Origin of the sequence: Leucobacter sp. NPDC015123 (genome assembly GCF_043080205.1) — a bacterium.
Classification (GTDB): domain Bacteria; phylum Actinomycetota; class Actinomycetes; order Actinomycetales; family Microbacteriaceae; genus Leucobacter; species Leucobacter aridicollis_A.
On the sequence record NZ_JBIBVH010000002.1, the window covers coordinates 533,328 to 590,998 of the forward strand.

The window sequence follows — 57,671 nt, forward strand, 5'->3', positions numbered from 1 at the left end:
AGCGAGATTCACGCGACCTTCGAAGGCGAGCCAATACGTTGCGCTCCCGGAGCGAGCGTCGCCGCCGCACTCATCGCGACAGGCAAGCGTGGCTGGCGCGAAACCCGAAGCGGCGCCTCCCGCGGCCTCTTCTGCGGCATCGGCGTCTGCTTTGACTGCCTCGTCGAGATCGACGGGGAATCGGGGCAGCGCTCGTGCATGGTCCCACTCAAGGAGGGAATGGACGTGAGAGGGGCGACGGGCCCCGGCGGCGACGCTGAGGCCACTGGATCAGCGACTGAGCTCGACGCGGAGGGCGGAGCATGAGCGCACAGGCCCCCACCAATGCACACGTGTCGCGCCCGACAGGGCGGGCCCCCAAGTTCGACGTCGCAGTCGTCGGCGCTGGGCCGGCCGGTCTCGCGGCCGCCGCCGCAGCCTCAGACAACGGCGCACGCGTTGCCGTCGTCGACTCCGCAGAGCAGCCCGGCGGACAGTACTGGCGTCACCGTTCCGAGGCCGCAGGCGCGCCCGAAGCTGGCGAGTTCCATCACGGGTGGAAGCAGTACCTCGGGCTGCGCGCCAGATTCGATGCGGGCCTAGCCGCCGGCAGGATCACATTCTTTCCCTCAACAAGCGTGTGGATGGCGCGGGCGCTCTCCCACAGCGATGTGTTCGCCCTCGAACTCGCACCGGCTCACGGCGGCGGGCAGAGCAGGGTTCCCTCGATTCGTGCGGCGTCGCTCGTGCTCGCCACAGGGGGCTACGACAGGCAGCTCCCGGTTCCCGGCTGGCAACTTCCTGGCGTCATGGCTGCAGGCGGAATCCAGGCGTTTGTGAAGCAGAACGGAATGCTCCCCGGCTCTCGTTTTGTCATCGCGGGCACTGGCCCCTTCCTCCTTCCAGTCGCCGCCAACATCACCCAGGCCGGCGGTGCTGTCGCGGCGGTACTCGAATCGGCCTCGCTCGCGGGCTGGCTTCCCCGTGCCCACCGCGCAGCGGGAGTCCCCGCGAAAGCAGTCGAGGGCGCCGGGTACGTGGCTACGTTCCTCAAACACCGGATCCCGTACCGGGTTCGCACGGTGATCACCGAGATCCTCGGCACCGACAGCGTCACCGGCGTGCGCACCGCTCGGGTTCGCTCAACCGGCGAGGTGATTCCCGGCAGCGAGCGCGAGCTCACAGGCATTGACGGCGTCGGGCTTGGCTGGGGGTTCACCCCGCAGCTCGAACTCCCGGTACAGCTCGGGGTCGAGACGCGCGTCGACGTCGACGGATCGCTCGTGGGAATCGTCGACGAGACCGGGCTCTCGTCGGTACGAGGCCTCTACCTCGCTGGCGAGATCACCGGCGTCGGGGGCGCCCCGTTGTCGGTACTCGAGGGCGAGATTGCAGGACGCTCAGCGGCCCTCGAGACGCTCGGAACACGTCAGGCCAAAGCTGCCGACCAGACGGCAACGCCTGGGCACGGATCATCGACTGCCCTCGACGCGGTGACGGGCGCCGAACGGCGGGCACTCGCCCGAAACCGCGGTTTCGCCGAGGCGATGCACCTCGCCCACCCTGTGCCGGCTGGCTGGGCAGACAGGCTCACCCCAGAGACGACCGTCTGCCGCTGCGAAGAAGTCTCCTATGGCGAGCTCGACCACGCACACGGCGAACTTGCGGCTGAGGATCTGAGAACCGAGAAGGGTCTCACTCGCGCGGGAATGGGATGGTGCCAGGGCAGGGTCTGCGGTTTCGCCGTATCGTGCCTCTCGGGAGGCGCGGGCCGCGTCGGTGCCGACGCCGTGCCCGCTCCGGCCGCGGCGGCGCAGTCGCTCGCGCAGTCGGCGAAGCGTCCGATAGCACAGCCGCTCCCGCTCAGCGCGCTGCGGGACCTAGAGGACTAACCCGGGGTCCGCGCGCCGCGCCGGGCCGCTCGCAGTTTCTTCACTGCCCAATCGTAGTGACTTGACGTCGCCGATACGCAATACGATCCAAGCGACGTCGTCCCGGTCCAGGGATAGAACTTCTTCACGAAGAGTTCCTCGTTGGTATACCCGTCGATGAGGGCCATCACGGCCGCATGGCTGTCTCCGAACTCTCGGAGGGCGTCGGCGAGGCTCGTCGACTCGTGCGCATCACGGAATTCGACATTCATGCCTGCGTAGTCCCGCCAGGTGTATGGCGAGGGCAGAAACGGTGACGGGTTCCCGCCCTCATTCGCCACGACCCAGTCTCGCAGCAACCCATGCCACGCGGTGAGATGCACGATAACGTCGCGAACGGTCCGGTCGCGCGCCCAGTGGGCCTCCGACTTCGCAAAACCCGGGCCGTAACTGAGGGGGCCCTCCCGCTCGGCATCGCTCATCTCTGCGATCAGTGCGAGCAGCGTGTCGTACCCTGCCTCTGCAGCCTGTAGAAGCTCTGCGCGGGTGGTGGGTCTCGCCATCGCTGGCCTCCGCTCGATCGTGCCGGGCCCAACGAATCGGAGGCCCAGTTCTGCCCCCAGGGTAACGCGAGCGGGTCTCCTTCGCGACCGCCCATCGTTGTCAGGCAATCGGTGTCAGGCCTCCGCACGGGTCCTCGTATTTGGCTCAGCCCTTCACACCGCTACTCGCGATGCCCTGCACGAAGACCCGCTGCGCGATCAGGAACACGATGAGCGTCGGGAGTGACGCGATGAGGGCCCCAGCGACCACTACGTTCTGATACTCAAAGCTCATCGTGTACGACATCAGGCGGTTGATCGTGAGCACAACAGGATATAGCGCCTCAGATTTCAGGATGGACAGCGGCCAGATGAAGTTGTTCCAGGCGTAGACAAACATGAAGACGCCGAGCGTCACAACGGCAGGCTTGAGCATCGGCAGCACAAACTGCCACACGATCCTCAGCTCGCCTGCGCCGTCCATCCGGGCAGCCTCGATGATCTCGTCGGGCAAGTCTGAGATGAACTGCCGCATGAGGAAGATGCCGAACGGATTCGCGAGCCACGGGAGCATCACGCCGAGGTAGGTGTCGTCTAGGCCCATGCTGCTCACCAGATAGTAGAGCGGCACGAGCGTGACAACGGGAGGCAGGAACATCGTGGCGACAACGGCCCAGAACAGCGTGTCCCGGCCACGGAACTGGTGCTTTGCGAAGACGTAACCCGCGAGCACGCTGGTGACGAGCACCGAGAGCGTCGTTCCGCCCGCGATGAGCAGGCTGTTGAGCATAGATTGCAGGAACGGCACCTCTGTGAGCGCGGTAACGACCGGGTCGAGTGTTGGCTGCGCAGGGAACCAGGTGGGTGGCACACTTGAGAACTCACCGGGCGTCTTGAACGCCGAGATGACCAGCCAGTAGAGCGGGAACAGCGGAACTACGGCGACGAGCACGAGTGCAGCGTAGAGCAGCGCGGCCTGCCAACGCTTGGGTGAGTTCCGCCGAGGCTGTGGCACAGCAGGCGCTCTGCCCGTCGCCTCGCGCAGCAAGATCGCGTGGGTGGTATCTGCTGCGGCGCCTGGCACTGTCGCGTTCATTTCTTCCTCCCACGGAGTGCGACTCCAAGCAGAGCGCCGATCACCAGAATTGTCATGAACAGCGTCACCGCGAGTGCACTCGATTCGCCGGCGAGGCCGTATGAGAATGCAGATCGCTGAATCTCGTATGAGATCGTGTTGGTTGACCCGGCAGGGCCGCCCTGGGTCAGTAGATAGATCGGGTCGAATACCTGGATTGAGTTGATGAAGGTCATGAGGATCACGAAGAACAGCGTCTTGCTGAGCATCGGGATAGTGATTGACCAGGTCTGCCGAATAATTCCAGCTCCGTCGATGCGGGCTGCCTCGTAGAGGTCGCCTGGGATCTGTGTGAGCCCCGCAACAAGCAGGATCACGTAGTAGCCGAGCATCTGCCAGACATTGAAGATGACGAGTGAGATGAGTGCCCACGACGGGTCACTCAACCATCCAGGTGGCGTGATGCCAATGCTCTGAAGCATCGTCGAGAGCGGGCCGTAGCCAGGTGCATAAATGTTGCTCCAGATGATCACAATTGCGATTGTCGGGATCACGTAGGTCGAGAACAGGATTACCCGAATCAGGTTCTGCCCGCGCAGCTTCGGAAAGTACAGCAGCATCGCGATGAGTAGACCAAGCGGAACCGTGATGACGATGCTCAGCACGACATAGACGCCCGTGTTGAGCATCGCCTGCGTCCGGTTCGAATCGGCGAACAGTGTCGCGTAGTTGTCGAGGCCGACCCAGGTCATTTCCGTGATCGGGGTGAACATCGACCACTCGTGCAGGCTGATGACCACCGTCATGACGATTGGCACCACCGTGAAGATGGTAATGATGACGAGCGCGGGGCTGAGGAACAGGGCAGACCAGCGGCCCTGGCCTTGCCCGCTGCGGCGTTTGGGGTGCTGCACCGGCGAGGAGAGCGTCCCCGCCGGTGCAGCGTGTGTGGTCGTCACGACAGTAAAGTGCCTTCTTCTCGTAGGTGTCGCTTGCAGCTCGCGGCTACTTCTGGGCTTTCTCGAGAGCAGCGTCAACGTCGGCTGCAGCCTTGGTCATCGCTTCTTCGCCCGTGACCTGGCCGTTGAGCAGCGCCTCGATTTGCTTCTGGAGAGCGTCGGCAGCGGCCTGTCCGCCGATGACGGTCGGGAACGGCGTTGCGTCTTCGAGCGCCCCGACGTAGGAGGAAAGGAAGGGAGTGTCGAGCTTTGCGGCGTTTGCCTCAAGGTCAGATGCTCGGCTGGGGAGGATGCCCATTGAGAGCAGGATGTCGGCCATCGCCGACGAGCCAGCCTCGCCCGAGTCTGCGCCGTTGAGCCAGGTGAGGAACTCCCAGGCGGCAGCGCGCTTCTCGTCTGATGCCTTTGCGTTGACGGTCGTCATCCACGAGTATGAGATTGAAGACGATTTGGTGCCACTGGGGCCGACCGGAATCGGCGATGTCGCGACGTTTGCAAATTTGTCGCCCATGCTGTCCTTCAGCGCCGACTCCCACCAGTTCGCCATGATGATCATGCCGGTCTTGCCGTTCGTGAAGTTGTCGAGGTACGGGCCGGTCGTGTTTGCGTTCGCAGTCGACTTTGCCGGGTCGGTGAGCTTGTCCTTCACCAACTGCTCGTAGAGCTCAGCGGTCTCGATCGCTGCAGGCTCGGTGAGCGCCGATGCGGTGCCGTCCTCGTTGAGGAAGGTGCCGCCGTTGGATGCAAGCAACGACAGGAACGGGTGGATCGCGCCCGAGCCCCACCCTGTAATGAAGCCGATGCCCTGCTGGTCGCCAGTCGTGAGCTTCTTGGCATCTGCGACAAGGTCGTCCCATGTCTCCGGGGCCCCGTCGACGCCGGCGGCATCGAACAGCGCCGTGTTGCGGTTCAGTTGGTAGAGGTCGACCTCGTTGGGCACGCCGTAGACCTTGCCGTCTGAGCTGGCCGCGGCGACGAGGTTTTCGGGCCAGTTCGCCGTCACCTCAGCAGCCGCGGCCTCGGGTGCCGCGTCGGCGAGGCCATCGCGCACGAGCTCTGGCAGCCACAGGTCGTAGATGCCGGTAATCGTCGGGCCGTCAGCGGACGCCCCCTGGGTGCGCAGCGTCGAGAGCAGATTGCCGAATGGGACCGCCTGAACATCGACGCTGATGCCGGGGTGGTCTGTCGCGAACTCGGCGGCCGCGTCCTTGAGCATCGTGACCTGTTCGGGGCCCCAGTGCGTAAGGAACGTGATCTTGGTGTCGCCCCCAGCGTCTCCGCCTGAGTCACCCGACGGACCCGAGCTGCACGCGGTGAACGCAAGTGCAGCTGTGATTCCAATTGCGGCTGCCTGCGCAAGTTTCTTTCGTTTCACGATCGTTCCTTTCACGTTCCGCCGTCGCTGGCGAACGCTGTTGTGAGTGTGCTGGTGGTGTGAATGTTGGTGTACCTGGCTCCCCGGGGAGGATTCCGAGCGGGTATCCTGACGTGTCGCGCGTGGTTAGGGCCCGGCGAGCGTGAACTTCTCAGTTCCGGCGGATCGGAACGCGCATGCCCGCTCGTGGCCGACGAGGCAGCCTTTCACACGCATGAGCGCCTCGTAGTAGTCGATGAAGCGGAATCCGTAGGTCTCTCCCCTGGCAAAGGCGTGCTCGGAGATCCCGTCGAGCCAGCGTTCGAATGCGGCCTCAGGAATCGGCACGAAGACGTCGGCTTCGAAGCCCTCCATGTCCTCCCAGTTCTCGGCGTGAAGTATCTGCGGCACCGAGTGTCTGGGCAGCGGCTCCTCTTCGATCGGGATTGACGCGAGGAATGCCGCCCGCAGGGCCGCGGCCGCGGCGCGCTCGTGGTCACGGTGCATCGAGTGCAGCCAGTGAGTGATGAGCACGTCCGGCTTCGCCTCGCGGATCACGTGCGCGATCTGTTCTGCGACTGCCTCGTCGTCGGGCAGGAACCCGTCGCTGTAGTCGAGCACGATGAGTTCTGCACCGATAACGTCTGCGAAGTGGCGTGCCTCGGCGAGTTTTTGTTCCCGGTAGACGGAGGGGACGAGCGTCGGGTGGCCGCGCTCTCCGTAGGTGCAGTCGATGATGATCGCGCGGGCACCTTCGAGCACCATCTTTGCGAGGGTGGGGCCGGCCGTGAGCTCCATGTCGCCGATGTGTCCGCCGACCGCGATGACTGTCTTTCCAGCGTGCTCCCCGTTCGCGTGTTCGGTCATGCTGCGCCGCCTTCCGTTGCGGTGGGTGCGCCGAGTTCGGCGCGGAGGATGCTGAAGGTGCGGCTGATGCCAAATCCGGTCTTCGCGTACAGCTGCGAGGCCGCGGAGCCGAAGTCTGCCCACAGGAACCAGGCGCTGTGCGCACCGAGCGCGCACATGCGCTCGAGTGTGACGTGGAGCAGCGCCTTGCCGAGCCCGGTGCCGCGGCTCTCGGGGACGACGCCGAATGGTCCGAAGCGCTCGATCACTCCCTCGTAAGTGCCGTGCATTGCCCAGCCAAGCAGGGTGCCCTCGGGGTCGCGGGCGACGATAATGCGTTCGAGGGGGAGGCCCGATACTGTGCCCTCGCGGATCGCGCGCGCCCAGTCTGAATTGAAGCGCTCACCGGCCATCTGGATGAGCGGCACGAGTTCGTCGCGGGTTGGGCTCGAGAGGGTATAGCCGCGTTCGATAAGGCCGTCAACGAGCCCGCGCGCTTCGGCGGGCATCTCGTAGCCAATGAGCGAGCGGTCCATGGCGCTCGGGCGCTCGATCTCGGTGAAGCCGAGGGAGGTGAGCAGCTCGGCTGCCTCGGGGTATCGCTCGATGTCGAGCCCGGGGAGTACGTAGTTTGGCGTGTATGCGGAGAACACGACCTCTGTGCGCCCGTGACCCGCGAGCCACTCCATCGCGCGGGAAACGAGCGAGCGTCCGAGCCCGGCACCACGCGCGTTCTGGGTAACGAAGAAGAACGGGATCCACCCGCGCTCGGGCTCGAGGTCGCTGCCATCGTGTGCGATTCTGCGGCGCACCGCGTAACTCGCCCCGACGATCTCGCCGCCTTGTTCTGCGACGAAGAGGCCTTCTGCCTCGAAGTTTCGGTCGAGCAGCACGAGCTCGCTGAACCGGTTGGCGGTCATCCCGTCTTGGGGTGCCGCGCGGGTCCAGGCTGCGGCGATGCGCGGCCCGTCACCGACCGCGAAGGTGCGGATCGCTGCGGGGAATGCTGGCTCGGACACTACTTGCCTTTCGTCGGGTGGAGGATCGCCGACGCGACCCTCCTCGGTCGTGAGCTTGAATGTACCCACCCAAAACGGGGATTGTCAAGAATTTTCAGAATTGAACTAGATTTCGGAGTTTTTTTCCGAACCGTGCATTCTGGTCGCGGCCTCGCGAGTCACCTTGAGCGCATCAACCGTCTCATCGAAGCGCCGCTGGGCAACTCCGGCGAACACGCAATCGACTACCGCGAGCTGGGCTATGCGGCTCACCATTGCTCCAGCCCGGAACGCGGTTTCGCGCACCTCGGTAAACAACGTCTCGTTCGCGACCTCATTGAGCGCCGAACCGCGAGCGCTCGTCACACCGACGGTGCTCGCGCCGGAGCGTGCGGCCTCACGCAGGAACGCAACGGTCTCCTGCGTCTCGCCGCGGTGCGAAAACCCGATCGCAACCGTCCGCGCTCCGGGCAGCGCAGCGGCGGCGAGCGCCTCGTGTGGATCGCCAAGCACAAACGCGTTTCTGCCGATGCGAAACAGCTTGTGCTGCAGGTCTTCGGCGATGAAGTGGCTCGCACCGACACCGAACAGGAGCACCCGATCGGAAGCGTCAACTGCCGAGACGACGCGCTCAAGCGCGTCGTAATCGAGGCGGGCGACGGTCTCCTGGATCGCAAGAATCTCAAGCGAGGAAATCTTTGCCGCCATCTCTCGCAGCGAATCAGTGGCGGCAATGTCGGAACCGTAGTTCAGCGACGGGCCAAACTGCGCGAACTCACGCCCAAGCTCGGTCGCGAGTTCAATCTTGAGCTGCGAGTACCCACTCAGTCCGAGTGCTCGGCAGAAGCGAACCACCGACGCCTCAGACGTCTCGCAGCGCACCGCGAGTTCGCTGATCGTGCTCTCAAGCACGATTGCGGGGCGCTCACGCACCACCTCCGCGATGCGACGCGTCGACGGGGGCAAGGTTTGGGCGACCGCTTCGATCGTTGACTGTATGCTCATTGCACTCCCTCGTGTATGCGGGTCGCGCGCGCGTCCCACCTCGAGTATGGCGCACACCCGACCTGCTGCGAAATTTTTTTCCACACTTTCATCAAATTGTGTAGTACATTTTCAGGCACCGCCGGCCACAGGGGTCCGGCCCCAGCCGGAGGAAATGCGTGACCACCCAGCCCAGCCAGACAAGCGTGCTGTGCCTCGACCTCGGCAAGACGCGAGCCCGTGCCGAGCTCCACGCAGCCGACGGCACGCTGCTCACCGGCCCAGACGGCGCACCCCTCAGCGCGGAGAGTGTCGGAGTTGCAGCGGGGTCGCGCGTCGGGACGGACTCGGCCGCAGCGCTCGCTGAGCTTGCCAGCGAGCTGCTCACCCGCGCCACGGCTGGGGCGCCGCTCACCCCCGGGCAGATCCGCATCGGGGCCGGAGTCGCTGGCGCACTCACGAACACAGCCGTCGGAGCGCATGTCGCGACAACTCTCGCCGCAGGCTGCAGCGCACACGCCGCAGCGACCTCAGACGTCGTCACCGCCCACGTCGGAGCTCTTGGCGGCGAATCGGGCACCGTACTGGTCGTCGGCACCGGCGCTGTTGCCCTCGGGCTTGACACCGCCGGCGCACTCCGTCGCGTCGACGGTTGGGGGCCAGAGCTCGGTGACCTCGGGAGCGGCAGTTGGCTCGGGCGCCGCGCGCTGCGCAGAGCCCTCGCCGAGCGCGACGGTACGGCCACCGCCTCGGGCATCCGCGCAGCCATCGATGATCTCACCGGCGGCGCAGACCCAGTCGCCTGGCTCGCTGCCGCCCCGAACACGGCACGCAGGCTCGCATCTGCGGCCCCGCCACTGCTCGATCTCGCCGCTGCGGGCGACCACACGGCCACGCAAATTGCCGACGAGGCGATTGGGCTTCTCGTCTCGAGCGCCCTTGCAGCGAGCTCCCCCGGCGACCCGGTTGCGCTCCTTGGCGGCATCACGTCACACGCCTGGTTCGGGCAGGCACTTCGCGAGGCGCTCGCTGCCGGCGGACTCACGCCGAGAATGCCACTGGGCAGCGCCATCGACGGTGCCCGACTCGTCGCGCTCAACACCGATCTCCCCCACGAAAGGCACATCCACCGTGCAGACCCCAGCAGCTGACGCCGACGTGCGCGCGGAGCTTCGCGCAGAGCTCCTCGGCCTTACCACGGAGGCGACCCGCTCTGACGCGGGAGACCTCGACGAGCTCGATACACTCGAACTCGTTCTCGCGATGAACCGTGAGGACGCGACCGTACCCGGCATCGTCGCTGGGCAAGCCGATGCCATCGCCCGAGCAGTCGACGGCATCGCCGATCGCCTCGCCCGCGGAGGAAGGCTCTTCTACCTCGGTGCCGGCACACCCGGCCGAATTGGTGTGCTCGACGCGAGCGAGTGCCCACCAACCTTTGGCACCGATCCCAGTCTCGTCGTCGGGCTCATCGCAGGCGGACATGATGCGATCCTCACCGCAATCGAGCACGCCGAGGACGACGATAAGGCGGCGCGGGCCGAGTTTGCTGCCCTCGGCCTCAACGAGCTCGACACCGTCGTCGGGCTGTCAGCTTCCGGGCGCACTCCATACGTAGTTGGCGGGCTACTCGCGGCCCGAGAGATCGGCGCATTGACAGTTTCTGTTGCCTCAAATGCAGGTTCACCGATCGCGGCGATCGCTGACGTCGCAATCGACGTCGTTGTCGGCCCCGAATTTGTCGCGGGCTCAACGCGCCTGAAGTCGGGCACTGCGCAAAAGCTTGTGCTCAACATGCTGAGCACGCTGAGCATGATACGCCTTGGCAAGACGTACCAGGGCGTCATGGTCGACCTGCGGGCAACCAATGAAAAGCTTGTCGCGAGGTCGGAACTTACAGTCATGCGCGCTACCGGCGCCGACGCTTCAAGCGCGAGTGTGGCGCTCGCCGCTGCAGACGGCGGGGTGAAAGAAGCGATACTGATGCTGAAGACTGGCGCAGGTCGCCCAGAGACCACGCGGGCGCTTCAGGAGGCCCGCGGGATTCTCCGCCTTGCGATCGAGGCGCTCACCCCACCGGTTGCCTAGATAACGCAGCGAGGACACACGGTCCCAGAAAAACAGCGGCTGGGCATGGCGAGACGCCAGGCCCAGCCGCATTGCTACGCTCCGAGGTACGCCTCGATCACGCGCGGATCCTCAGCAAGCTCCGCCGCCGGCCCCTGCAGCGTGACCCGCCCAGACTCGAGCACATACGCCCTGTCGGCGATCTTCAGTGCAGCCTTCGCGTTCTGCTCCACGAGTAGCACCGTAGTCCCCTGCTTATTCACCTCGCGGATGATTTCCATCACTTGCTTCACGATGAGCGGCGCGAGCCCCATCGAGGGCTCGTCGAGCAGAAGCAGCTTCGGCCCGCCGACGAGCGCCCGCCCGAGCGCGAGCATCTGCTGCTCGCCTCCCGAGAGCGTGCCGCCCTGTTGATCGCGGCGCTCGGCGAGGCGCGGCATCAGCTCGTATGCGTGGGCCGCGCGTTCCGCGATGATCTTCTGGTCCTTCACGAGATAGCCGCCGATGAGCAGGTTCTCGTGCACAGTCATCGTCGAGAAGACGCGGCGCCCCTCGGGGATGTGCAGCAGACCTGCCTCGACCATGTCCCACGGTTGGAGCTTGGTGAGATCCTTGTCGCCCCAGGTCACGCGGCCGTTTCGCGGCCGCTCGAGGCCCGAGAGCATCGAGAGCGTCGAGGTCTTTCCGGCGCCGTTGTTGCCAAGCAGCGAAACGATTTCGCCCTCGTTCACCTCGAGGCTCAGCCCGCGCAGGGCGTGCACTCGGTTGTAGTAGAGGTCTACGTCTTCGAGTACGAGGTTACTCATCCTCTTCCTCCCCTAGGTATGCAGCGATGACGACCGGGTTGGTCTTCACCTCGGCTGGCGTGCCATCGGCGATCTCCTTGCCGTAGTTGAGCACGACCACGCGCTCGGAGATCTCCATGACGAGGCCCATGTCGTGCTCAATGAGCACAATCGAGACGCCGAGGTCACGGATCTTGCGAATGAGCTCCATAAGCTCGTTCTTCTCGTTGTGATTGAGGCCGGCTCCGGGCTCGTCGAGCAGGAGCAACTTCGGCTGCGTAGCGAGCGCCCGCGCGATCTCCACGCGGCGCTGCTCGCCGTAGGGCAGCTGGGTGACGAGCAACTCGTCGTCGGCACGGAAGCCGACAAAGTCGAGCCAGCCGCGCGCATCCTCAGTGCACTGCGCCTCACTGCGCTTGTAGCGCGGCGTGTGCAGCATCGCATCGAAGACGTTTTGCCCAAGGTGCGAGTGCATCCCGGTCTTCACGTTCTCGAGCACACTCATATCGCGGAACAAGCGCACGTTCTGGAACGTGCGGGCCATACCGCGCTTCGTGATGTGCGACGGCTTCTTTCGCGTGACTGATTCGCCGTCGAAGACGACGGAGCCCGCGTTCGGGCGGTAGAAGCCCGAAATGCAGTTAAATGCGCTCGTCTTGCCCGCACCGTTCGGCCCGATCACCGAGACGATTTCGCCCTCGTGCACCGAGAAGGAAAGGCCCGCGACGGCTTTGATTCCGCCGAACGAGACCGCGAGGCCCTGCACGTCGAGGAGCACTCGGCGGGAGTCGCTCGCCGGCGCGCCGCCGTCTGCGTTACGTACCGACGCAATGGTTGCGTGAGTGTCGCTCATCGCCCACTCTCCTCTTCGTTCGAGTTGCCAGCGATTTCAGGGGCAGCTTGACCATCTGTCTCACCGTCATAGTCGGCTCCGACGCCAACTACGGATACTGCGGCCGTAGGCGGGATCTCGGGGATCTCACGTTTCTTCAGGAACGGCAGCACCGCGTTCGCTGGCCAGATTCCCTTTGGCCTGAAGATCATCGCGACGACGAGCAGCACGCCAAAGAGCAGGAAGCGCCATTCTGAGAACTCGCGGAGGAACTCGGGCGCGAGCGACACGAAGAGCGCTCCGATGATCACGCCGGGGGTGGATCCCATGCCGCCGAGTACGACTGCCATGAGTACGAGCGCCGAGTAAAGAAATTCGAAGCTGTTCGGTGAGATTGCAGACAGGTGACTTGCCATGAGCGTGCCCGCGAACCCGCCCCAGACTGCGCCGATGATGTACGCTGCGAGCTTTGTCGTGTAGCCGTTGATACCCATCGCCTCGCTCACGTCCTCATCGTCGCGCACCGACTTCCAGGCACGACCAAGCTTGCCTTTGCCGAGGCGCGAGACAGCGACGACCGCGAGGCCAATGCCGACGAACAGCACGAAGTAGTAGAGCAGGATCTTTGAGCTGAAGTGCACGCCACCGATATCGAGACCGTCAGCGAACGACCACCCAAAGAACCGCCAGGTTGGGATCCCGTGGATGCCAGAGGGGCCACCAGTGATCTTCAGGTTGTTGGCTGTGATGCGAATGATTTCGCCGAAGCCGAGCGTGACGATTGCGAGATAGTCCGAGCGCAGGCGGAGCGTTGGCCCGCCGATGACGACACCGGCGATAATGCAGGCGAGCACGACGAACGGGATCGTCTCGAGCATCGACAGCCCGAACTGCGTCGTCAAGACTCCGCTCGTGTATGCGCCAACGGCCATGAACGCGATGTAGCCGAGGTCGAGCAGGCCCGCATAGCCGACGACGACGTTCAGACCCATCGCAAGCACGATGTAGATCATCGCCGAGGTCAGGATCGAGATGATGTAGGGCGTCGCCGTGATGAACGGGAGCACCGCAGCGGCGACGAAGAGCACAAGCCCGACGAGCTTCATGAAGCGGTCGGGGGCGAGGAGACCCGAGACCGGGGCGGGCCGCTCTAGGTAGGGCTTTGGCGCCTGCAGGCGCGGAACTGTGACACGTGCCATTGTCGATCACACCCTCTCTACGACGCGCTCGCCGAGCAGGCCGGTGGGTCGGAACACAAGGAAAAGGATGAGGAACCCGAAGGCGAAGACGTCGCGCCACTGGCCCCCGAACCACGAGGTGCCAAAGGATTCGAGGAGGCCGAGCACGATGCCGCCGAGCATCGCTCCGTAAAGGTTGCCGATGCCCCCAATTACCGCAGCGGTGAAGGCTTTCAGCCCGATGACGAAGCCCATCAGGAAGTCGATGGTGCCGTAGTAGGCGGCTGCCATGACACCTGCGGCTCCGGCGAGCGCCGAGCCGATGAAGAAAGTGCGCGAAATGACGCGGTTCACATTCACACCCATGAGCAGCGATGCCTTCTGGTCGAGGGCGATTGCGCGCATGGCGCGCCCTTCGCGTGAATGCATGACGTAGCGCTGGAGCCCGAACATGAGCAGTGCGGCGACGACCATCAGCACGATCTGCGGCATCGTGATGCGCGCGCCGAGAATCATGACGGGTTCGCCCTGCAGGCGGATGGGGAAGACGAGCGGGCTCGCGCCGAAGATCTGGCGGACCGCGTACTCGAGGGTGAAGGAGACACCGACAGCAGTGATGAGCGCCGCGAGCCGCGGGCTCGTGCGGAGCGGCCGGTATGCGATGCGCTCGATGGCGACACCAATGCCGCCGGTGAGCAGCATCGTGATGAGCAGCACGAGCAGCAGGATCGGGATCGAGCCAAGCCCGAAGAGTCCGGTGAATCCGCCGAGCACGACGAAGGCTAGGAAGGACCCGAGCATGTAGAGGTCACCGTGGGCAAAGTTGAGCAGCTTGATGATGCCGTACACCATGCTGTAGCCGAGGGCGACGAGGGCATAGAACGAGCCTACGAACAGGCCGTTCCAAATGAGTTGGAACACAGGAGAACCTCTCTGCGACGTTGAGGAGGGGTTGAGGTGGAACCGCGACCGGCCGCCGCGTCTGGCGGCCGGTCGCACGGTCCCTTAGGACAGGTCGTCGGAAAGGACGAACGCGCCGTTCTCACCGGTCGGGGATACGATCACGAAGCCGCCGCCCTCGCGTGAGCCGTCCTTCGCGAACGTGAGGTCGCCCGACAGCAGCGGGAATGCCTTCAGCCCGAGCAGCGCCTTGTCGACTGCTTCAGCGTCGGTGCTGCCAGCATCTGTCATCGCCTGCGCGATCGCCTTCACTGCCTCGTAGGTCTGCATCGAGTAGGGGCCGGGATCTGCCTTCGCGAGTTCGGTGTAGGCCTTCACCCATGCGTCGCCGCCCTCAAGCATGTCGGGGGTGCGGGTAAACGTGCCGAACACGTTCTCGATAGCGGGGCCCGCGATCGCTGCGAGCTGCGCGTCGACAGAACCGTCACCGACGAGGATCGTGCCGTCGTAGCCGGCGGCACGCAGCTGATCGATGAGCAGCCCGCCCGCCTGGTAGTACCCGGTCCAGTAGATGAAGTCGGGGTTCGCAGCAATGATGCTGTTGATGTTCGCGCCGAAGTCCTTCTCGTCGGGATTCACCGACTCGCGCTTCGCGATGTTCAGGCTGCCTGCCTGTTCTTCGAACGCATTCGCGAGGTCGACCGAGTAGTCGGTGTTGTCGTCGATGAGCACGACCGATTTCGCGCCGAGTTTCTCGGCGTAGGCGACCGCAGCTTTGCCCTGCTGGGTGCCAGTGCCGTTGATGAGGAAGGCGCCCTGGCCGACGAGCTTGGTGGAGTTCGCTGCCGGGATCACCATCGAGATACCGGCCTCCTTGAACACAGGGAGCGTGGGGAGCGTGGCGCCGGAGCAGTAACCGCCGACCGAGCCTTCGACTCCCGCGCTGACGAGCTTGTTCGCAGCAGCGACGGCCGCGGTCGCGTCGCACCCGTCGTCTTCTGTCACGAGCTCGAGCTCGCGACCGTCGACGCCGCCGTCTTCGTTGATCTCGTCGATTGCGAGTTGCGCGCCAAACTTCATGTAGTCGCCGAATGCAGCTTCCGAACCTGAGAACGGCGCGAGCATGCCGAGCTTGATCGGGCCATCACTCGATCCACCGCTATCGCCGCCAGCAAGACCGCCCGAGCAGCCCGAGAGTACGAGTGCTGCTGAAGCAGCGATCGCGCCGAAGGCCGCAAGGCGCCGCACGCGGGAGTGTGAACGTGAAATCATTGACGATTCCTTCCAATCATTCATCATTGAATATTGAGCGGGAGTGCGGTTGGCGAAGCGCAGACCGTCGTTGGCCGTGAGCGCGACACCCGCAGGTACCCGTCAGTGCAATGTTACTGATTTAGAAGAAGAGCGCAAATGATTGAGGTCACGATTACGACACGGTCGCAATCGTGACCTCGGCGTTACTCGGCGATCACTACCCGCGCTTCAAGCGTGCCGATCAGCACATCGCCGGTAACCGGCGCGGGGGCGCCCGGCTCGAGCTCGACCTGGTTCCCTGCCGAATCAGTGACGAACACGCCGTTCGTGGAGTTCAGGTCCTCGATCGTCCACGAATCACCAGACCGACGGAGACGCGCGTGCGACTTTGAGAGCGTCCGGGTGGGGTCGTTCACGACGAGCACCTCGGAGCCATCGAGCGCGACGGGCTTGCGACCCAACACGATGTCATCACCGAGGAGGTCAAGTTGCTGACCATCCGGAAGTTCAAGCACCCAACGATCCCGTTTTGCCACGACGACAGTGCTATCGAGGTCGTCATCAAGACCAAGAATCGACTGCGCGCTGAGATGTGAGGGGGCAACTCGCGGGGCCGCGACCGGCGGCGTCGGGGCCGGCGCAGTGGGAGCCGCAGGCGTGGCGGGAGCTGCAGGCGTGGCGGGAGCTGCAGGCGTGGCGGGAGCTGCAGGCGTGGCGGGAGCTGCAGGCGCAGCAGGGGCGGCGACTGGCTCGGGCGCTGATGCGGGTGCGGATGCTACCTGGGGTGCAGGAGGCTCCGCTTGCACAGGTGCTGGCGGCGCTGCCTGGACCGGATGCGCCGACCGCTGTGGCGGTGAGAACGGCAGCCCCGCCGGGTCCAGTTCAAGGCTTGCAGCGTCCATTGATGTTGCTTTGGGCTTGGGCCAGTCGGCCCCAGAAGCGACTGTCGTCGCCGGCCGAGGATCTTCAGCAGACGCGCCCTCGGCGGCCGGCTTGTGCGCTGGGGCGTCTGACTCAGCCCAAAAGTCTGGAAGCGGGACTCTGGCGGCGACCGGGGTGGACACGACCTGCGGCACTGTCCTCGGCGCAACTGCGTCAGGCTTCTGCGGCGCGTCCTGGCCCCCGGCGGGCGCAATCGGATCAGCCGAGCGCGCCACGGGCGGGGCGGTAGGCTGCGCCACGGGCGGGGCGGAAGGCACAGAGGGTTCCGCTGTCGCACGCCGAGGCGGTGCCGCCTCGGGCCACGAGAACGGCCGCAAGCTCTGCCCAGCGCCGAGCCCGGTCTCACGGGCGGGAACCTCTTCGCCAGCAAGGCGCAGGAAGTTGCCCTCGGTTGTCTTGCCGAAACCCCAAGGGTTGAGCTCCTCGGCGTTCGCTTCAGGAGCCGCAGTTTCCGCTCGATTCGCGGCAGGGAGCGGCGTTCCCCCCGGGGCGACGGGCACGACAGGTGAAACAGGAACGGCGGGCCGCTGGACGGGCGGCACGACGGGGGCGGCTGCCCGGTCGCTCGTCGGCGTGGGCTGCTGAGGGGAGAAGTTCTGGGGCACGGGCGGCATCGTAAACTGGCCCTGGGTTGCGGTGGGTTGTGGACTACCCTCCGGTCGCAGCAGCGGGTAAACCTGACCATCCGCGCCGTACTCGACGAGCCCGGCACCTGCCGCGTACCGTCCGCCAGTGCTTCCGGTGGCGTAGCCGCGATCCTGAATCTTGCTGCCAAGCAAGGTCGCCCACAATGGGGCAACGAGTGCACCAAGCACAGTCATTCCTGCGCCCTCACCGTGCTCACGGTTCAACCTGTGCATCGCGATCACGGACATGACGTAGGCGACAGCTCCAACCCCTGGAACAAGCGTGAGCACCGCCGTCCATCCGGGCAGACCACCGCGTTCGATCAGCCGCCATTGGTTCCAAATGGGAATCCAACCGTGAGCTGCGGGGAGCCCAATCATGGGGAAGAGCCGTGCGAGTGACCAGAGGTACCAAACGTAGATCCCGATCCCGACAAGCGACCAGACACCGAAGATCGCGATGACGGCCCCGCCGAAACCCGGGAATCCCATATCGTTGGACATATATTCCTCACCTCACGCAGCGAACTTTGCTGTAACAACGGTACATCGGTCCGCAACGGTTGATGTGCACGCGCGGCAATCCTAATGAGTGAGCTAGAGCAGCATGGTGACAATCCACCACACGCCGGACACTGCGAGCGCAGCTACCGCAGCGCCCCCAACGAACGCGAAAATCGCGAAGCGACGATTCATCGCGGTGAGCGACGGCAGGTCAGCGCGGGCGGCAACCGGGAGGACGTAGCCCGCCGGAGGATCGCCGAGCCCAGTACTCAGCTCGCTCTCCGGGGCGGCGACGCCCTGCTTCTCGGACCGCCGGCCGTACATTACCGGCAGGCTCGAACGCACTCCCTCCCGGGGGCGATCATCATCAACTATCGGAAACGGCGACGCGGGCGCGCGGCGACGAGCATCGATAGGTGGCTTGAACATCTGGGCAAGAAGCTCGGGGGAAGGCTGCTCGACAGGTTCGGGGACTGGCGCACCGGGCTGCGCCCGCGCCGCCCGCGAGCGGCCTGCATCGTCACGCCCGTGCGACGCCGTGACAGGCTCGGTCCGTTCGACGTCGCCGTTGATGCCGTCGGGGTCGCCGCTCACGAGGCCTGCTCACTGTCGTGCGCCGCACTCGTCGAGGCTGCGTCCGCAGACATCAAAGCGCCCTCAGATGCGCTCGGCGCCTCGCTCCGTTGTCGGGGCACTGGCCGCGTTGCGGTCACCGTCTTTCCGTCATCAGTCTCTTCGTCTGTACCGTCGTCAACGTGCCAACTGCGGCCGCCGACAACAGTGTCAAGCACGATAACTGAGATGTTGTCGCGGCCCCCGGCATCGTTCGCGCGGTGCACAAGTTCGGCGGCGACTGCGTCGGCACGGCCTCCCATGGTCAGCACCGCTCGAATCTCTTCGTCGGCAAGTTCCGAAGTCAGCCCATCTGAGCAGATGAGCAGACGCGCCCCAGTTTCCACGGGAAGCAGCCAGGAATCAGCTGTCGAATCACTCGATCCAAGCGCTCGAGTGATGATGTTCCGCGGCGGCAGCTCTGCCCCTGCGTCACCGCGCCGAACCTCCTCAACGAGCGAGTGGTCGACGGTGATCTGCCGTAGCTCTGAGCCGCGGTGCATGTAGACGCGCGAGTCACCAATGTTCAACACAAGCCAGTGCAGTTCGCCGTCATGGGTGACAAGGATGGCTCCGGTCAGCGTGCAGCCAGCCCCACGTTCCCGCCCGGCCGCGACCTCGGCGACAGCCAGACGAGCTGCGTTCAGCACCTCACCGGCAAGCGCGACAGATGACGGTTGACCGCGCTGAACCTGTTCAGCAAACACCGCAATCGCGGCCTGGCTCGCAAGGTCTCCCGCTTCGTGACCACCCATGCCATCGGCGACAAGGAAGCACGGTGTCTCCGCGAGCACCGAATCCTCGTTCACCTGGCGTAAGCGCCCGACGTCAGTCAGCGTCGCGTAGTCGAGCTCGACGCTGTTCATGAGCTGGCTCCTTCGTTTCGGGGAGTGGGGCGGGGGCGGCTACGAGCCGATGCGGAAGCGATGAATGACCCGAGCCAGTACTGGGAGCGTAGTCTGCCCCAGAACCCGAGCCGTGCATCACGTTCGCGGATGTGCTCGCGCACTACCGCCCACAGGTGATCGGCGGCCTCATCCGACACCCCCTCGCGAGCGTACACTGCCTGGTCTACGGTCGCAGCGATCCACGCCCCGTGCTGCGACATCACGCCTGCCTCAGAGAGCTCGGCGACGATGTCGGATCGGCTGCCGCCAAAGCGAGGGCGGTTGCCTGTGTCGGTGCAGTGGTCGACGAGCTCATTCCACGCCCCGAGCGCACGCAGCTCTGGCAGCGGCTGCCGAGCGCGCACCCGTCGGCGCACTCGTTTGACGAGCGGAATGAAGAGCAACGCGAGAGCCAAGAGCGCTGCAGCTGCGGCGAGCAGCAGCCCAGTTCGAACCAGCGGCCAGACACCACGGTCGGCCTGCCGTTCAGGCTCGTCCTCAGCAGTGCCGTCGTCGTTGGACGAGCCGACGGGCGGCTCACTTTCGCTCGCATCGCGCTCCTCAGGAGTTGTCGGGAACTCGGGGAGCTGCTCACCCTTCTGCACGAGTAGCGGCGGCACCTCGGTCTGCGGCGAAACGTCGAGCGGCGCCCAGACCCCGTCGGCGCCCTTCGCCTCAATCCACGCTGCAACATGTCTGCCCTCGCACACATCTGCACACGCGGGCACGCCCGGCACTCCGGCAGACTCGGCTCCCACCCGAACGCCCACGACAACTCGAGAGTCGTACCCGAGCGCACGTGCGAGCAATGCGGCTGCCGTCGCAAATTGCTCGTCGTCGCCTATCGCTGCGACGAGCTCCTCGTCGGGAGCCCGATCCCCTGCAGCTTCCTGTTGCTCGATGAGCTGCGAGAACAGCTGCTCGACGCGCGCGGTCGAGTGGCCCCCTGGGCTTGATACGAACGAGGTCGGTGCGTCTGCACCAGACTCAGTCAACCACGCGTTCTCGCCGTCGCCGTCGGTGAGTGAATGACTGAGGTAGCCGCGCGCCCGCAGGCTGTTGATTGCAGACTCAAGCCCGCTCGCGGTGGGCGAGACACCCTGCATCTCAAGCCACCGCGTCAGTTGCGGGAATTCCTCGCTGTCAATGAGTGGCTGCGTGTGCGCTGGCGCCGCGCCAAGCACTGGGTCGGGCGCTGCCGACACCGTCGCGGTGAACGCATCACCAGCCTTCAGCCCCGCTGCGGTTGGTACCGCAACCGCAGCGCCCGTATCGCGATTGACGTAAAAACTGTCGGCGAGTTCAGCCGCGCGGGGCCCGCGGAACTGCGGCGGTGCCGCAAGCGGCGTCGCGAGCGGCACCCAGACGCCCGTGTATCCCTGCCCGATTCGCACTGTCATCTTCGCGGGGTCGGTCACGCGCGATCCGCTCGGGAACCGGGTGAACCTGCCGGTGCCGCCGGGGTCGCCGACGAAGAAATCGACGCCGTCGTAGCCGTCGAGCACGGCGATGCGGAGTCGACTCGGAAGGGCCCCGGCCCCCTCCACGCTGAAGAGCTCGTCTCTGAGCGAGTCATCGCGCTTAAACGACCGGTACTCCGCAAGCGGACTCACCTGCTCACGCACGACGACTTCAGGATCAACACTGTCGCGAGGCACCGCCCGGGTGCTCCCTGACAGCGCTGGGGCGGCAACCGCCCCGACCGTTACAGCCAGGGCAGCGACGAGCAGCGCGGATCCGCCACGTGCGAGCGTATTCCGGCGCGCAGCACCGACCCCAGCACCGCCGCCCGGTGCTGCCGCCCGCGCGATCCTGCCTCGCTTGAGCGCATCCCTCCGGTCGCGGCCGGCGGCCCACACCATCCAAGCCGCCGCAGCGGCTACCGCTCCAATCCACAGTCCGGTCTCGCGAGGCGCCACCACTGTGAGCGGGCCGATGCCGAGCGGCGAGCTCACCGCGGACGAGCCAAATACAGTTCCGAACACCGAGAGTGCGAGCATCGGAAGGGCAGCGAACACCGCAGCGCGGCGGCCGCCTCGGGCGAGCGCCGTTGACGCGGCCACGACAACGAACACAAGGGTAAAGAGGGGCACAAGCACGGTCTGATAGCTTCCGACAGGAAGCGTCAACGTGAGGAGCTGTTTCCAACCAAGCGCGACGGCTGCGAGCGCGTCACCGAGTCCGCGAAGGATCCCCCAGACATCAGGCCCCGACGCCAATACCTGTGGAGTCGCCACAGGCAGCACGAGCGCAACGAACGCGAGCACGAGGGCGACGAGCGTGAAGCCGCCCCAGCGCAGAGCTGTCCCGAGCCACACGATAGCGAAGGCGGCCATTGCGGCAACGCCAACCGTGATCCAGAGCTGTGCCGTCTCGTAGATTGGCCACGCAGCAGCCACGGCGAGAACGACTGCAGTGGCCGCGAGAGCGGCGGCCCCAAACGTGCCGCCCGCGCCCTGACTGGCCCCGGTCTTACGCCGCTCGACGCGACTCACAGCAGCCCTCCCCGGGCCTGAAGTTGCGGGAGATCGGTGAGGGCACCGACTGTGAAGAACACGCTGCCGTCCGTGAGTCGCGCTGCAGGCTCGGCGAGAGTTTCGCACCTGACAACTGCAACTGCGATGCCCTGCGGCAGGGCGACGACCGCCCTGCGCAGCCGCGTGAGGTCGGGCGCCGACCCCGTGACAATCGTGACAATCGAGAGCTGGCGCCGCGACTCAGCGAGGCTCCGCGCAAGCCACTCGATTGGCGGCGGCTCCTCTGGAGCGACAAGTTCTGCCCAGGCGTCGAGCAGTTGCTCTGGAGTGTGAGAGGGGAGTTCGACGAGACCGCCAAGACGCGGAGCCTTCGCCCTCGCTTGCCAGCCCGCACCCCGAGCGATGAACCGCTCTCGCCCCTCGCGCACTGCTTGCACTGAGATCGACGCCGCGACGCTGACGCCGAGCTCGAACTCATCTGCTGTTTCGTACGAGTCGAGGTCGGCGTCGAAGAGCACGGCAGCTCTTGCCGTCTGGGATTCCTCGTACTGGCGCACCATCAGCGTGCCGCTTTTCGCCGTCGATTTCCAGTGCACGTGGCGCAGTGGGTCGCCAGGAAGGTAGTCGCGCACCGCATGGAATGAGAGGTCGGCGTCGGTGAGGCGCGAGCTCGCGGCGCCCTCGAGGTCGCGGACCATGCCCGCTGAGCCTGGCGGGAGCGTGGCAGTCTGCGGGTGAACACGCACCAGGTGGGTGTCCCGCCACGTGACTTCTCTGCGGAGCAGCCCGAGTGGGTCGCGTCTGGCGAGGGTCAGCGGCCCCACGGCGATGACCCCGCGCTTCGCCGCTTCAACAGCGACGGGCAGCTCGACGCTCGCGAGACCGGCAATGAACGGAACGGCCACCTCCCTGAGAGCATCGCCTACTGGCAGCTCAGCGGTCGCGGGCAAGGCAGGCCGCCGGCTCGCATTTTCGACGGCTACACGCACTTCAACTGCCGAACCCGCGACGACGCGCAGTCGGTCGACGCTAATGCGAACGAGGTAGGCACGGTTGCCGAGCAGGAACGGCAGCGCGACTGCCAGCAGCACGCCGAACACGATGCCAACGAACCACGCCTCGACCCAGCCAAACAGCGCCCCAAGGGCACAGCCAATGAGCAGCGCGGCGATCGCCAGCCAGCCGGCTGGCGTGACCGCGCTCGTCGCCCGTCGCGTCACCCTGCGCAGCCGGCTGCGCGTCACCCGCCACGCACGGCGCACACGCGTGGCCCGAATGCCACGGCGCACCGACGCTTCAGCTAGCGGCCGCGTGGAGGTGTCCCCGGCGCGGGTGGTTCCGTGCGTCTGCGTGCGGCTCCACCCGCCCCGGTCGGGGGCGCGGGAGGTGTCCTGCTTCACGTCGCGCCGTTCTCCTGCGGAAGCGGGATGTCGAGCAGGATCCGGCCGACGACGTCGGCAGCGCTCACACCGTCGAACTCTGCTTCGGGTTCGAGTACGAGCCTGTGCGCGAGCGTCACAAGCGCGAGGTCGCGCACGTCGTCTGGGGTAACAAAGTGCCTGCCGTGCGCCGCCGCCCATGCCGAGGCGAGGCGCACAAGCGCGACAGTTCCACGAACGCTCGCCCCGAGCCTCACCTCGCGGGCGCGCCGTGTGGCTTCGACGATCCGCACCGCGTAGTCCGCAACAACCGGGCCAACGTGCACGCGGCGGGTGAACTGCTGCGCCTGGGTCACCATCGCCGTTGTCACGGCGGGGCGGATCTCCTCCTGATCCGTTCGGGTTCCCTGCAGGATCCGCATCATTGCCGCATCATCGGGATAGCCGATGGAGCTCTTGATCATGAAGCGGTCAAGCTGCGCCTCAGGCAGCCGGTAGGTGCCTGCCTGTTCAATGGGGTTCTGGGTGGCGATCACAGTGAACGGGGTGCCCACTTCGTGAGTCTTACCGTCGACAGTGACGTGGCCTTCCTCCATTACTTCGAGCAGCGCCGACTGTGTCTTTGGGCTTGCCCGGTTGATCTCGTCGGCGAGAACGACGTTCGCGAAGATCGGGCCGGCATGGAACTCGAACGCACCGTTTCGCTGGTCGAAGACAGAGACGCCCGTCACGTCTCCTGGCAGCAGGTCTGGGGTGAACTGGATGCGCGATGATGTTCCCTGGATCACGTGGCCGAGGGCGCGCGACAGGGCGGTCTTGCCCGTACCAGGCACGTCCTCCAGGAGCACGTGGCCGCCCGCAAGCACCGTCGAGAGCACGAGTTCCACAACCCTCCGCTTGCCGTGGATCACCTGTTCGATCGAGTCAGCGCACGCTTCAAATACCTGCGCCACCCACTGTGCTTGTTCCGGTGTCAATGTCGCCGAGTCGGCCTGGCGTTGCGATGCGGTGTCAGTGCTCATGGGTTCCTTTGGGTTGAGCTGGCTGGGAGAGTCGGAGGTGCGGCGCCTGCACGCGCCTGCTATTGAGTTGCACAAGCCGCTCCCTGGAACGTTACCGGGTTCCACTGCCCAGCAGGCCATGCGATCTCGACATCGGCTCCCGTGACTGTGTAGGTCGGGGTACCCGGTGCGTCTCCCTCGACGCGGAAGCTCGCAGCCGGGTCGCCTGTAGCCGGCACGCACTCGACGATCTGGGTGACGCGCACGCCGCCAGGCCCGCCGTCGCGAGGCGTGACCTGCACCTCTGGCGAGCAGCGGCCGGCCGCCGGTGCACCGACGCACTGCTTCACGGAGAGGGAACCAGATATCGGTGACCGCGTCAGCGTGTCAACATCGCCGTTGCTGAAGTAGAGGCGGGCCGCGCTGTGAGTTCCCGAGAACACGGGCTGAGCAGCGATGCCGCTGTACTCCCGCACGTTTCCAGTTCCTGTCGCGTCGGGGGCGACGACGTAGCCCTGCGAGACGACAGGCGCCTCGGGCGTCCCGCCAACCCACACTGGAGTCAGCTGCGCAGTTGTCGTACCGAACTCAGTTGTCGCGCACATGACTCCGGAGTACTGCGAGAACTTAGTGAGGCCGGTGAACTTCGGGGACGACTGTGTGCACCTCGGCTGCCCGGCGCCCTCGCGGGAGAGCCCGAAAGTGTACTCAATCTTGGGCCCGTGATTTTGGCCCCACTCTTCATACTCGATGGTGGCAGCCCCGGCTCCCGCGGCGTCTGGCACGATCCTGCTCGCGGCGGCGATCGGGGCGCCGGCGACTGTCACAACCGCCGCCCCTGCGCTTCCCTGCCCTGACCCGGAGTACCCGGGTGGGATCTCGCCGTCCTCAGGGATGACACTCAGCGTCTGTTGGCCGACGGGAAGCTGTTGCACGCTGCGGCGGCCAACCTCAATTGCCTGATTGTCGCCGACACTCAGCCTGAACGTCCTGGCCGTGTCCGAGCCGCTGATGCGGACATCCACTTTGCCCTGCGTCGTGGAAGTATTCGCCTTATCGGAGACCTGGGTGGCCTCGACCTTCGGCGCTGAAGGCGGGGCGTACGCCCAGGTCGTTGCACCGTTCGCAGTGCGATCGGAAGCTCCAACGCTGTTCACTGCCCGCGCATAATATGTGCGCTGGTTCGCCTTGCCAGGCTGCAGCCCGGTCACTGTGCATGTCGCGGAGCTACCTGCCAGCGAACAACTGCCCGCGGCAGCTCCGCTGCTCGTCACGAGTTCAACCCCCGTGACGGCGGGGTGCGCGGACTGCGGGTTGAGCGCGACGCTCAAGGTCACGCCGTCGGCGCTCGCCCCCGTCGGAATAACGCTCACCGGCGCGCGAGGCACGCCCTGAGCATCGAGTTCAATGCTTCCCTCGCCAAGCCTGCCCTGCGCGTCTCGCACCGTGTAACCAACGGTGCACCGACCACCCGGCCCACGGTCGTCTGCCCAGGCCACTGAAATCCCGGTGTCGCTCGCCCGCCGCACCGTCGCAACTGCGCACCCGGAGGAAGAAACACTCTCGACCTTCAAGCCGCCGCCCTGCTTGCCTGCGAACGGATCGTACTCCCCGGCAGCACCGATCACGTTCGTGGCGCAGTTCGACCCGACCGTGCACCGCAGTTCCACGGTCGCGCCGCGCGGGGTGTCGCGCGGGAGCTGTCCGACCCGAAGCACGAGCTGCGCGCGGGATTCTCCTGCGCCCGCTACCGCGACCGTCAAGCTCTCTTGGCTTCCAGGGGTCGCGTCTGCCCGCGCCTCGACTGTGACCGACGTGCCCGAGGCTCGCACGTCAAACTTCGAGCTCGATCCCGATACCGAGAACTTGAGCCTCGACGCGTCGCCCGCGCGGTTGCCCTCCCACCTCACCATGTCGGCGAGGTCGATTTGTTCTGTAGCTCCAGGCGACACGGTCCGCGTGAGCGGATCGAGCTTCACGACTGGCTCGCGTGGCACGATCGTCACTGGGACGGGGAGCGATGTCCATGCTGTCTGACCGGCGAGCCGCACGTCGATCACGCAGACATCTGACCACGGCGCTTCTGACCCGGCCGAGTACTGCAGGGTGTCTGGTGACGTAGCCGCGCAGCTCGCCCCTGTGCGCCCGACAGGGAAGGTCGTCTGCTTCAGCTCTACGGTGTCGCCCGCCCCGACATCAACGAGGGTTGGCACAGTCGCCTGCACAGTCTTGTTTTCGTCGACTGACAGCGGCGCGAGCCCCTGTCGAAGCGTCAGACGAAGGTCATCGAGTGGGGGCACAATCAGAAACCCGTAGCTCGCGACCTTGGCACCCGCGGCGTCGGTGCCGCTCAGCTTGAACGCAACGAGGTCGCCCTCAGGCTTGTAGGCACCTAGAATCCGGTTTCCCTTCACCGTGCAGCCGGGTGTCGTCTCTTCCCAGAGCGAGAGCTTGAGACCCGCGACATCGCCTGCCGCCCATCGCACCTTGTCGGCCACAACGTCGACGCCGCCTCTGGCGAGATCGTGCCTGTCGCGCACGCTCATCACAGTGTCTGTCACTGACGGCGCCTGCGACCCGACTCGGTCGGATGTCTGCACGAGGATAAGTCCGTCTGCGGTGCTCGACGAGGCGCTCGACTGCACTGTGTACCGGTACGAGATCGTCCCGGGTTCGTCGCCCGAAACGACCGCGACGCGACCCCGCTTCATTTCCGATAGGTCGATCCTGGCAGCGGCACGCGCGTAGTCAGGGTGCTTTGAGCCCCCTGGAAGATTCGGCTCGACAGTTAGGATGGACAGGTTGCCGCCAGCCGGGTCAATGTCGTTATCGAGCGGCGAGATCGTCACCGGAGCTTCTGAACCGAGCGCTACCCGCACGTAGTCACTTGAGACGATCGGCGCGCCGGTCTCCTGCTGAGCAGCGACGATGACTCGGATCAGAGCCTCCCCAGTCCCTCCCCTGCCGTCCTGCACGGTGTACGTCACGGTATGCAGGCCGGCCTCCGCATCGCCCGTTACTGACACCGAGATTGAGTTTCCTGCAGGTGTGATCGCTGCAGCGACGTGCGAGTCCTCGCCCTGGGAGACGCCGGTCAGGCGCACACGATCGCCATCGGGGTCAACGCCCGACAGCGGTACGCGAACCTCGGCAACGCCGCCTGGCGACACGCGCGTGGTGAGCTCGCGCGGGTGCGGGTTCGAATTCGCACCCTTCGGAATCACGCGCACAGTCACAGTTCCTGTGTCACTCGCTTCGGGCGACGAGGCGCCGTAGGTCGTGTAGCGGAGCTCGTACGTTCCAGCCTTCTCGGGGGCGAGGTAGCGAAGAACGCTGCCTGAGGCGAACGCGAGCTCCCCCCGAGTGCCAGATCCAGTGATCTCGGGGTGCAACACGAGCCGCTCGCCAGGCGCCGACACGTCATTATCGAGCACCCGGATGTCGACGACGTCGCCTGCTCGAACGGTAGCGGTATCGGCGACCGCGATGGCGCCACCGAGACTCGCCTCTGGCACCTGGAACACCGTGAGCCGACCCGTCGTCTGCGCATCCCCCTCAGTGACGACAACGTCGGCGGCACCGATGCGTCCAGCCGACCCATCCTCCGTACTGCCAGCGACCCGAACCTTCGAGTGGTCAATCACCTCTGCTCTGAGTTGACCGTCGACGACGTTTGCCGACGCGACAGTCAGCGCGCGGGAGCCAGCGCCGGGGATCGCCTCAAGCACCTCAATAGTCGAGTCGGCGAATGGCCGCACGAATGCTCGAAGTGGCGGGAGCGTGAGCGGGGCACCATCGTCTGTCGCCGTCACCCTGACAATGCCCGTGAGTTCTGCTCCAGTCCCGACGTCCGTGAGGCTGGCCGAGAGCAACGCCTGACCTGCGCTTGCTGCTGCAATCTCGACTGTGCCGTCGGCTGGCTTCGCTGTCGCCCGTACGCGGTCACTGCCGCTCAACACGTTGACGTCTCGCACCACGAATGAGCCTGAGCCGCCAGACACGCGTGCGAGCAGGTTCAACGTCGTGACAGACCCGACCTCGGTACTCACCGCGGTGCCGACGAACTTCGCCACAGCGTTTGGCTGCACTGCGACCTGAAGATCGCGGCGCGCTTCAGAGCCGTGCGCGTCCTTCACGATGATCCGCAGCATGATCTCAGACGCCCCGGCGTTCGGGTCGAGGTGCTTCACCGCGAGTCTGCCGTCGGCGGTAACCATCGCGCGAGCCGGATCCTCTGGGCGGAGCATCTCAACACCGGCGAGCTGCATCGGGTCGCCCTCGGGGTCAACCCAGCCCTCCAGGATCGGGTGCACAAGCGTCCCGCCGGGGGCGATCTCTGGCACACCCCACTCAAGCTGGCATCCAACGACCGGGCACCACTCAGGGGCTGTGTTCACGCTGTCGTCCACGACAGTAAGCTTCACCGTCGCGGCCTTCGAGCTCAGGGCGCCATCGGTGACTCGGTAGCTAAAGCTCGCAGAGCCAGAAGCGCCAGCCGCCTGCCGAAACATCAGCGACTGGGAGTCGGGCAGCAGCTCGACACTCCCAAACGCTTCAGGCAGCGGCGACTCGCTGAGCGACTCGGGGACGATCGTGAGCACGTCGCGCTTGTTCGCGTCGTAGTCGTTGAGCAGCACCTGTAGCTGCGCAGGCTCGCTCGCGCGGACGCCAAAGGCGTCGTCCTGCGCGACAGGCGCGACCTGTTCCGTAACCTCGTCGACGACGACGGTACCGCGATCCTCTTTCGGCGGATCCGAAATCGTCCACTGGGAGAGCGGAATTAGCCTCCCCTCGGGCAGGGTCCAGAGCATGCCACTGCGAGTCTCACCGAGCACCGCCCGCTCCCCGTTCGAGAAGAACGTCGGCTCCGGGTCCCCGATCGTGCCCGCGGCTTCGTCGAAGCCCAGCGGTTCGAGCCCAGCCTGCGCCGTCGCGTCGCTCCGCCACAGCGTTCCGCCGGCCTGGTCAATCCATGCGGCGACCCGCGAATTTCCCGCGGCACTCGGCCGCGCGGGGACTCCCGAGGTCTCGGCGATCCGCTCGGGCTCGCCAGTGGCTGGCACACGCCAGAGTCCCGCCGTGTCGGCAATGAGCGCCGCAGTGCCACCCCCGGCGCCTGGCCCGTCGCCTTCGCCGCTCCACTGCAGTCTCGCCGCGCCCGCAATCTCGATTATCTGAGGCTCGCTGCCTGCACGAAACACTCGGCCGCTCGCAGCATCAAACACGACCCAGTCGCCCGAAACGATGGCGAGTTCGGGCTCGGCGAGTCCTGTCGCGGCAGCCGGCAGCGTCACCCCGCTGCGGAACCGTTCTGATCCAATGTCGTACTGCAGCAACGTGTCACTGCTCGACGAGTAGAGGGCAACCGTACCCGAAGCGTCGAGCGCCGCAGCGTCAGCGAGGAACTCGAGCGCGGGATCCTGATCGTTGGACTCGCCCGCAGACTTCAGGTCGAGCTGCGTGAGTGAACCAGCGTCCGGGCCGATGAACACTTTGCCAGTATCCGTTCGCACGAGAAGGTGCTCGCCCGCGCCGATGACCTCCTCAGCGCCTTCAGGGAGCGGAGTTGCCGCGGAACCAAGTGTGGGCTGCTTGCCGGTCCCTGCGCGCTCGGCCGCCTCACTGTCGACCCCGGCTTCAGGCTCCGTAGCGTCACCAGCTCCTGGTTGATCCTCTCCGCCGCGTGCCCGGTCATCTGACAGGTCTTCAGGGCTGGCCGCATCGATGTGCCAGGCCTGTCCGTTTCCGTGGCTCAGCACCACACCGTCAGCCCCTCGCTGCACCACGCCGGAGGGCTCGCTCACCTTTCGAACGGTATCAATCTCGCCGGTTTCGGTGTTCACCCGCGCGTACTGGCCTGCGTCGCGCATCACCCAGACGCTCGGTTCGGCGCGTGGCGTCTCGCGAGAGTCAAACCCGTTCGAGATCACGCCGACCGTTGCGACCACGGCCACGGCTGCGACACCAGCGATCCAACCGCGGGCGCGAGCCGAACCTGGCCGACGCGCTCGCTCGCGTTGCGACTGCTGGCTCATAGCCCGCCGCCAAGCGTCGCCCACAGCACTGCGCCAACCGCTATGACGACGCCGACGCCAATGCTGGCGCCGAGCAGTCCTGCCTTCACAGGCGAGAGCGGAGCCCGGTCGTGAACCACGCCGTCACGATCCGCGCCCCTGCGCTCCTCAAGTAGCCGCGCGCGTTCCTCCGCGCGTGAGGTCGCGCCGACTGTGCTCACCACTGGCCCACGAGTTCCAGCCGGGATACTCTCGACGCGCGGCAGCCATGCCTCGGCGACAACCTCAAGGGGCGTTACCTCAAACGCGTAGTGGCGTTGCAGCTCCTGCAACGCCTCCCCAAACTCGCGCATCGACCCAAATCTCTCGGCCGGCGTGCGACCAAGCGCGCGCGCCATGACCCTGTCGAACAGTTCATAGCCCTGTGCTCCTGGCACTGGGACGTACTTGGCCTTCGAAATCCGATCGGCGAGCTTCGACCTTGTGTTCTGCGCGCGGTCAGGCAGTTCGAATGGAGACCTGCCAGCTGCAAACGTATACAGTGTCGCACCGAGCGCCCACACCTCAGTCGCAACCGAACCACTCACCTTGAGGCTCAGCACCTCCGGGGCAGACCAGGGGATCGACATCGCGACCTCGGCCTCCTCAGGCTGACCGCGCTTCGTCACGTACGCGATGCCGAAGTCGGCGAGCACAGGCTTGCCGAGCGTTGTGAGTAACACGTTCGAGGGCTTGATGTCTCGATGCAGCACTCCAGCGCGGTGCGCCGTCTCAAGCGCACCAGCGATACGTACGCCCGCATCGAGCACATCCGCCAGCTGAGCCGGCTGGCCCTTCGTGAGCGCCCCCATCGACGCAGGGCAGTACTCCATCGCGATGTACGGCGAACCGTCGAGCGAAATGCTCGCCTGGTAGATCGTGACGACTGAGGGATGGCTCGAGAGCCGCGCCATCACGTCTGCCTCGCCCTCGAACACCTCGCGCAACCTGGCAGCGTTCGGGGCCCCCTGCCCCGCGTCGAGTACCTTTACCGCGACGACGCGCCGAGGCATGTCCTGCTCGTAGAGGTGCACCTGGGCGAAACCGCCTGACCCGAGGGGTCGCACGTAAGAGAACCCCGGGATACCGGGTGGGCGGAGCTGCTGCTCAGCCATCTCACTGCTCCACCGAACGTGCCTGCGCACGGACGGTGAATTCGGCGACAAACATACAGCTATCTTACGCAGTGAGTGACGGCGGCGCGCCCGGGCCGCACCGGGTTGTGGACAAGTTAAGCGAGCCTCACCTGAGCCCACGCCAGGCGGCACGCCGTCACGGGCCCCGCATACGCGAAAACGGCCCCACCACCGAAGTGGCGGGGCCGTTCCCGCTGAAGCGTAACGCCTCGGCTCGAACCTTAGAGGCCCGAAACGTCGAGCGGAATGCCAGGACCAAAGGTGGTCGAGACAGCGCCCTTGATGACGTACTTGCCCTTTGCCGAAGCAGGCTTGAGACGCACGATCTCATCGAGAACCGACGAGATGTTGTCGTTGAGCTGCTCTTCCGAGAACGAAGCCTTGCCGACGATGAAGTGCACGTTAGCGTGCTTGTCGACGCGGAACTCGATCTTGCCGCCCTTGATGTCGGTGACAGCCTTAGCGGTGTCCATCGTGACGGTGCCGGTCTTCGGGTTCGGCATCAGACCACGGGGGCCGAGAACCTTACCGAGACGACCGACCTTGCCCATGAGCTCGGGGGTCGAGACAGCCGAATCGAAGTCGGTGTAGCCAGCGGCTACCTTCTCGATGAGCTCGTCTCCGCCGACCTCGTCAGCGCCAGCGGCGAGAGCAGCCTCAGCTGCCGGGCCGTTCGCGAACACGATGACGCGTGCGGTCTTGCCGGTGCCGTGGGGAAGGTTCACGGTGCCGCGAACCATCTGATCGGCCTTACGGGGGTCGACGCCGAGACGAACAGCAACCTCAACGGTCGCGTCGGTCTTTGCCGAACCGGTCTCCTTCGCCAGGGCGACTGCCTCGGCGGGAGTGTAGAACTTGTCTGCCTGAATCTTTGCGGCAGCGGCGCGGTACGCCTTCGACTTCTGTGCCATGTTCGTACCCTTACTCGACCGTGATGCCCATGGAGCGAGCGGTGCCCGCGATGATCTTCGCTGCTGCGTCGATGTCGTTCGCGTTCAGGTCAGCCTTCTTCTGCTCGGCGATCTGGCGAACCTGCTCAGCGGTAACCTTCGCAACCTTGACGGTGTGCGGGGTACCCGAGCCCTTCTGAACGCCGGCAGCCTTCTTGAGGAGCTCCGCCGCCGGCGGGGTCTTCAGGATGAAGGTGAACGAGCGATCCTCGTAGACGGTGATCTCCACGGGAACAACGTTGCCGCGCTGGGATTCAGTCGCAGCGTTGTACGCCTTGCAGAACTCCATGATGTTGACGCCGTGCTGACCCAGAGCGGGACCCACGGGGGGTGCCGGGTTGGCGGCGCCGGCTGCGATCTGAAGCTTAATCAGACCGGTAACCTTCTTGGCTTTTGCCATGATTGTTTCCTTTCGCCGAACGAGCGCGGTCGCGCTCGTTCTCCCGCCTCGCCGGCCGTTCCGGCGCGCGGTGTTGTTGCAGCCGCGAGAACTCACGGACACAAACCTCAATAGTTTAGCGGATCACGCCCATTCCCGCACCTCCACCGAGAAACACGCAAACGGCCCGGACCAGATGTTTCCATCCGGTCCGGGCCGTTTGTATCTGAGCCGCCTATCGGATTTGAACCGATGACCTGTTCTTTACGAGGGAACTGCTCTACCCCTGAGCTAAGGCGGCCTGGTGCAACTTACGCTGCACACAAGCGAAAACTCTAGCACGAATGCCGAGTCAATTTCGCCCACCTAGCTGCAGGTCGCCCCCGATTCGGGAACCGCACCATCGACAAAGTAGCTCTCGACAATGTCATTCACGCATCCGCTCTGCCCGTACGCGGTGTGCCCCTCGCCTTCAAACCTGACGAGCACGCCGCTCTCGAGCTGCTCGGCAAGCGCCTCAGCCCAGCGATACGGGGTCGCAGGATCGCCGGTTGTTCCAATCACCAGGATGGGGTCGGCTCCCTCGGCGCGCACTGCCATGCGTTCCTGAACCCCCTTCACGGGCCAGCCCGCGCATGAGACGTCGCCGAAGCTCTGGAACTTGCCGATTGTCGGCGCGATCCGCTCGAGCTCGGCCGCCTCCTCACGCATTCGCTCAGGGTCAACCGAGTTCGGATAGTCGAGGCAGTTGATCGCCTGGAACGCCTCCGTGGAGTTGTCGAGATACTCGCCGTCGAGCCTGCCGTAGTAGGAATCGGCGAGCGAGAATGCGATATCAGCGTTGCCGTCGGCCACGTTCGCGAAGAGCGAGTTGAGGTAGCCCCAGTTCGACTCCGAATAGAGCGGGGTGATGATTGCTGTCAGCATCGTTGACGCTGTAAGCGTGCGCCCGTCGGAAGCGACGAGCGGCTGCTTGTCTACATCGTCGAGCATGTCACCGATCTGTGCCATCGCCTCGTCGACAGTGCCAGTCAACGGGCACTCCTTGCCGGCAAGGCACGCCTCAACGTAGCTCCGAAGCGCGAGCTCAAACCCGCGGGTCTGCTCGCGTACAACGTCGGCCTCGCTCGCCGTCGGGTCGAGCACGCCGTCGAGCACGAGCCTGCCGACCTTCTCCGGGTACATCTCTGCGTAGCGCGCGCCAATATGGGTCCCGTATGAGTACCCGAGGTAGTTCAGCTGCGCATCGCCCTGGATCTCGCGCAGCATGTCGAGATCGCGCACTGTCGAGATTGTGTCGACGTGACCGAGCAGCTCACCCGTGTTCTTCAGGCAGGCCTCTCCGAACTCGCGGGAGGAGGCCTCGGCTTCCTCAATCCACTTCGCGCTCCCGCGCTCGGCCGTGCTGTCGCTGACCCCGAACAGATACTCGTCCATTTCTTTGGCGCTCAGGCACGTCACCGGGCTCGAGGCTCCGACGCCCCGCGGGTCCCACCCAACGACGTCGAAGCTGCGCTGCAGTGGTGCGCCGGCTGCCGAATCTAGGGCATTTCGCACGAAGTCAGCGCCAGAGGCGCCAGGGCCGCCAGGATTCACAAACAGCGTTCCGAGCGAGTCGCCACCCGTGGCGGGGTGCTTCACCATCCGCAGCCGGATCGTCTCGCCCTCGGGCTCATCCCAGTCGAGCGGCGCGCGAACATCGGCACACTCAAAGCCGTCGCCACAGTCGGTCCACTTCGGCACCTGCTCCCCAAACGCCCCGCCCACGGGCTGGGCGGGAAGCTCGAGTTCGACCTCCGTTGGCCGCTGCACGGTGGGCTGGAACAACTGCCACACGCCTGTCAGCGACACGACGAGACCGACGATCACCAGCACGACACCGATGACAAGCACCCAGCGTTTCCACGGTGACCGCCGCCTGCTGCTTTCCTGGTCGTCTGGCCACGGGGCAAGTTCTGGCGCGCTCACGATTTCAACACCTTGTTGTCAGCCATCACAATCCGCGCAAACAGCGCCTCAAGAACCAGTCCGGGAGTGATGGCACGGCTGAGCCGCTCACGCGCCTCCTCTGTCGCCGACACCACGGCGAGCGCCTGCTCAGGGCTCCACCGCTCGGCCAGATCGCGGATCGCGGCGGCCGATTCGGCGTTCACGAGCTGCGGCAGCCCAGCAGCCGACCCGGCGTCGTCCCCGCCGTCGGAGGACTCGCCAACAGCGCCCAGTGTGGAGAGCAAGACGTCGCGGTAGAGCGACAGCAGGTCGGTCAGGATCCGATCAATGCCATCACGCAGGCTCCGTTTGCGACGCCGCTCCTGGTCTTCTTCGAGCGCTTTCATCTGTGAGCGAAGCTTCGGCGGGATCGCAGCGCCCGGAGCGATGCCGAGGTTGCGCATCGCGTCCTCCCGCTCGCTCGCATCGAGCTGCTCGGTCAGCGCGTCGGCGTCTGCCTGAGCGATCGTCACAAGCGAGGCTGCGACGGCCATGGCATCGCCCAGCGTGTGTGCAGTCAACGCCCCGGTAATCGATCGCTCGCGCCGGCTCATCGATTCGGGATCGCTCGCGAGCCGTCGCGCCATACCGATGTGGCTCTGCGCAAGCCTGGCGGCCCGCTCCGCGAGAGCAGGCTCAACGCCATCACGTTCGATAAGCAGTCTCGTCACATCTGCGACGCTTGGAGTCACGAGGCGAACTGAGCGCGTGCGTGAGCGGATGGTCGGCAGCAGGTCTGCTTCGCTGGGAGCGCACAGCACCCAGATAGTGCGCTCGGGCGGCTCCTCGATTGCCTTCAGAAGGACGTTTGAGGTGTGCTCGGTCATCCGATCCGCATCCTCAATCACGATGACCCTGTAGCGGCCCTCGCTCGGGGCGTAGTGAGCCGTCGTCACGATCTCACGGGCGCTGTCAATGCGGATCACGGCTGCCTGCGTTGTGAGCGCAGCAAAGTCTGGGTGCGTGCGGCCACGCACCTGGGCGAACACTCGCTCACGGTCGGAGTCCTCACGGGCAATCAACGCGGCGGCGAAGCGGTAGGCGAGGTTTGAACGGCCGGAGCCGGGTGGGCCCGTGATGAGCCATGCGTGCGCGGGCCCGCCATCCGGGCCTGCCGCGCGCGACAGCGCCTCAACGGCCGCGGGCTGCCCGACAATCTCAGACCAGAAATCCATGCCGCAAGGCTATCGCCTCCCACCGACGCCCAGACTGGCAATGTGGAGGTTTTCGCCCGCACGGCGGCGCTGCACCCGCGGATCCGCGCAAGACATGCAGCCTTCGCGAGGCTCGAGCATATCTCCTGCAGATCCCAGATGTTCTGGCGCACCAAAACAGTTGGTTCACGAGAGCCAGCGCTCCCCCGGGTCCGGCTTACAGGTCCACGTATCTGGCGGCTCCCCGAGTCACTTCCGCAGCACCCGCACTGAGCTCTGCGGCGAGCGCCTGGAGCCCCGAGACCTCCTCCTCGGCGACGGCGAAGCGCTGCAACACAGTGTCGCTGTACTCGGCATCGCCAACCGAATACCCACGACGCCGTGCCTCAGCCTCGATCTGGGCAGCAACCTCGTAGCTCGCGTCGACAGCGACCTCGTGGCGAAGCCCGCGGCGCACCCGCTTACCTTCAAGCACGGCGCCCGCGACTGAGGCCCGGTACGCTCTGGTGAGCCCTCCGGCGCCAAGCAGCACACCGCCGAAGTAGCGCGTGACGACAGCAACGACGTCGCTGAGCCCTGCCGATACGAGCGCGTCGAGCATGGGAGCGCCCGCCGTGCCGCTCGGCTCTCCGTCGTCGTTGGAACGCTGCACCCGACCGTCTGGCCCGAGCACGAACGCGGAGCAGTGGTGCCTCGCCCTCGGGTGCTCCGCACGAACGTCGGCGATGACTGCCCTCGCCGCGTCCTCATTCTCGACTCGTTCGAGCCGTGTGAGAAATCGCGAGCGTGAGATCTCGATCTCGGTCTCCACGCGGCCAGCGATCGTCTCGTACTCAGCAGCCATGCCCCTATCGTGTCACGTTCCTGGTGCTCGAGCGCGGCCGACGTCCGCGGCGACGCCCGGTGGCGACATGGGCAATCCAGCCCGCCACGTTACGATCGATGCGTGACTTCAGTGCGTGTGGACAGTTGGGTGTGGGCCGTTCGGCTTGCGAAGACCCGCAGCCAGGCGACGGCCGCGTGCCGCGCCGGGCACGTGCGCGTGAACGACGCCCCGGCGAAGGCCTCACAGCCTGTCAGGATCGGCGACATCGTCCGCACCCGTCTGCACAGCATCGAACGCATCTACAGGGTGACTGGTCTCGCGACCATGCGCGGGAGCGCCACTGAGGCCGCGACGAACTTTGAGGATCTCACTCCTCCTGCCCCACCGCGCGTCGAACGCCCCATGACTGTGTACCGTGACCCGGGTGCGGGGCGGCCAACCAAGCGCGACCGCCGCGAACTCGAGAGGCTGCGTGGCCGCGAGACCTTCCTTCGTTCGGACGACGAATGAGTGTGGCAATCGCGCGCGACGAGTGGCGCGTACGCGAGGCGGGGCATGAGGCCCGCGCCGACGCCCTCACAGCCGGGCATCGGGCGCGCAGGCTTCGGGGCGAGACGCATCCGATCGAAGACTTCCTGTTCACCTACTACCCGTTTAAGCCCGCCGAGCTGCGCCGATGGCACCCGGGAGCAGGCGTCTCCCTTGCAGGCGCACAGGGTCGGGCCGACTGGCGGTACTACACCGTCGCGCCTGACGGGCTGGCAACTGTCAATCTGGCTTCGTTCTTCACGAAGCGCGGGCAGACAGTGGGCTACGTCGAAGGGCTGCTCGCAGCAACGCTGGATCGCACCCCACAGTTCGGCTGCTTCGGCCTTCACGAGTGGGCGATGGTCTACAGTCTCACCCCTGAACAGCTGCGGCACACGAGGCTGCCGCTACGCATCGGTCACGCGGCGACCGACGCAGTTGTCGAGTCGCACACGATCGGCTGTAGCCACTTCGACGCCTACCGCTTTTTCACTCCGAAGGCCGCACCACTGAACCGCCTCTCGCCGACGCGCGAGACGCAACCCGAAATGGAACAGTCAGGCTGTCTACACGCGGGCATGGACATCTACAAGTGGGTCACGAAGCTCGGCCCGATCATCCCAGGCGAGCTGCTGCTTGACGCGTTCGAGTTCGCGCGCGACATCCGGTTCGTTGACATGCAGGCTTCGCCCTACGACGTCACCGGATTTGTCGACAATGAGGGAGTTGAACTCGAGCCGATCCCGATCGAGACGACCCGCGGGAAACAGGAGTACGTTCGTCGCCAGCGCGAGTTCGCTGAGCGTGGCAACGTGCTCAGACAGCGCGTACTCAACGCAATCGCGGCCGCGCGCGAGGCCGCCGAGGTTCCCACGCGCGCGGCTGCTACGGGCTAGAACTGCCAAGCTGGCGTGCTCAGTGCCTGGCGAGGATAGCCGCGTGATCGGTGCCAGCCGGCAGCACCCCGTAGTCGATACCGCGATCCTCTCCGAGGCGTGCACCGATAAACGCATCGGCGCTCGCTGAGGGGGCATACCTGAGCATCAACCCGGCCTGGAGCGCGAGCCCCATGGTGCCGACAAGGCGGCGAGCACCGGCCTGTGCGACGTCGGGGGCCGCGCCGGCGATCTCAGAGAGCTCGTGCTGCACGCGCGTGCGCAATGCATCGAAGCGAGAGTCCGCTCCCGAGGCGAGCGCGAGCTCGGCGTCGAACGCTGCGACGCTCTCGGGTTCGCGGGTGAGCGCCCGAAGTACGTCGAGCGCAATGACGTTGCCCGACCCCTCCCAGATCGCGCTCACTGGCTGCTCGCGGTAGCGCATGGCGAGCGGGAAGTCTTCCGTATAGCCGTTGCCGCCGAGGCACTCCATCGCTTCATAGGCGTGGGCAGGCCCGCGCTTCGTCACTCGATACTTGGCGACCGCAGTCGCGAGTCGCCTGAACGCCTGCTCCTGCGCGTCCGCGCCATCCTCGTGGGCAGCGGCGAGCCGCATCGCGAGCAGCGTGGACGCCTCAGATTCGAGCGCAAGATCGGTGACGACCCCGGTCATCGCCGGCTGGTCAACGAGCGTGCGCCCAAATGCTTCGCGGTGCCGCACGTGCCACAGCGCCTCCGCAACGGCTTGGCGCATACCCGCCGCGGTGCCGAGCACACAGTCGAGCCGCGTGCGCGCAACCATCTCAATGATCGTGCGCACCCCTCGGCCCTGTTCGCCGACGGGATAGGCGACGGTGCCGTCGAGCTCGATCTCGCTTGATGCGTTCGACTTGTTTCCGAGCTTGTTCTTCAACCGCTGCACGCGAAACTCGTTGCGCGTGCCGTCCTCAAACACACGGGGGACGAAGAAGCAGCTGATCCGCCCCTCCGGATCGCCCTCATCACGCGCCAGCACAAGGAAGGCGTCGGACATCGGTGCCGAGCAGAACCACTTGTGCCCGGTGAGTAGCGCGCCTCCCTCAACACGGCGCGCTACGGTCTCGTTCGCCCGCACATCCGAGCCGCCCTGCTTCTCGGTCATCGCCATTCCCATGAGCACGCCCGGCTTCTCGCCTGGACTGCGGAGCGCCCCGTCGTAGCCGGTTTTGAAGAGGCGTGGGAGCCAGGTTCTCGCGAGCTCTGGCTGCTGTTCGAGTGCGGGCACTACGGCGTGTGTCATGGAGACTGGGCAGGCGTGGCCCGGCTCGATCTGACCGTAGAGCGAGAACGTGGCGGCACGCGCAACATGCGCGCCGGGTCTAGGGTTCGCCCACGCCGAGGTATGCGCCCCGTCTGCGACCGCCGCACTGATGATGCGATGGTACGACGGGTGGTAGCGCACCTCATCGATTCGGTTGCCACGATGGTCAAAGCTCACAAGCTCCGGACCCTCTGCGTTTGCGAGCTTCGCGTCCTCTTGAAACTCCGCGGTGCCGACATGGGCGCCAGTCGCGACGAGCGTGTCGTCGGCCCAACCGGCACCGAACGCCTGCACTGCATCACGCAACACCGGGAAGTCGACATACTCGTTGACTCCGACTCGCTCAGGCGGCTGGTTCTTCACGGCGTGCGTACGGCCAACGGGGGCTGGACGCAGCGGGGCGCTGGCGGCAGGCGGTGCGCTTTCCTGAGGGGTTGCGTGAGTAACTGTTGCGGTTGACATCGGTGTCTCCTTCGAACGTACTTTGCGTGGGGTGGTGGCTGAAGCGGCGGCTAGGGCGTTCTCGACTCGCGGCTCCGGCTCAGCAGGCCGGATCGCTCTCGCGACGCGAACCCAGCGAGGCGCAGGCACGCACCGGCAAGCGAGTCGAGCACCTCGCTGGTGTCTGCCTCAGACCGGCCGCCCGCTGCAGGCGAGAGCGGCCGGATGAAGGCCTCACCGAGCGCCCCGACGATCGCCGGGGCGAGGAGGTCAATCCGATCCGTAGACAGTGTTCCCTCGGCAACGCCATCGGCGAGCACCTCAGCAACAGTCTCGGTGTAGGCGCGTCTAAACGACAGGCGCTCGCGCTCAACGCCGACGTCTGCGGCCTCGAAGAGCAGGGCCATCGCGAGCGTTCTCCCGCGGAGCGCACGCGCCCCGAACACGCGTACGAGCGCGTCCAGCCGCTGGTCAGCTGGTGTCTCGAACCGGGCATCCGTACCGAATGCAACGGCCGCGCGAACCACCTCGAGTTCGATCCCTGCGGCCCGGTCAAAAATGGCCGCGGTAAGAGCGGTCTTATCGGGAAAGTACGTGTATACCGTTCCAGTCGAGACACCCGCGCGGTCGGCCACTCTGGCGATTGTCGCAGCCGAGAACCCGCCCTCCGCGACGAGGCCAAGGCCAGCGTCGATGAGCGCCGCGCTTCGTGCGGCGCGGTGCCGCTCAGTGCGTTCGGTGCTTCGGTACGCCATCGGATCCTGCTTTCTCCGGGCGGCCCATCATCGGCCGCTGCGAGGTCGCCCTCTCGTGTGAAGGCCGAACTGCGCCTTTCGCAAACAATTGAATCATGGTTCAATTGTTTGCGAAAGGGGCGGCGTCGACATTGCTCCGCCCCCTTTCGCCGCTCAACACCGTCGTTGACCTAGGAGGACCAGATGGATCTCAGCAGCATGCTCGAAAGCACCGCGAGAAAGTTTCCGCACAAGGAGGCAATCGTCGCGGCCGACCGCCGCTACACGTTCACCGAACTCGTCGAACACTCGCGACGCGCTGCACGCGTCTTCCGAGACGCAGGCTTGACGCGCGGAGCATACGTGCCAGTCATCACACTCAACACCCCCGGATTCGTCTTTGCGGCGTTCGGGCTGTGGCGCGCGGGCATGGCTCTCGCGCCCGTCAACCATAAACTCACGGCCCCCGAGCTGCGATTCCTCATCTCGCACTGCGGCGCCGAGGTCGGGGTCGTCGATGCGACGCTCCTCGAGACGGCGCGCCAGGCGGCTCCTAGCGTGCGCTGGCTCGTCACCGAAGCCGAAAGCTTCCCGGAGATTGATGTCGAACCCGGCAACGACTTCGACGCGCTCGTCGCGGCTGCCGAGCCGTGGGACGGCGTCGCCGTCAGCGAAACCGAAACCGCCGAGCTGCTATACACCTCCGGCACCACGAGCGACCCCAAGGGGTGCATTCACTCACACCGCGGCATCACGACTGTCGCCGCGTACTGCGCGATCAGCGGCGGGCTGCAGACATCAGACCGGTTTCTGATCGCGATGCCCATTTGGCACTCGTCCCCTCTCAACAACTGGTTCCTCCCAATGATGTTGCTCGGCGGCACGGCGGTACTGCTGCGCGAGTACCATCCAATCGAGTTCCTGCGAACCATCGAGCAAGAACGGGTCACCGCCTTCTTCGGTCCGGCGATTGCCTACCTTGCGCCGCTCCAAGCGACGAAGGCGGCCGGAATCAAGTGGGACGCATTCGACCTCTCGAGTGCACGCATCTGGTTTGCTGGCGGCGCTCCAATCGGCAAGGACACCATGCAAACGATGCGCGCAGCATACCCGTCGGGTGGCTTCCAACAGGTCTACGGAATGAGCGAGATGGGGCCCGTCGGCACGGTCCTCCGCCCAGAGGATCAGGAGCGCAAGGCAGGCTCCGTCGGTCACGCCGGCATGCCGGGCGTCGACATCCGCGTCGTCACGCGCGAGGGCCGCGATGCACTGCCAGGCGAAACCGGCGAGATCTGGATGCGATCGGACACGCGCATGGTCGGTTACCTCGGCAATGACGAGGCCACCGCACAGGCTTTCGAGGGCGACTGGTACAAGTCAGGCGACCTCGCGCGACTCGACGACGACGGCTACCTCTTTATCGCCGACCGCATCAACGACATGATCATCTCGGGCGGCGAAAACGTATACACACTCGAGGTCGAAAACGCGGTGCGCGAGCACCCGGGCGTCGCCGACATCGCCGTGGTGTCGAAGCCACACCCCGAGTGGGGCGAGACCGTCGTCGCAGTTGTCGTTCCAACGGCAGACGGCGGGCCCACGCTCGAAGAACTGCGCGAGTTTCTCGGCGCACGTCTCGCACGCTACAAGGTGCCCCGCGACCTTGTAGTGATCGACACGCTCCCGCGTAACCCCTCCGGCAAGGTGCTCAAACACAGGCTTCGCGCCCTCGTACGGGAGGGCGTCGCGGCGTAGCGCACAGTGCCGCGGCAACCCAGCAGGCACAGTCGGGCTCGGGCTCGGGCTCGGGCTCGGGCTCGGGCTCGGGCTCGGGCTCGGGCCAGCAACCCACACGTCGGCTTGGCTCAGAACAGCGTCGGCGCTGGGGCACCTGGCACTTCATCCCACAGGGGCAACGCCGCGCTTTCGCCGGTGCTCGGCAGCTGTCGCGCGCCACGCCTTGCACGTGCGCCTACAGCGGGTTCCGACTCCCCTGTCGGAGCCCGCGCGCCGGCCGCAGTGATGGGCGGGTACGGGTCGCGGCTACGCCTCGCGTTCCCCGTGAACTCGAGTCCGTACTTGCGAATGAGCGGCCGGATTCGGCCTGCGAGCTCTAGCCTGTACGCCTGCGTCGCCTTGCTCGACGACCCCGGATAGAGCCGGTGGTAAACGGGCACAAGATCTGGATACTCACGCCCAAGCCAGGCGAAGAACCAGGGCCTTACCGCCGACCGCAGGTGCAGTGCCCCGTACATGACCGAACGCGCGCCCGCCTCTCGGATGTTACGTAGCAGCGGCTCGAGGCTGCCGACGGAGTCAGTGAGATATGGCAACACTGGCATCACAAAGACGTCGACCTCAAGTCCCGCGGCGCGCGCTGCCGCAACAGTGTCGAGGCGGGCCCTCGTCGTCGGGGTCCCTGGTTCAATCGACTGCTGCAGGGCGTTGTCTCCAACCGCGATCGACATGGCGAGCTCGACAGGAACACGCGTCGACGCCTCCGCGAGCAGCGGCACGTCCCTGCGAAGCAGCGTGCCCTTGGTGAGAATCGAGATAGGGGTCTCACGGGCTGCGAGCGCCTCGATAATCCCAGGAAGCAGCGCATACCGACCCTCGGCCCGCTGATAGGGGTCGGTGTTCGTGCCGAGGGCGACCATCTCGCGCCGCCACGACGGCCTGGCAAGTTCGCGCCCCAGCACCTCTGCCACGTTCACCTTCACGACAATCTGCGAGTCGAAATCGGCGCCAGCATCGAAGTCGAGATACTGATGCGAGCCGCGCGCGAAACAGTAGACGCAGGCGTGCGAGCAACCACGGTAGGGATTAATCGTCCAGGCAAATGGCATCGACGACCCCTGGGGCACCCGATTGAGGGCGCTCTTTGCGAGCACCTCGTGAAAGACCATGCCCGCGAACTCGGGCGCCCGAGTGGTACGCAAGTGGCCAGGGATCGCCGCAACCTCGGCGAGCTCCAAACCGGGCAGCGCGGCCGCGACCGAGCCGCCTGCGTTCGCCTGTGCGGCGCCGATCCTGATTGACCCGGCGCTCTGTCCGCTCCACCTCATGGATTCATTCGAACATATGTTCGAATGAATCGCAAGTGGGTTAGCCCACTCGCCCGGCTCCGGAGTCTGGGGAGGTCCGGCGCTTCCCACGGATCGCGCGGAGCGCCCACAGGATCGCAACCAAGTCGACAACCTCCTGCATCCACGCGCCAACAATCGCGGGGAGGAACCCGAACGCAGCGACGAGCATCAGACCGACACTCACTGCGATGCCCATCCAGATGCTCTCGAGAGCGATGCGTACCGTGTCCTTGCCAATCCGCACCGCCTCCCCGACTCCATCGATCCTGTCGAAACGGTTTACCACGTCGGCCGACTCGCTTGCCGCCGTCGAACCGCGCGCGCCCATGGCGAAGCCAACGTCGGCCGCAGCAAGCACGGGGGCGTCGTTGAGCCCGTCACCCACCATGATGAGGGGCCGTGGTTGAAGCTCACTGGCGATCCGAACTTTGTCGGCCGGACTGCACTCGGCATACACCTCATCGATACCGGCCTGCGCAGCCATCGCATTCGCGGTCGCCGGGACATCGCCCGTGACCATCGCGAATCGTTCGACTCCGAGCCCGCGAAGCTCGCGCAACACCTCAGGCGCCTCCGGCCGCAACTCGTCACGCATGACGAGCGTGCCGAGGAAGCGGTCGTCGAGCGCGACGTAGATCGCAAGCTCACCCGCGTCGAGCGCTGTCACCCGCAAATCAGGCGCCGCCTGGGCAACCCAACTCGGTTTGCCGACGCGCACCGTCCCCGCAGCGACGACTGCCTCGACACCGTTCGTCGCACTCTCCGCGGCCGATTCGACGGGAAGGAGCGCGATGCCGCGCGCCTTCACTGCTCCGACGACCGCGCTCGCGAGCACGTGCGAGGAGTACACCTCGGCGCTTGCGGCGAGCTGCAGCAGCTCCTCCTCTGACACGCCGGCGGCCGGGCGAACGTCACGCGGTTCTGGCTTGCCCGTCGTGAGCGTGCCCGTCTTGTCGAAGGCCGCCGAGCGCACCTTCGCGAGCTGCTCGAGCGTGCCGCCGCCCTTCACAATCAGCCCACTCTTCGCCGCCCGGCTCATGCCGCCAAGGAACGCGACTGGCGCCGCAATGAGCAGCGGACACGGCGTCGCGACGACGAGCACCTCGGCGAATCGAACGGGGTCGCCGCTCACAAGCCACGCTGCTCCGGCGATCACCAACGCGACGATCGTGAACGGAAGCGCGTACCTGTCGGCGAGCCGGACCGTCTTCGCACGGCTTCCCTGCGCCTGCTCAACGAGGTCGACGATCTGCTGATACTTGCTGTCTTTCGAGGTCGCGGCAGCGCGCATCGTGATCGCTGTTGATCCATTCACGACGCCGCTCGCGACGCGCTCATCGGCGGCACGCAGCACGGGAAGACTCTCGCCCGTGAGCGAAGACTCGTCAAACTCGGCGGAGCCACCGAGCAGGATCGCGTCGACAGGGACAAGCTCTCCAGGCCGCACGAGCAGGTGATCACCGACATTGATCTCGCTGACGGGAACAGTCTCGGTGCGCTCTCCCTCCGCGACGCCAGCTGGAACTCCAGAACCGGATGCCGCCGGGGCGAGGAGCAGCCTGGTGGCCTGCTGCGGCGCACGCTTCAGCAGGGCCGTGAGTTCTTGTTTCGACCTGTTCTCGGCGTAGTCCTCGAGGGCCTCGCCGCCAGTAATCATGAGGACGACAATGAGCGCCGCCCACGGTTCGCCGACGCTCACTGCCGCCACGATGGCAATGACCGCGAGGATATCCAGCCCGGCATGACCCCGGAGGAGCTGCCGCACCATCTCGTACGCCTGCCACGCGGCGATCACTAGCGCGTAGCCGCCGACAAGCCACGGGGCGGAGTCACGCCATGGCGTCGCAAGCAGCGCGAGGCCCACAGCACCGACAATGAGGGTCAACACGACTGCTGGATACGCCTTCGCACCGCGCACGATGAAGTTCATAGCCCCATCCTGCTACCTCCAGGCAAACTCGGGCAATATGTGTGCGCGAAGTGTTCGGGCACCCCTGCTCCTTCGGCCGCTCCGCTCGCGCCCTTTCCCCCATTTTTCGCCGCACCCCAATTCCCGGGGGACTTTGGGAGCGCAGAGGAAAACTGGGTGGGTCGAGATCGCGCCGACGGCGCGGGAAGCCTACTGGCCGCGTGGAATCAGGCGCTGCAGCTGCGTCACGTCCGCCGGGGTGAGCTCTTCGAGCGACTTCACCTCGAGCAGCTTCATCGTGCGCACGATCTGGTCGGAGAGGATCGCGATCATGCGATCCACCCCCTCGCGCCCGCCCGCCATGAGGCCGTAGAGATAGGCGCGCCCGACGAGCGTGAACTTCGCGCCCATCGCGATCGAGGCGACAATGTCAGCGCCGTTCATGATGCCTGTGTCGATCGCGATCTCGGTGTGGTGACCCACCTCGCGGGCGACCTCAGGCAGCAGGTGGAACGGGATCGGCGCGCGGTCAAGCTGGCGCCCACCGTGGTTCGACAGGATGATGCCGTCGACGCCGAGGTCGACGAGCTTTTTCGAGTCCTCGACGTTCTGCACGCCCTTCACGACGAGCTTGCCGGGCCACATCGAGCGGATGATGTCGAGGTCTTCGAATGAGATTGACGGGTCCATCGCAGAGTCGAGCAGTTCGCCTACGGTGCCGCCTGTCGACGAGAGCGATGCGAACTCGAGCTTCTTGGTTGTGAGGAAGTCCCACCACCACCACGGGCGGGGGATCGCGTTCGCGATTGTGCCGAGCGATAGCTGCGGCGGGATGGAGAAGCCGTTGCGTGCGTCGCGCAGCCTGGCGCCGGCGACTGGCGTATCGACGGTAAACATGAGGGTGTCGAACCCAGCTGCCGCGGCACGCTCGACGAGACCGTAAGAAATCTCACGCTGCCGCATCACGTAGAGCTGGAACCAGTTGCGGCCGTTCGGGTTCGTCGCCTTCACGTCTTCGATCGAGGTGGTGCCGAGCGTCGACAGCGTGAATGGGATGCCGGCGGCAGCTGCCGCGCCAGCGCCGGCGATCTCACCTTCGGTCTGCATCAGCCGCGTGAACCCTGTCGGCGCAATGCCGAAGGGCATCGCTGATTCGCCACCGAAGATCTGCGCGCGGGTGTCGACAGTCGAGACGTCTTTCAGAATCGAGGGGTGAAACTCGATGTCTTCAAACGCCTGTCGAGCACGACTGAGCGACAGTTCTCCCTCTGCTGAGCCGTCGGTGTAGTCGAAGGCCGCCTTTGGGGTGCGCCGCTTCGCGATGCGCTGCAGATCGTAGATCGTGAGCGCGCCATCGAGTCGGCGCTTCTTCCCGTTGAGTTCAGGTTTCTTGAACTTCATGAGATCGAGGATCTCTGTAGGGCGCGGGAACTGTCTCTGTACCACTTTGCGCAGCCTTCCTATTGTCGAAATGAATTGGGGTTAGATGCGGCCTGAAGCCCGCAACTCCACCCACCCAGCACCACCAGGGAACACCCACCGATCACGCGACGCCTCAAGCATCTCAGCACCCGTCCCAGCCATCACGGGAGCAACATAACTCCCATCAACCACCCGAGCAGGCTCAACAAAGTGCTCATGCAGGTGATCAACAAACTCAACCCGCTTCCACCCAATCTCGCCAGTCAACGACGCGTAATCAAAGAACGAGTAATGCTGCACCAACTCGCACAACCCCACACCACCAGCGTGGGGGCACACAGGCACACCAAACTTCTTCGCCATCACCAAAATCGCAAGATTCTCATTCACCCCAGCAACACGCGTCGAATCAAGCTGCAACACGTCAAGCGACCCAGCCTGCAACATCTGCTTAAAGATGATCCGGTTCATCACCGCCTCACCAGTGGCAACCTTGATCGGAGCAACTCCTCGACGAATATCAGCGTGGCCAAGCACATCATCAGTGCTCGTTGGCTCCTCGATCCAGAACGGATCAAACTCAGAAAGCGCGTTCGTCCACGCGATCGCCTCGTCAACCTCCCACCGCTGGTTCGCATCGATCGAGATCCGAATGTCCGGACCCACCGCCTCACGCGCAAGACGCATCCTACGCACGTCATCTTCAAGGCTCGTGCCAACCTTCAGCTTGATCATGTCGTACCCGGCAGCAACCGCTTCCTTCGACAACCGCACAAGCTTCTCGTCCGAGTACCCCAGCCAACCAGGCGTCGTCGTGTAAGCGGGATGCCCATTCGCGGCAAGCTCAGCCAGCCGTTCAGCTTTCCCAGCCTCACCCGCCCGCAAGATCTCGAGCGCCTCGTCAGGCGTCAACGCATTCTGAATGTGCGTGAAATCAATCGCCGAAACAATCTCTTCCGGGCTCATCTCGGCAAGCAGCCGCCACAGCGGCTTCCCCTCGCGCTTCGCCCGCACATCCCACAACGTGTTAATGACCGCGCCGGCAGCCATGTGCGAAACACCCTTCTCCGGGCCAAGCCACCTGAGCTGCGAATCATGCACGAGCCGCTTCGCCGCAGCCCCCAAATCATTCACCAGATCATCAAGCTCAAGCCCAACAAGCCTGGCACCGTAACTCTCGATCGCTTTCGCAACGATCTCGTTTCCACGCCCAGCAGTAAACACGAGACCATACCCGCGCTCACCGTTATCGGCCTCAAGCACCGCATACGCAGCCGAGTAATCAGGATCAACATTGACAGCGTCAGAACCGTCAAGCTCAAGCGAAGTAGGAAAGCGCACATCGTAGCTACGCACCGAAGTAATAACAGGCATGTTCAGAATCCTATACGACCTTGCAATTTCCTACACGATTAATTGCGACGCTGCTGTGTTTAGCGACGCGAGAACACTCCCTGGCGTTTTTCTGCGAACGCGCGACGCCCTTCAGCGGCATCCTCTGTCGCGAATGTCACGGTCTGCAGCTCACGCTCGAAGCGCACCGCTTCCTCCTGCGGCAGGTTCGCGGCAGCGCGCAGGTTCGCCTTCGCAGTTTCTGCGGCGATCGGCGGGCGCGACGCGATCGTTGCCGCGAGCTCGCTCGCGCGCGCGAGCAGCCCGTCGGCCGGCAGCACCTCGGTCACGAGCCCCCACGCGAGGGCACGCGCAGCGTCGATCGAGTCGCCGGTAAGGAGCATCGTGGCCGCGTTCGACTGTCCGATCGAGGCGGCGAGAAACGCACTCATGCCTCCGCCGCCGATCCAGCCGAGCTTGATCTCGGGGGCCGCGAACGTCGCCGCCTCCGAAGCGAGTCGAATGTCGCACGACAGCGCAGTCTCGAGGCCGCCACCGAGCGCGTAGCCGTTCACCGCGGCGATGATCGGTTTGCGGCTCTCGCGCAGCGCATCGCAGTAGTCTCGGCGGTTGCGAAAGTCCCACGGTGTCGCGTACGTGTCGAGGGTGCGAATGTCGCTGCCGGCGCTGAAGGCGCGTTCGCCGGCGCCCGTGAGGATGATCACGCGCACGTTCGGGTCGTCGTTGAGCTCGTGGATGATGCGCTCGAGGTCAGCGCTCATCGCAGGGGTCACGGCATTGAGCTTGTTGGGCCTGTCGAGAGTGATCGTCGCGACGTGGCCGTCAATATCGAGGCCAATGCGCCCATCTATCGTTTCGCCTGCCGCGGCATGGGTGGAGAGAGTCATCGCAAAGTCCTTAGGTCTGGGGTTGGAGCGGGGGAATTGTGACGCCCGCCAGGGTACGTGCATACTCGCCCTGCACCGCGCGCCAGGCACCCGCGGCGTCGGCGGCGGCGACGTGTTCGCGCAGCAGCCCTGAGGCGGTCGCCTGAAACGCGGTGAAGCCGGGAAGACGCGGCCGCACCCACGATTCGTCGAGCGTGCGCCGCGTCGCGGTGTAGAAGTCACCGGCAGCTCGGTTCACCTCGGCGTTATTCCAGGCCGCCCCATTCGAGGGTTGGCCTGAGTGCTCGGGGATGAGCGTTGCTTGAGTGAGGGGGTGCATGAGCCAGCTGAGCAGAGCGACGAGCTGCGGGTCTGGCGTCGTGCGGGCCGAGATGGCGAGCCCCGTGCCACCGATGACTGAGCCGATGCGACCGCCCGGCCCTTCGGGGGCGTCGCCGAATGCGAGCGACCCGGGCCCCGAGGCGTAGTTCACATAGCCGTAGACGAGTGGCACGTATGCCACGTCGCGCTCCGCGCGCATGCGCTCGAGCAGTTGAATCGGGTTGAGCTCGGCCGTGCCTGAGGGCGCGGTCCGCGACAGCTCGATGAGGATCTGCGCGGCCTCGACCCCCACCCGCTCAGACACGAGTTCGCCGGCGCCGTCGACCGCGGGCTCCTCACCGAGGGCGACGCAGATCGACAGGTAGCTGAGCATCGCGTGTGGGCCCGCAAGGTTCGGGGCAACAGGCTCGCGCCGTGCGAGCCGAAGCACGTCGTCCCATGTGCGGGGCACCTCAGCGACCCGCTCAGGCAGGCGCGCAGACACCTGGCTCGCGGCGTCGAGCGGCAGCGCCCACGTCTTGCCGTGCGCCTCGTAGGAGGCAAGGCTCGGCCCGACGGCGTCGGCCGAGACCCGCTCGATCTCGGCGGCGCCTAGCCACGACTCGACCGGGCTGAGCGCGCCGCCAGCGAGCGCGTCGCCGAGGTGCGGGTGGTCAATCACGAGCACGTCGTAGCGGGCGGCGAGATCCTCAATCGGGCTCGACTCAAAGCCCTCAAGGGAGTGCACGTCCCACTCGATGAGCCCCGGAGCCGCGAGCGCCGCACGCTCGAGCGCCGCGCGCCCGCGCGGGTGATCCCAGGTGAGCCCGCGATATGTCACGCGGTTACTCCGGCGGGAAGCAGCGTCTCAGCAACCGTGCCCTGCGCGATCAGCGCGTCGATGCGGTCCTCCGCGATGCCCACCTCGGCAAGCACTTCACGCGAATGCTCCCCCACAAGCGGCGCGCCACGGGTGATGCGCGCGGGAGTGCGGTCAAAGCGGTACGGAAAGCCGGGCGTGCGGACAGTGCCCTCGGTCGGGTGCTCGTATTCGACGAAGGTGCCGTTGTGCGCGATTTGCGGATCGTTCACGAGATCCTCGTAGCCATACACCGGGCCGACCCAAATGCCTGCCGCACCGAGTTTTTCGAGCCAGTGCTCGCTCGTCTCGAGCGCGAGTCGCTCCTGCACCCCGCGGTACATCTCGTCGCGCTTCGTCCACCCCTCGACCTCGCCGCTCCAGCCCACAAAGCCTGGTTCGCCGATGAGCTCACCAAGCACCGCTGGCTCGGCGAACGCGAGGGCGATGAAGCCGTCGGCGGTCTTGAAGATGCCGTACGGGGCGCGAATGTAGCTGTGCGCGTGCGGCTCCGCGGAGCGGGCCTGCGGCACACCGCCGACCGTATACACCGAGAGCTCCTGCATCTGCAGCGTCGTCAGCGCATCGAGCATGTTCACCGTCACGAGCTGACCTTCACCTGTGCGCTCGCGGTGCAGGAGCGCGGCGAGCACACCCTCGAAGGCGGTCGACGCAGTGATGGCGTCGGCGAGGAACTGGCCGGCGGGCGTCGGTGGCTCACCCTCGCGGCCCGCGGAGAGCAGCGCGCCGCTCATCGCCTGCAGCAACAGGTCCTGGCCAGGACGGTCGCGGTACGGGCCGTCCTCGCCGTAGCCCGAGATCGAAACGTAGACGATCCCAGGGTTCACGGCGCGCAGCGACTCGTAGTCGACGCCGAGTCGGCCGGCGACACCAGGCCGGTAATTCTGCAGAAACACGTCGGCCTCGGCGACGAGGGCGAGGAGCGCCTCGCGCCCCTCCTGCGCTTTGAGGTCAAGCGCGACCGACCGCTTGTTGCGGTTGAGTGACAGGAACGAAACATTGATTTCGTTCCCCGGGGCTCCCCCGGCCGCGGTGTGCCGCTGCCATTCGCCTGAGGTCGGCTCGACTTTGATGACATCGGCGCCGAGATCGCCGAGTCGCTGGGCCGCGAAGGGGCCAGCCATGGCGATCGAGCAGTCGAGCACACGGTAGCCAGCAAGCACTGCTGGTGCAGGGGTGGTCATGATGTTGTCCTCCGGGATGGGGTGAGTGCCTCGTGCAGCGGCGGGAGCAGTATCTCGGCGCCGCCAGCGGCGGCCGAGCGGTGCATGGCGTCGATGAGTTCGACAGAGCGCGCGGCAACGCGGGCGTCTGAGTGGTTCTCGGTCTCGCGGCCAGTGAGCAGGTCGACAAAGCGCGCAGGCGGGGCGAGGCACTCGTAGCCCCCTGCTCCGGGCTCGATGTCGAGGTCCCACCGCTTCCCGTCGTAGCGGTGCAGCGACACCCGCTCGCGCTCAGTGTCGAGCATGAGCACACCTTCTGAACCGAAAACGCGGATGTCGACCTGGTAGGGATCCTCGTCGGGAAGCGTCGCGGCTCCCGACAGCGCACCGAGCGCGCCGCCCTCAAACCCGAGCACCGCCGAGTTGAACAGATCGACCGCCGCTCCTGGCGCCGTCATCTTCGAGATGACGCTCTCGGCGCGCAGCCCGGTCAGCCAGAACAGCAGCGCGCTCGAGTGGGTGACCTGGCCGTGCGCGTAGCCGCCGCCGCGCTCGGGCGACTGCCATGTGCTCGCCTGCGGGCCCGCGGTGTTCGAGTCCCACCGGCTGCGAATATCGTCGGGGTTGCCTGCGAAGAGCCCGCGCGTCGGCGAAGCCATGTGGCACAGCACGTGCTGAATCTCGCCAAGGTGACCGGCGTCGACGAGGCGCTTCGCCGCGATCGTGAACGGCTTATAGTTCCACCCGTACGGCACGAGCACATGCGTGCCGGCCGCTTCGCTTCTGCGCACGAGCTCCCACGCGCTCGCTGCGTCGAGGCTCACGGGCTTTTCGACTTGGACGTGAAGTCCGCGGTCGATTGCCCGGAGGGCATGCTCGACGTGCAGATCATGCGGGGTCGTAATCACGACACCGTCGAGGTCTGCGTCAAGCAGCTCGTCGTAGTCCTCAGTCGCGAAGCCGAATCCGAACTCATCTCGCACGGCGCCGAGCGTCGGCCCCTGGCCGCACACACCCACAAGCTCGACATCGTCGCGCGCTGCATAGATCGGGAAGTGGTTACTTGTCGCCCACCAACCAGCGCCGATCGCACCGATTCTCGCTTTGCGCCCCGCGGGCAGCGCCGCGCTCATCGCGCGAGCTCCCAGTGACGCCTGCCGTCGCGCATCAGTTCGCGCACAATGCCACGATCCCGGAGCCGCTCGAGGTTTCCAGTGACCGGGAAAATCGAGTAGTCGAGGGCTGCTGCGGCCCATGGCCCGAGCGCCGCGCCTGCCGCTCGAATGACAGTGAGCGTGGACGCAGGCTCGGCAGCTGTGTCGAGGGCCGCGAGGATCGCGCCGTCGACCTCAGCAACATAGTGTTCGCTATCGTCGAGAAACTCAGCTACCGCCTTGCCTTCGTACACAGGGTAGTGCGCGGTCAGAAGCAGATCCGCGTCAAAACCACGCACCTTGGCAATCGTCTGGAGATAGTCATCCGTGTCCCGGTAGGTGGGTGGGAACGCAGGAGCTCCGCTCGCTGTTGGAACAGTCCGGCCAAGCACTGCGTCGCTGATCGCGAGCGCTTTGTTGTGCTCGTCCCAGAGCGCGAGGTGACCGGGGCTGTGCCCTGGCACGTGAACCACTCGAACGCTGCGGCCGCCAAGGTCGAACTCTTCACCGCCGCGTAGCTCCCCATCGAGCGCCACGAGATCACTGTCAGCACGCACTGCAGCTGTCGTCGCGGGCGGGTCATCAAACCCATCGACCGCGGCAAACTCGCCGTAGCGTTCGGCGATGAGAAGCTCGACGTCTTCGGTCAGCGCACGATCGAGACCGTGCGCGAGCAGTGTGACGCCCGGAATGGCGTCACGAAGCGCGCCGTTGCCTCCCGTGTGGTCGAAGTCACAGTGGCTGTTGATCGCCCAACGAATGCTGCTCGGATCAATGCCGTCTGCAGCGAGCGCTGGGAGCAGGGTGCCGGTGACTGAGTCGCGGACTCCCGTGTCGAACAGCAGCGCGGCGTCGGTGCCAATGAAAAGGTAGAGCGCAACAAACCGCTCTCCAAGTGGGGCGACGTAGCGGTGCAGCCCTGGCCGAATTTCACTCATCGCTACCGCTCCGTTCCGTCAAGAATGAGGCGAAGGCCCGCCCGCTCCGGGCGCATGTGCGGGCCGGCTGGATTACTCCATCCCTCACCGGTTGCGGCCGCGGCGATGCTCTCCTCATCGATGGTGATGCCTGAGCCGGGGGCGTCGCTCAGAATGATTCCGCCGTCGTGGAACTCATGGTCGACCGCAAGGCCTGGCGCGAACACTGTGTCTTGCACTTCGGTCGTGAGGTGATTTGGCACGGCGGCAGCAGCGGCGGCAACCGCTGGATTGGCGTTGTAGCCGACGATGCTCACCGGAATATCGTGCGCGTCTGCGGCGAGCGCGAGCCTCAGGAAGTGGGTGATGCCCCAGACCGCGCCCGCCTGGGCGATATCTGGCGCCCCCGCGTCGAAGAATGGCCTGAACTGGTCGATTCCAGTGAGGTTTTCGCCTGTGGCGACTGCTGAGCGCACCTGCGAGGAGAGTCGGGCGTGGCCGGCGACGTCCCAGCGGCGCACTGGTTCTTCGATCCAGAGCAGGTCGTGGCGCTCCTCGATAGCGGAGATGTAACGCACAGCCTGCTTGGGCTGCCAGGACTCGTTCGCGTCGAGCATCAGGCCGGGCCGGCTCGTGTGCGCTGAGAGCGCATCGGCCATGATCTGTAGCCGCCTGAGGTCCGCGTCAAGGTCGAGCCCGCCCTTGAGCTTGCCGGCGACGTAGCCGCGCTCAGCGTACCCGGCGTAGAGATCGGCGAGCTGCTCGTCTGGTAGGGCGATGTCGAGCCCGGATGCGTATCCCGGCACGAACCGATCGCGCCCACCGAGAAGTCGCCAGAGGGGCTCGTTCGCCGCCTTTGCTTTGATATCCCAGAGCGCCGCGTCGAGAGTCGCGATTCCCCCGTAGGTTGCGCCGGAGTGGCCTGATTTGAATACCTGCGCGACCATCCTGTCGAACAGCGAGCCCACGCTGCGGGGGTCTTCTCCGAGGATCGCGGGGAAGATCCTCTCGAGGTCTGCGTGCGAGCCGACGCCGACGCCCTCGATGCCTGCATCGGTCTCAACGATCACAATCGGGGATTCGGTGACGGCCGGGTTGATGTGCCCGTTTGCGTCCCCGATGGGCCGCTGCCAATCGTGGCGCGTGTGCAGGGTCCTGTACCCGGTGATCTTCATATCGTCCTTGATGCCGCTCGATTACACTTAACATACATCATACGACTTATGAGTCACTTTGGCGAGCCCAGCTCGCCTTGCGTCATACGTCGCACCTTTATCGCTAGACTCGCCCCATGCCCCCGCTTCCCCAGCAGCCCAAGACTCTCGGTGCTCCGCGCACCCCGACGGCACGGTTCGGCACGATCGTCGTACACGACCTCGTCACAGCAATCGTCGTCGGCGATTTCCAAGCTGGCGAACTGCTTCCAAGCGAGACAGAACTCTGCGACCACTTCGGCGTGAGTCGCACCGTGATCCGCGAGTCGATCAAGCGGCTCGAAGAGAAAGGGATGGTCTCGGTCGCTCAGGGACGGGGAACAGTCGTCACCGAGCAGCACGACTGGAACATCCTCGACAGAGTCGTGCTCACCGTGATGATCGAGAACGACGCTGAACTCGGCATCCTCGACGAGATCGCAACGGTCCGCGCTGAACTTGAGTCAGGTATGGCTGGCCGGGCCGCCGCCCGCAGGGACGATGCCGCTATCGGGGAACTCGTTGCAGCCCACGAACACCTCGAGGCGACAATCGCCGACGCCGAGGAATTCGCGGCGAGCGACGTCGAGTTCCACGCAGCTGTGATGGCCATCGCCGGCGACAGGCTCGCGCAGGGCATCGCCAGAACCCTCACGAGCCGCGCACGTGACAATGCCCGCTTTTACGGTGCCCCCGGGCCCGAGGCAATGCCCGCCACCGTCGAAGAGCACAAGCGCATCCTCGACGCCATCATTGCAGGCGATAGCGAGACAGCCGCCCGCGAAATGAACGATCACATTACCCAGGCCTGGGAACGCCGCCGGATCCCTGCAGGTAGTTAACTGCGGGAGCCGAGCGCCCGCGGAAGCTACGCGAGCCCAACAGTTCGCGGGTCGACGAGGCCGTGCTCGACAAGATCGCTCCACAGCGCCCCAGGAATATCGGCAGCGAAGCGGCTGAGGTTCGCTCGCACTTGCTCGGCGCTGCGCATTCCGAGCGCAACACCCGCGACAGCCCTGTGCAGGAGAGGGAACGCGAGGGCGGCCTCTGGCAGCGAAACCCCGTGCCGCTCGCAGACATCAGCGAGCAGATTCGCCCGCCCAAGCAGTTCAGCTGGTGCGGGCAGATAGTCATAGGTAGCGTCGGCGGGCGGGCGCGGGGCGGCAAGCAGACCAGAGTTGTACACGGCTACCGCGATCACCGAGGCGCCGGCCGCACTCGCCGGCTCGAGCACGTCGTCAAGCGCGCCCTGCTCGAGCAGCGTATAGCGACCAGCAAGCATGACCACATCGATGAGGCCATCGCCGAGCAGCGCGGCGAGTCCAGCGGACTGATTCGTGCCGACACCCACCGCCGCAACGAGGCCCTCCGCTTTGAGCACGGATAGGGCCTCAAGCCCCTCTCGCGCCGCGCCTGGATAGGCCGCGTCTGGGTCGTGCACGAACACGGTGTCGACCCTGTCCACCCCGAGTCGCTCGAGACTCCCCTCAAGCGACCTGCGAATGCCATCGAGACTAAAGTCCCACTCTCGGGTGAGCGTGTCAGGCACCGCGAACCCCTCGTCGCGGCCACGCGGCGTCGGGTTCGGCACGAGGAGTCGCCCGACTTTCGTGGAAAGCTGAAACTCCTCGCGCGGATAGCACGCGAGCGCCTCACCGATCCGTCGCTCTGACAGGCCAAGCCCGTAGTGCGGCGCGGTGTCGAACGAGCGGATCCCGCCCTCCCACGCGGCCGAGACCGCGCCCGCCGCCTCGGCGTCGGTTGTCTCGCGATACAGGTTGCCGAGTGACGCTCCCCCAAACCCCACAGGGGTCGTCCACGCGGTTGTCGAGCCAAGAACTACTCGCTCGAGCTCCCCCCTCATCGTGCTGCCCGCGCCGCGAAGCTGGCTGCGTAAACGGCTTGGGCTGTGCCAGCGAAAACACGCTCGCGTTCAGCGACTGTGAGACGAGCGGTGGCAGCGCGAACGCTGTCAACCCAACCGCCGTACCCCTCATCGCTCAACCGCACGAGGGGCCAGTCGGAGCCGAACATTGCCCGGTTCGCGCCAAACGCGTCAAGCGCCACGGCGAGTGCGGCTTCTGCCGCGGTGTTCGTAGCCAAGCCCGAAAGCTTACAGACCGTGTTCGGTAGCGCTGCGAGTCGCCGAAGGTCCGCTTCCCACACCACCCTCCCTGCCGCGTCACTCGGCGGGTTGCCTGCATGGTCGAGCACGAATGTCGCCTCCGGGACCCGCTCAGCGAGCGCTGTGGCCGCGGGAAGCTGGTGCGCACGCACGACGAGGTCACAGGTGAGCCCATGCGCCGCGACTACACGGATACCGCTGGCGACATCATCACGGGCGAGCCAGCCGGGATCCGGATCGACGTGCGCGAGGTGCCGAACGCCGCAGAGAGAAGCGGCGGCTGGGTGCTCGCCTATGTCGTTCAGCTGCGCTTCGACGTCAGCCGTGAGATCGACCCAGCCGACGACTCGATGCCCGCGCGACGACGATACGACGGCGTCAAGGAGAAAGCGCGTCTCGGCAAGCGAGTTGTTCGCCTGCACGAGCACCGCGCTGCCAACCACATGCGTCGCGAGTACCTCATCCAGATCGTCAACCGCGAAGTCACGGTCGATTGCAGCCATACTCTCGCCAACGATCCACTCCTGGGGTGTTACCGCAAGGTCCCACAGGTGGCAGTGCGCATCGATCACGCCGACAGCTAGTCCATGTGCCATGCCATCTCCATCTCACGCCACCCAGTCGCGGCCACAGCCGCACCGAACGGCACCTGACAGGGATCCGTGTGCGTCCACCATTCGCGACTCGTTTCGTCTGCCTGCACACGGGCCATATCGGCCTCGTAGTCGTCACCGACATAGTCGTAGACGCCGAAGAGCGTGTCATCGACGATGAAGATCGAATAGTTGTGTATTCCGTTTTCGCGCATCGCTTCCTCGACACGCGGCCACACTGCGCGATGCAATTCGAGATACGCAGCGCGCTT

General features: G+C 65.6%; 48 protein-coding genes and 1 tRNA gene (2 of these 49 cut by a window edge). 8 read left to right on the forward strand and 41 right to left on the reverse strand.

What is annotated here, in order from left to right:
* Both ACF07D_RS06240 and ACF07D_RS06245 read left to right on the forward strand, forming a co-directional pair.
* A protein-coding gene (locus ACF07D_RS06240; RefSeq protein ID WP_119282615.1) for a (2Fe-2S)-binding protein crosses the window boundary here: on the forward strand, positions 1-306 show its 3' portion. Its footprint begins 30 nt before the window's first position; only the last 306 of its 336 coding nucleotides appear in the window; its start codon lies off the left edge, out of view; it ends in the stop codon at positions 304-306.
* Positions 303-1,871, forward strand: coding sequence for an FAD-dependent oxidoreductase (locus ACF07D_RS06245; RefSeq protein WP_391504294.1), 1,569 nt, complete (start codon positions 303-305; stop codon positions 1,869-1,871). Before ACF07D_RS06240 ends, ACF07D_RS06245 begins: the two co-directional genes overlap by 4 nt.
* Here the strand turns inward: ACF07D_RS06245 and ACF07D_RS06250 are convergent.
* The 7 genes from ACF07D_RS06250 to ACF07D_RS06280 form a co-directional block, all read right to left on the reverse strand.
* Positions 1,868-2,413, reverse strand: a complete 546-nt coding sequence (locus ACF07D_RS06250; RefSeq protein ID WP_391504295.1) for a ClbS/DfsB family four-helix bundle protein — start codon at positions 2,411-2,413, stop codon at positions 1,868-1,870. The two genes, ACF07D_RS06245 and ACF07D_RS06250, sit on opposite strands and share 4 nt — an antisense overlap.
* A gap of 145 nt (positions 2,414-2,558) precedes the next feature.
* Positions 2,559-3,488 (reverse strand): carbohydrate ABC transporter permease, encoded by a 930-nt coding sequence (locus ACF07D_RS06255; protein WP_391504296.1) that lies wholly within the window; start codon positions 3,486-3,488, stop codon positions 2,559-2,561.
* Positions 3,485-4,426, reverse strand: coding sequence for a carbohydrate ABC transporter permease (locus tag ACF07D_RS06260; protein WP_391504297.1), 942 nt, complete (start codon positions 4,424-4,426; stop codon positions 3,485-3,487). Before ACF07D_RS06260 ends, ACF07D_RS06255 begins: the two co-directional genes overlap by 4 nt.
* A 46-nt stretch (positions 4,427-4,472) precedes the next feature.
* Positions 4,473-5,801, reverse strand: a complete 1,329-nt coding sequence (locus ACF07D_RS06265) for an extracellular solute-binding protein (protein WP_391504298.1) — start codon at positions 5,799-5,801, stop codon at positions 4,473-4,475.
* A gap of 126 nt (positions 5,802-5,927) precedes the next feature.
* Entirely contained in the window at positions 5,928-6,647 is a 720-nt protein-coding gene (locus ACF07D_RS06270) for a PIG-L deacetylase family protein (RefSeq protein WP_391504299.1), read from the reverse strand.
* Entirely contained in the window at positions 6,644-7,714 is a 1,071-nt protein-coding gene (locus ACF07D_RS06275; protein ID WP_391504300.1) for a GNAT family N-acetyltransferase, read from the reverse strand. Before ACF07D_RS06275 ends, ACF07D_RS06270 begins: the two co-directional genes overlap by 4 nt.
* Before the next feature lie 36 nt (positions 7,715-7,750).
* Complete coding sequence (locus ACF07D_RS06280) at positions 7,751-8,629, reverse strand: MurR/RpiR family transcriptional regulator (protein ID WP_391504301.1); 879 nt, start codon at positions 8,627-8,629, stop codon at positions 7,751-7,753.
* Positions 8,630-8,787: 158 nt separating this feature from the next.
* Between ACF07D_RS06280 and ACF07D_RS06285 the strand changes: the two genes are divergently transcribed.
* Both ACF07D_RS06285 and murQ read left to right on the forward strand, forming a co-directional pair.
* The gene (locus ACF07D_RS06285) at positions 8,788-9,759 is read left to right on the forward strand and encodes an N-acetylglucosamine kinase (protein WP_391504302.1); all 972 of its coding nucleotides are present in this window, start codon (positions 8,788-8,790) and stop codon (positions 9,757-9,759) included.
* Entirely contained in the window at positions 9,740-10,696 is a 957-nt protein-coding gene (gene murQ, locus ACF07D_RS06290; RefSeq protein WP_391504303.1) for an N-acetylmuramic acid 6-phosphate etherase, read from the forward strand. Before ACF07D_RS06285 ends, murQ begins: the two co-directional genes overlap by 20 nt.
* A gap of 74 nt (positions 10,697-10,770) precedes the next feature.
* Here murQ and ACF07D_RS06295 read toward each other — a convergent pair whose 3' ends face one another.
* From ACF07D_RS06295 to ACF07D_RS06385, 19 genes are all read right to left on the reverse strand, one after another.
* Positions 10,771-11,481, reverse strand: a complete 711-nt coding sequence (locus tag ACF07D_RS06295) for an ABC transporter ATP-binding protein (protein ID WP_255808546.1) — start codon at positions 11,479-11,481, stop codon at positions 10,771-10,773.
* Entirely contained in the window at positions 11,474-12,313 is an 840-nt protein-coding gene (locus ACF07D_RS06300) for an ABC transporter ATP-binding protein (RefSeq protein ID WP_119282605.1), read from the reverse strand. The genes ACF07D_RS06295 and ACF07D_RS06300 overlap by 8 nt, the downstream gene beginning before the upstream one ends.
* Positions 12,310-13,491, reverse strand: coding sequence for a branched-chain amino acid ABC transporter permease (locus ACF07D_RS06305; RefSeq protein ID WP_255808548.1), 1,182 nt, complete (start codon positions 13,489-13,491; stop codon positions 12,310-12,312). The genes ACF07D_RS06300 and ACF07D_RS06305 overlap by 4 nt, the downstream gene beginning before the upstream one ends.
* Before the next feature lie 6 nt (positions 13,492-13,497).
* On the reverse strand, positions 13,498-14,391 hold the full coding sequence (locus ACF07D_RS06310) for a branched-chain amino acid ABC transporter permease (RefSeq protein ID WP_119282604.1): 894 nt from the start codon (positions 14,389-14,391) through the stop codon (positions 13,498-13,500).
* Between the two features lie 84 nt (positions 14,392-14,475).
* Positions 14,476-15,642: a branched-chain amino acid ABC transporter substrate-binding protein gene (locus ACF07D_RS06315; protein WP_119282603.1), complete on the reverse strand. Its 1,167-nt coding sequence runs from the start codon at positions 15,640-15,642 to the stop codon at positions 14,476-14,478.
* Between the two features lie 185 nt (positions 15,643-15,827).
* Positions 15,828-17,696, reverse strand: a complete 1,869-nt coding sequence (locus ACF07D_RS06320) for a DUF5684 domain-containing protein (RefSeq protein WP_391504304.1) — start codon at positions 17,694-17,696, stop codon at positions 15,828-15,830.
* Between the two features lie 93 nt (positions 17,697-17,789).
* Positions 17,790-18,290, reverse strand: coding sequence for a hypothetical protein (locus tag ACF07D_RS06325; protein WP_119282601.1), 501 nt, complete (start codon positions 18,288-18,290; stop codon positions 17,790-17,792).
* The gene (locus ACF07D_RS06330; RefSeq protein WP_391504305.1) at positions 18,287-19,174 is read right to left on the reverse strand and encodes a PP2C family protein-serine/threonine phosphatase; all 888 of its coding nucleotides are present in this window, start codon (positions 19,172-19,174) and stop codon (positions 18,287-18,289) included. Before ACF07D_RS06330 ends, ACF07D_RS06325 begins: the two co-directional genes overlap by 4 nt.
* Positions 19,171-21,690: a transglutaminase domain-containing protein gene (locus ACF07D_RS06335; RefSeq protein ID WP_391504306.1), complete on the reverse strand. Its 2,520-nt coding sequence runs from the start codon at positions 21,688-21,690 to the stop codon at positions 19,171-19,173. The genes ACF07D_RS06330 and ACF07D_RS06335 overlap by 4 nt, the downstream gene beginning before the upstream one ends.
* On the reverse strand, positions 21,687-23,072 hold the full coding sequence (locus ACF07D_RS06340) for a DUF58 domain-containing protein (RefSeq protein WP_119282598.1): 1,386 nt from the start codon (positions 23,070-23,072) through the stop codon (positions 21,687-21,689). Before ACF07D_RS06340 ends, ACF07D_RS06335 begins: the two co-directional genes overlap by 4 nt.
* Positions 23,069-24,073: an AAA family ATPase gene (locus tag ACF07D_RS06345; protein WP_391504307.1), complete on the reverse strand. Its 1,005-nt coding sequence runs from the start codon at positions 24,071-24,073 to the stop codon at positions 23,069-23,071. Before ACF07D_RS06345 ends, ACF07D_RS06340 begins: the two co-directional genes overlap by 4 nt.
* A gap of 59 nt (positions 24,074-24,132) precedes the next feature.
* A complete protein-coding gene (locus ACF07D_RS06350) occupies positions 24,133-30,087 on the reverse strand; it encodes an Ig-like domain-containing protein (RefSeq protein ID WP_391504308.1) in 5,955 nt (1,984 codons plus the stop codon).
* Positions 30,084-31,220 carry a serine/threonine-protein kinase gene (locus ACF07D_RS06355; protein ID WP_391504309.1) on the reverse strand — a complete coding sequence of 379 codons (1,137 nt, stop codon included), beginning with the start codon at positions 31,218-31,220 and terminating at the stop codon, positions 30,084-30,086. The genes ACF07D_RS06350 and ACF07D_RS06355 overlap by 4 nt, the downstream gene beginning before the upstream one ends.
* A gap of 242 nt (positions 31,221-31,462) precedes the next feature.
* Positions 31,463-32,152, reverse strand: a complete 690-nt coding sequence (gene rplA, locus ACF07D_RS06360; RefSeq protein WP_119282595.1) for a 50S ribosomal protein L1 — start codon at positions 32,150-32,152, stop codon at positions 31,463-31,465.
* Between the two features lie 10 nt (positions 32,153-32,162).
* Positions 32,163-32,591 carry a 50S ribosomal protein L11 gene (gene rplK / locus ACF07D_RS06365; RefSeq protein WP_119282594.1) on the reverse strand — a complete coding sequence of 143 codons (429 nt, stop codon included), beginning with the start codon at positions 32,589-32,591 and terminating at the stop codon, positions 32,163-32,165.
* A gap of 208 nt (positions 32,592-32,799) precedes the next feature.
* Positions 32,800-32,871, reverse strand: a tRNA-Thr gene (locus tag ACF07D_RS06370).
* A gap of 65 nt (positions 32,872-32,936) precedes the next feature.
* Positions 32,937-34,538: an alpha/beta hydrolase gene (locus ACF07D_RS06375; protein ID WP_391504310.1), complete on the reverse strand. Its 1,602-nt coding sequence runs from the start codon at positions 34,536-34,538 to the stop codon at positions 32,937-32,939.
* Complete coding sequence (locus tag ACF07D_RS06380) at positions 34,535-35,734, reverse strand: DNA polymerase III subunit delta' (protein ID WP_391504311.1); 1,200 nt, start codon at positions 35,732-35,734, stop codon at positions 34,535-34,537. Before ACF07D_RS06380 ends, ACF07D_RS06375 begins: the two co-directional genes overlap by 4 nt.
* Before the next feature lie 196 nt (positions 35,735-35,930).
* Positions 35,931-36,557: a YigZ family protein gene (locus tag ACF07D_RS06385; RefSeq protein WP_119282591.1), complete on the reverse strand. Its 627-nt coding sequence runs from the start codon at positions 36,555-36,557 to the stop codon at positions 35,931-35,933.
* A 102-nt stretch (positions 36,558-36,659) separates the two neighbouring features.
* Here ACF07D_RS06385 and ACF07D_RS06390 point away from each other — a divergent pair, with 102 nt between their 5' ends.
* Together ACF07D_RS06390 and ACF07D_RS06395 are read left to right on the forward strand one after the other, a co-directional pair.
* Positions 36,660-37,049 (forward strand): RNA-binding S4 domain-containing protein, encoded by a 390-nt coding sequence (locus ACF07D_RS06390; RefSeq protein WP_391504312.1) that lies wholly within the window; start codon positions 36,660-36,662, stop codon positions 37,047-37,049.
* Complete coding sequence (locus ACF07D_RS06395) at positions 37,046-37,963, forward strand: 3-methyladenine DNA glycosylase (protein ID WP_391504313.1); 918 nt, start codon at positions 37,046-37,048, stop codon at positions 37,961-37,963. Before ACF07D_RS06390 ends, ACF07D_RS06395 begins: the two co-directional genes overlap by 4 nt.
* 19 nt (positions 37,964-37,982) lie before the next feature.
* On the opposite strand, the gene ACF07D_RS06400 is transcribed toward ACF07D_RS06395, so the two are convergent.
* Both ACF07D_RS06400 and ACF07D_RS06405 read right to left on the reverse strand, forming a co-directional pair.
* Complete coding sequence (locus ACF07D_RS06400) at positions 37,983-39,704, reverse strand: acyl-CoA dehydrogenase family protein (RefSeq protein WP_391504314.1); 1,722 nt, start codon at positions 39,702-39,704, stop codon at positions 37,983-37,985.
* Between the two features lie 50 nt (positions 39,705-39,754).
* Entirely contained in the window at positions 39,755-40,438 is a 684-nt protein-coding gene (locus tag ACF07D_RS06405; protein ID WP_391504315.1) for a TetR/AcrR family transcriptional regulator, read from the reverse strand.
* A gap of 183 nt (positions 40,439-40,621) precedes the next feature.
* Between ACF07D_RS06405 and ACF07D_RS06410 the strand changes: the two genes are divergently transcribed.
* On the forward strand, positions 40,622-42,172 hold the full coding sequence (locus ACF07D_RS06410; protein ID WP_391504316.1) for a class I adenylate-forming enzyme family protein: 1,551 nt from the start codon (positions 40,622-40,624) through the stop codon (positions 42,170-42,172).
* Between the two features lie 110 nt (positions 42,173-42,282).
* Here the strand turns inward: ACF07D_RS06410 and ACF07D_RS06415 are convergent, their stop codons facing one another.
* The 10 genes from ACF07D_RS06415 to ACF07D_RS06460 all read right to left on the reverse strand — a co-directional run bounded on the left by ACF07D_RS06415 (position 42,283) and on the right by ACF07D_RS06460 (position 54,663).
* On the reverse strand, positions 42,283-43,482 hold the full coding sequence (locus tag ACF07D_RS06415; protein WP_391504317.1) for an Rv2578c family radical SAM protein: 1,200 nt from the start codon (positions 43,480-43,482) through the stop codon (positions 42,283-42,285).
* Positions 43,483-43,522: 40 nt separating this feature from the next.
* Positions 43,523-45,433, reverse strand: coding sequence for a heavy metal translocating P-type ATPase (locus ACF07D_RS06420; protein ID WP_391504318.1), 1,911 nt, complete (start codon positions 45,431-45,433; stop codon positions 43,523-43,525).
* A gap of 189 nt (positions 45,434-45,622) precedes the next feature.
* Positions 45,623-46,858 carry an alpha-hydroxy-acid oxidizing protein gene (locus ACF07D_RS06425; protein WP_391504319.1) on the reverse strand — a complete coding sequence of 412 codons (1,236 nt, stop codon included), beginning with the start codon at positions 46,856-46,858 and terminating at the stop codon, positions 45,623-45,625.
* A gap of 36 nt (positions 46,859-46,894) precedes the next feature.
* Positions 46,895-48,208 (reverse strand): enolase C-terminal domain-like protein, encoded by a 1,314-nt coding sequence (locus tag ACF07D_RS06430; protein ID WP_119282582.1) that lies wholly within the window; start codon positions 48,206-48,208, stop codon positions 46,895-46,897.
* Between the two features lie 59 nt (positions 48,209-48,267).
* On the reverse strand, positions 48,268-49,074 hold the full coding sequence (locus ACF07D_RS06435; protein ID WP_391504320.1) for an enoyl-CoA hydratase/isomerase family protein: 807 nt from the start codon (positions 49,072-49,074) through the stop codon (positions 48,268-48,270).
* 10 nt (positions 49,075-49,084) lie between these two features.
* The gene (locus ACF07D_RS06440) at positions 49,085-50,215 is read right to left on the reverse strand and encodes a hypothetical protein (RefSeq protein ID WP_391504321.1); all 1,131 of its coding nucleotides are present in this window, start codon (positions 50,213-50,215) and stop codon (positions 49,085-49,087) included.
* The gene (locus ACF07D_RS06445; protein WP_119282579.1) at positions 50,212-51,438 is read right to left on the reverse strand and encodes a CaiB/BaiF CoA-transferase family protein; all 1,227 of its coding nucleotides are present in this window, start codon (positions 51,436-51,438) and stop codon (positions 50,212-50,214) included. Before ACF07D_RS06445 ends, ACF07D_RS06440 begins: the two co-directional genes overlap by 4 nt.
* On the reverse strand, positions 51,435-52,550 hold the full coding sequence (locus tag ACF07D_RS06450) for a Gfo/Idh/MocA family protein (RefSeq protein WP_391504322.1): 1,116 nt from the start codon (positions 52,548-52,550) through the stop codon (positions 51,435-51,437). The genes ACF07D_RS06445 and ACF07D_RS06450 overlap by 4 nt, the downstream gene beginning before the upstream one ends.
* Complete coding sequence (locus tag ACF07D_RS06455; RefSeq protein WP_391504323.1) at positions 52,547-53,509, reverse strand: MBL fold metallo-hydrolase; 963 nt, start codon at positions 53,507-53,509, stop codon at positions 52,547-52,549. Before ACF07D_RS06455 ends, ACF07D_RS06450 begins: the two co-directional genes overlap by 4 nt.
* A gap of 2 nt (positions 53,510-53,511) precedes the next feature.
* Positions 53,512-54,663 (reverse strand): mandelate racemase/muconate lactonizing enzyme family protein, encoded by a 1,152-nt coding sequence (locus ACF07D_RS06460; protein WP_119282576.1) that lies wholly within the window; start codon positions 54,661-54,663, stop codon positions 53,512-53,514.
* Positions 54,664-54,779: 116 nt separating this feature from the next.
* Between ACF07D_RS06460 and ACF07D_RS06465 the strand changes: the two genes are divergently transcribed.
* Positions 54,780-55,523, forward strand: coding sequence for a FadR/GntR family transcriptional regulator (locus ACF07D_RS06465; RefSeq protein ID WP_255808567.1), 744 nt, complete (start codon positions 54,780-54,782; stop codon positions 55,521-55,523).
* A gap of 26 nt (positions 55,524-55,549) precedes the next feature.
* On the opposite strand, the gene ACF07D_RS06470 is transcribed toward ACF07D_RS06465, so the two are convergent.
* The 3 genes in view from ACF07D_RS06470 to ACF07D_RS06480 are tightly spaced (each overlapping or abutting the next) and all read right to left on the reverse strand, a layout consistent with a single transcriptional unit that may run on beyond the window.
* On the reverse strand, positions 55,550-56,545 hold the full coding sequence (locus ACF07D_RS06470; RefSeq protein WP_391504324.1) for an aldo/keto reductase: 996 nt from the start codon (positions 56,543-56,545) through the stop codon (positions 55,550-55,552).
* Complete coding sequence (locus ACF07D_RS06475) at positions 56,542-57,402, reverse strand: amidohydrolase family protein (protein ID WP_391504325.1); 861 nt, start codon at positions 57,400-57,402, stop codon at positions 56,542-56,544. Before ACF07D_RS06475 ends, ACF07D_RS06470 begins: the two co-directional genes overlap by 4 nt.
* Positions 57,387-57,671 carry the 3' portion of an L-rhamnose mutarotase gene (locus ACF07D_RS06480; protein ID WP_391504326.1) on the reverse strand. The gene runs 69 nt beyond the window's last position, so only the last 285 of its 354 coding nucleotides appear in the window; its start codon lies off the right edge, out of view — the gene reads right to left on this strand; its stop codon occupies positions 57,387-57,389. The genes ACF07D_RS06475 and ACF07D_RS06480 overlap by 16 nt, the downstream gene beginning before the upstream one ends.

Bases quoted from the DNA above. Each gene is read 5' to 3' on its own strand.
- ACF07D_RS06245 (WP_391504294.1), top strand. From the start codon at position 303: ATGAGCGCACAGGCCCCCACCAATGCACACGTGTCGCGCCCGACAGGG.
- ACF07D_RS06250 (WP_391504295.1), bottom strand. From the start codon at position 2,413: ATGGCGAGACCCACCACCCGCGCAGAGCTTCTACAGGCTGCAGAGGCA.
- ACF07D_RS06255 (WP_391504296.1), bottom strand. From the start codon at position 3,488: ATGAACGCGACAGTGCCAGGCGCCGCAGCAGATACCACCCACGCGATC.
- ACF07D_RS06270 (WP_391504299.1), bottom strand. From the start codon at position 6,647: ATGACCGAACACGCGAACGGGGAGCACGCTGGAAAGACAGTCATCGCG.
- ACF07D_RS06280 (WP_391504301.1), bottom strand. From the start codon at position 8,629: ATGAGCATACAGTCAACGATCGAAGCGGTCGCCCAAACCTTGCCCCCG.
- ACF07D_RS06295 (WP_255808546.1), bottom strand. From the start codon at position 11,481: ATGAGTAACCTCGTACTCGAAGACGTAGACCTCTACTACAACCGAGTG.
- ACF07D_RS06300 (WP_119282605.1), bottom strand. From the start codon at position 12,313: ATGAGCGACACTCACGCAACCATTGCGTCGGTACGTAACGCAGACGGC.
- ACF07D_RS06305 (WP_255808548.1), bottom strand. From the start codon at position 13,491: ATGGCACGTGTCACAGTTCCGCGCCTGCAGGCGCCAAAGCCCTACCTA.
- ACF07D_RS06315 (WP_119282603.1), bottom strand. From the start codon at position 15,642: ATGATTTCACGTTCACACTCCCGCGTGCGGCGCCTTGCGGCCTTCGGC.
- ACF07D_RS06320 (WP_391504304.1), bottom strand. From the start codon at position 17,696: ATGTCCAACGATATGGGATTCCCGGGTTTCGGCGGGGCCGTCATCGCG.
- ACF07D_RS06330 (WP_391504305.1), bottom strand. From the start codon at position 19,174: ATGAACAGCGTCGAGCTCGACTACGCGACGCTGACTGACGTCGGGCGC.
- ACF07D_RS06345 (WP_391504307.1), bottom strand. From the start codon at position 24,073: ATGAGCACTGACACCGCATCGCAACGCCAGGCCGACTCGGCGACATTG.
- ACF07D_RS06350 (WP_391504308.1), bottom strand. From the start codon at position 30,087: ATGAGCCAGCAGTCGCAACGCGAGCGAGCGCGTCGGCCAGGTTCGGCT.
- ACF07D_RS06355 (WP_391504309.1), bottom strand. From the start codon at position 31,220: ATGGCTGAGCAGCAGCTCCGCCCACCCGGTATCCCGGGGTTCTCTTAC.
- rplA (WP_119282595.1), bottom strand. From the start codon at position 32,152: ATGGCACAGAAGTCGAAGGCGTACCGCGCCGCTGCCGCAAAGATTCAG.
- rplK (WP_119282594.1), bottom strand. From the start codon at position 32,591: ATGGCAAAAGCCAAGAAGGTTACCGGTCTGATTAAGCTTCAGATCGCA.
- ACF07D_RS06380 (WP_391504311.1), bottom strand. From the start codon at position 35,734: ATGGATTTCTGGTCTGAGATTGTCGGGCAGCCCGCGGCCGTTGAGGCG.
- ACF07D_RS06385 (WP_119282591.1), bottom strand. From the start codon at position 36,557: ATGGCTGCTGAGTACGAGACGATCGCTGGCCGCGTGGAGACCGAGATC.
- ACF07D_RS06395 (WP_391504313.1), top strand. From the start codon at position 37,046: ATGAGTGTGGCAATCGCGCGCGACGAGTGGCGCGTACGCGAGGCGGGG.
- ACF07D_RS06400 (WP_391504314.1), bottom strand. From the start codon at position 39,704: ATGTCAACCGCAACAGTTACTCACGCAACCCCTCAGGAAAGCGCACCG.
- ACF07D_RS06405 (WP_391504315.1), bottom strand. From the start codon at position 40,438: ATGGCGTACCGAAGCACCGAACGCACTGAGCGGCACCGCGCCGCACGA.
- ACF07D_RS06410 (WP_391504316.1), top strand. From the start codon at position 40,622: ATGGATCTCAGCAGCATGCTCGAAAGCACCGCGAGAAAGTTTCCGCAC.
- ACF07D_RS06415 (WP_391504317.1), bottom strand. From the start codon at position 43,482: ATGAGGTGGAGCGGACAGAGCGCCGGGTCAATCAGGATCGGCGCCGCA.
- ACF07D_RS06420 (WP_391504318.1), bottom strand. From the start codon at position 45,433: ATGAACTTCATCGTGCGCGGTGCGAAGGCGTATCCAGCAGTCGTGTTG.
- ACF07D_RS06430 (WP_119282582.1), bottom strand. From the start codon at position 48,208: ATGCCTGTTATTACTTCGGTGCGTAGCTACGATGTGCGCTTTCCTACT.
- ACF07D_RS06435 (WP_391504320.1), bottom strand. From the start codon at position 49,074: ATGACTCTCTCCACCCATGCCGCGGCAGGCGAAACGATAGATGGGCGC.
- ACF07D_RS06445 (WP_119282579.1), bottom strand. From the start codon at position 51,438: ATGACCACCCCTGCACCAGCAGTGCTTGCTGGCTACCGTGTGCTCGAC.
- ACF07D_RS06450 (WP_391504322.1), bottom strand. From the start codon at position 52,550: ATGAGCGCGGCGCTGCCCGCGGGGCGCAAAGCGAGAATCGGTGCGATC.
- ACF07D_RS06455 (WP_391504323.1), bottom strand. From the start codon at position 53,509: ATGAGTGAAATTCGGCCAGGGCTGCACCGCTACGTCGCCCCACTTGGA.
- ACF07D_RS06460 (WP_119282576.1), bottom strand. From the start codon at position 54,663: ATGAAGATCACCGGGTACAGGACCCTGCACACGCGCCACGATTGGCAG.
- ACF07D_RS06465 (WP_255808567.1), top strand. From the start codon at position 54,780: ATGCCCCCGCTTCCCCAGCAGCCCAAGACTCTCGGTGCTCCGCGCACC.
- ACF07D_RS06470 (WP_391504324.1), bottom strand. From the start codon at position 56,545: ATGAGGGGGGAGCTCGAGCGAGTAGTTCTTGGCTCGACAACCGCGTGG.
- ACF07D_RS06475 (WP_391504325.1), bottom strand. From the start codon at position 57,402: ATGGCACATGGACTAGCTGTCGGCGTGATCGATGCGCACTGCCACCTG.